This window comes from Bradyrhizobium nitroreducens (assembly GCF_002776695.1).
GTDB lineage: Bacteria > Pseudomonadota > Alphaproteobacteria > Rhizobiales > Xanthobacteraceae > Bradyrhizobium > Bradyrhizobium nitroreducens.
Genome location: NZ_LFJC01000003.1, coordinates 2,077,830 through 2,135,123, shown reverse-complemented (window position 1 = coordinate 2,135,123; position 57,294 = coordinate 2,077,830). Strand labels below are relative to the sequence as shown.

At 65.9% G+C, this 57,294-nt stretch carries 47 protein-coding genes (2 of these 47 running past the window's edge); 27 read left to right on the top strand and 20 right to left on the bottom strand.

The features are described 5' to 3' along the window. Positions 1-1,270: the 3' portion of a methyl-accepting chemotaxis protein gene (locus TSA1_RS10510; protein WP_174718851.1), read on the top strand. Its footprint begins 740 nt before the window's first position; the window shows 1,270 of its 2,010 coding nt (coding positions 741-2,010); its start codon lies off the left edge, out of view; the stop codon is at positions 1,268-1,270. 53 nt (positions 1,271-1,323) lie between these two features. Here the strand turns inward: TSA1_RS10510 and TSA1_RS10505 are convergent, their stop codons facing one another. The 3 genes from TSA1_RS10505 to TSA1_RS10495 form a co-directional block, all read right to left on the bottom strand. After that, the gene (locus tag TSA1_RS10505) at positions 1,324-2,010 is read right to left on the bottom strand and encodes a glutathione S-transferase family protein (RefSeq protein ID WP_174718850.1); all 687 of its coding nucleotides are present in this window, start codon (positions 2,008-2,010) and stop codon (positions 1,324-1,326) included. Positions 2,011-2,155: 145 nt separating this feature from the next. Next, positions 2,156-2,482: a hypothetical protein gene (locus tag TSA1_RS10500; RefSeq protein WP_100176286.1), complete on the bottom strand. Its 327-nt coding sequence runs from the start codon at positions 2,480-2,482 to the stop codon at positions 2,156-2,158. A gap of 188 nt (positions 2,483-2,670) precedes the next feature. Next, positions 2,671-3,801 (bottom strand): site-specific DNA-methyltransferase, encoded by a 1,131-nt coding sequence (locus tag TSA1_RS10495; protein WP_100176285.1) that lies wholly within the window; start codon positions 3,799-3,801, stop codon positions 2,671-2,673. A gap of 413 nt (positions 3,802-4,214) precedes the next feature. Between TSA1_RS10495 and ypfJ the strand changes: the two genes are divergently transcribed. Both ypfJ and moaB read left to right on the top strand, forming a co-directional pair. Next, positions 4,215-5,150 (top strand): KPN_02809 family neutral zinc metallopeptidase, encoded by a 936-nt coding sequence (gene ypfJ, locus TSA1_RS10490; protein WP_100176284.1) that lies wholly within the window; start codon positions 4,215-4,217, stop codon positions 5,148-5,150. Positions 5,151-5,371: 221 nt separating this feature from the next. After that, positions 5,372-5,935 carry a molybdenum cofactor biosynthesis protein B gene (moaB, locus tag TSA1_RS10485; RefSeq protein ID WP_174718848.1) on the top strand — a complete coding sequence of 188 codons (564 nt, stop codon included), beginning with the start codon at positions 5,372-5,374 and terminating at the stop codon, positions 5,933-5,935. Between the two features lie 219 nt (positions 5,936-6,154). Here moaB and TSA1_RS10480 read toward each other — a convergent pair whose 3' ends face one another. Together TSA1_RS10480 and TSA1_RS10475 are read right to left on the bottom strand one after the other, a co-directional pair. Continuing rightward, positions 6,155-7,081, bottom strand: coding sequence for a bifunctional helix-turn-helix transcriptional regulator/GNAT family N-acetyltransferase (locus TSA1_RS10480; RefSeq protein ID WP_100176282.1), 927 nt, complete (start codon positions 7,079-7,081; stop codon positions 6,155-6,157). 63 nt (positions 7,082-7,144) lie between these two features. Next, a complete protein-coding gene (locus TSA1_RS10475) occupies positions 7,145-7,720 on the bottom strand; it encodes a glycosyltransferase family protein (protein ID WP_100176281.1) in 576 nt (191 codons plus the stop codon). Between the two features lie 231 nt (positions 7,721-7,951). On the opposite strand from TSA1_RS10475, the gene TSA1_RS10470 reads away from it, so the two are divergent. Beyond that, the gene (locus TSA1_RS10470; protein ID WP_100176280.1) at positions 7,952-8,791 is read left to right on the top strand and encodes an RMD1 family protein; all 840 of its coding nucleotides are present in this window, start codon (positions 7,952-7,954) and stop codon (positions 8,789-8,791) included. Here the strand turns inward: TSA1_RS10470 and TSA1_RS10465 are convergent. The 4 genes from TSA1_RS10465 to TSA1_RS10450 form a co-directional block, all read right to left on the bottom strand. Further along, positions 8,785-10,395, bottom strand: coding sequence for a PEP/pyruvate-binding domain-containing protein (locus TSA1_RS10465; RefSeq protein ID WP_100176279.1), 1,611 nt, complete (start codon positions 10,393-10,395; stop codon positions 8,785-8,787). The genes TSA1_RS10470 and TSA1_RS10465 overlap by 7 nt on opposite strands. A gap of 10 nt (positions 10,396-10,405) precedes the next feature. Continuing rightward, positions 10,406-12,334, bottom strand: a complete 1,929-nt coding sequence (locus TSA1_RS10460) for a hypothetical protein (protein WP_100176278.1) — start codon at positions 12,332-12,334, stop codon at positions 10,406-10,408. Positions 12,335-12,416: 82 nt separating this feature from the next. Then, the gene (locus TSA1_RS10455) at positions 12,417-13,607 is read right to left on the bottom strand and encodes an acetate/propionate family kinase (protein ID WP_100176277.1); all 1,191 of its coding nucleotides are present in this window, start codon (positions 13,605-13,607) and stop codon (positions 12,417-12,419) included. Positions 13,608-13,609: 2 nt separating this feature from the next. Continuing rightward, entirely contained in the window at positions 13,610-16,021 is a 2,412-nt protein-coding gene (locus TSA1_RS10450; RefSeq protein ID WP_100176276.1) for a phosphoketolase family protein, read from the bottom strand. A gap of 220 nt (positions 16,022-16,241) precedes the next feature. Here TSA1_RS10450 and TSA1_RS10445 point away from each other — a divergent pair, with 220 nt between their 5' ends. From TSA1_RS10445 to TSA1_RS10430, 4 genes are all read left to right on the top strand, one after another. Next, positions 16,242-17,408 (top strand): PA0069 family radical SAM protein, encoded by a 1,167-nt coding sequence (locus tag TSA1_RS10445; RefSeq protein WP_100176275.1) that lies wholly within the window; start codon positions 16,242-16,244, stop codon positions 17,406-17,408. 24 nt (positions 17,409-17,432) lie between these two features. After that, complete coding sequence (locus TSA1_RS10440; RefSeq protein WP_100176274.1) at positions 17,433-17,888, top strand: VOC family protein; 456 nt, start codon at positions 17,433-17,435, stop codon at positions 17,886-17,888. Between the two features lie 76 nt (positions 17,889-17,964). Beyond that, positions 17,965-18,750, top strand: a complete 786-nt coding sequence (gene rnhB, locus TSA1_RS10435; protein ID WP_100181069.1) for a ribonuclease HII — start codon at positions 17,965-17,967, stop codon at positions 18,748-18,750. Positions 18,751-18,936: 186 nt separating this feature from the next. Next, positions 18,937-20,445 (top strand): glycosyltransferase family 39 protein, encoded by a 1,509-nt coding sequence (locus TSA1_RS10430; protein WP_100176273.1) that lies wholly within the window; start codon positions 18,937-18,939, stop codon positions 20,443-20,445. Between the two features lie 152 nt (positions 20,446-20,597). On the opposite strand, the gene TSA1_RS10425 is transcribed toward TSA1_RS10430, so the two are convergent. Beyond that, positions 20,598-21,401, bottom strand: a complete 804-nt coding sequence (locus TSA1_RS10425) for a uracil-DNA glycosylase (protein WP_100176272.1) — start codon at positions 21,399-21,401, stop codon at positions 20,598-20,600. Between the two features lie 135 nt (positions 21,402-21,536). On the opposite strand from TSA1_RS10425, the gene TSA1_RS10420 reads away from it, so the two are divergent. From TSA1_RS10420 to TSA1_RS10410, 3 genes are all read left to right on the top strand, one after another. Beyond that, positions 21,537-23,198: an electron transfer flavoprotein-ubiquinone oxidoreductase gene (locus tag TSA1_RS10420; RefSeq protein ID WP_100176271.1), complete on the top strand. Its 1,662-nt coding sequence runs from the start codon at positions 21,537-21,539 to the stop codon at positions 23,196-23,198. 309 nt (positions 23,199-23,507) lie between these two features. Beyond that, the gene (locus tag TSA1_RS10415) at positions 23,508-25,304 is read left to right on the top strand and encodes a tetratricopeptide repeat protein (RefSeq protein ID WP_100176270.1); all 1,797 of its coding nucleotides are present in this window, start codon (positions 23,508-23,510) and stop codon (positions 25,302-25,304) included. Between the two features lie 85 nt (positions 25,305-25,389). After that, positions 25,390-26,274: a 4-(cytidine 5'-diphospho)-2-C-methyl-D-erythritol kinase gene (locus TSA1_RS10410; protein WP_174718847.1), complete on the top strand. Its 885-nt coding sequence runs from the start codon at positions 25,390-25,392 to the stop codon at positions 26,272-26,274. 122 nt (positions 26,275-26,396) lie between these two features. Here TSA1_RS10410 and TSA1_RS10405 read toward each other — a convergent pair whose 3' ends face one another. The 5 genes from TSA1_RS10405 to TSA1_RS10385 all read right to left on the bottom strand — a co-directional run bounded on the left by TSA1_RS10405 (position 26,397) and on the right by TSA1_RS10385 (position 31,263). Then, positions 26,397-27,272 (bottom strand): alpha/beta fold hydrolase, encoded by an 876-nt coding sequence (locus tag TSA1_RS10405; protein WP_174718846.1) that lies wholly within the window; start codon positions 27,270-27,272, stop codon positions 26,397-26,399. 7 nt (positions 27,273-27,279) lie between these two features. Continuing rightward, positions 27,280-27,912, bottom strand: coding sequence for a LysE family translocator (locus tag TSA1_RS10400; RefSeq protein ID WP_100176268.1), 633 nt, complete (start codon positions 27,910-27,912; stop codon positions 27,280-27,282). 73 nt (positions 27,913-27,985) lie between these two features. After that, the gene (fabF, locus tag TSA1_RS10395) at positions 27,986-29,248 is read right to left on the bottom strand and encodes a beta-ketoacyl-ACP synthase II (protein WP_100176267.1); all 1,263 of its coding nucleotides are present in this window, start codon (positions 29,246-29,248) and stop codon (positions 27,986-27,988) included. Between the two features lies 1 nt (position 29,249). After that, positions 29,250-29,765, bottom strand: a complete 516-nt coding sequence (locus tag TSA1_RS10390) for a winged helix-turn-helix transcriptional regulator (RefSeq protein WP_100176266.1) — start codon at positions 29,763-29,765, stop codon at positions 29,250-29,252. 490 nt (positions 29,766-30,255) lie between these two features. Continuing rightward, positions 30,256-31,263, bottom strand: a complete 1,008-nt coding sequence (locus tag TSA1_RS10385) for a polyprenyl synthetase family protein (protein ID WP_100181067.1) — start codon at positions 31,261-31,263, stop codon at positions 30,256-30,258. 132 nt (positions 31,264-31,395) lie between these two features. Here TSA1_RS10385 and TSA1_RS10380 point away from each other — a divergent pair, with 132 nt between their 5' ends. The 6 genes from TSA1_RS10380 to glyS all read left to right on the top strand — a co-directional run bounded on the left by TSA1_RS10380 (position 31,396) and on the right by glyS (position 37,030). Next, the gene (locus TSA1_RS10380; protein WP_097659764.1) at positions 31,396-31,623 is read left to right on the top strand and encodes a putative signal transducing protein; all 228 of its coding nucleotides are present in this window, start codon (positions 31,396-31,398) and stop codon (positions 31,621-31,623) included. Beyond that, the gene (locus TSA1_RS10375) at positions 31,616-32,380 is read left to right on the top strand and encodes a tRNA1(Val) (adenine(37)-N6)-methyltransferase (protein ID WP_100176265.1); all 765 of its coding nucleotides are present in this window, start codon (positions 31,616-31,618) and stop codon (positions 32,378-32,380) included. Before TSA1_RS10380 ends, TSA1_RS10375 begins: the two co-directional genes overlap by 8 nt. Before the next feature lie 214 nt (positions 32,381-32,594). Then, a complete protein-coding gene (locus TSA1_RS10370) occupies positions 32,595-33,503 on the top strand; it encodes a S49 family peptidase (RefSeq protein WP_100176264.1) in 909 nt (302 codons plus the stop codon). Between the two features lie 104 nt (positions 33,504-33,607). Next, positions 33,608-33,799, top strand: coding sequence for a hypothetical protein (locus TSA1_RS10365; RefSeq protein WP_100176263.1), 192 nt, complete (start codon positions 33,608-33,610; stop codon positions 33,797-33,799). A gap of 193 nt (positions 33,800-33,992) precedes the next feature. Then, positions 33,993-34,931 (top strand): glycine--tRNA ligase subunit alpha, encoded by a 939-nt coding sequence (locus TSA1_RS10360; protein ID WP_100176262.1) that lies wholly within the window; start codon positions 33,993-33,995, stop codon positions 34,929-34,931. Then, positions 34,931-37,030: a glycine--tRNA ligase subunit beta gene (glyS, locus tag TSA1_RS10355; protein WP_100176261.1), complete on the top strand. Its 2,100-nt coding sequence runs from the start codon at positions 34,931-34,933 to the stop codon at positions 37,028-37,030. Before TSA1_RS10360 ends, glyS begins: the two co-directional genes overlap by 1 nt. Positions 37,031-37,301: 271 nt before the next feature. Here the strand turns inward: glyS and TSA1_RS10350 are convergent, their stop codons facing one another. Beyond that, positions 37,302-37,655 carry a DUF1236 domain-containing protein gene (locus TSA1_RS10350; RefSeq protein WP_100176260.1) on the bottom strand — a complete coding sequence of 118 codons (354 nt, stop codon included), beginning with the start codon at positions 37,653-37,655 and terminating at the stop codon, positions 37,302-37,304. Between the two features lie 245 nt (positions 37,656-37,900). Between TSA1_RS10350 and TSA1_RS10345 the strand changes: the two genes are divergently transcribed. The 3 genes from TSA1_RS10345 (at position 37,901) to TSA1_RS10335 (ending at position 43,150) form a co-directional block, all read left to right on the top strand. Further along, positions 37,901-38,056 carry a DUF3096 domain-containing protein gene (locus TSA1_RS10345; RefSeq protein WP_008562090.1) on the top strand — a complete coding sequence of 52 codons (156 nt, stop codon included), beginning with the start codon at positions 37,901-37,903 and terminating at the stop codon, positions 38,054-38,056. A 95-nt stretch (positions 38,057-38,151) separates the two neighbouring features. Further along, positions 38,152-41,079 (top strand): pyruvate, phosphate dikinase, encoded by a 2,928-nt coding sequence (gene ppdK, locus TSA1_RS10340; RefSeq protein ID WP_174718845.1) that lies wholly within the window; start codon positions 38,152-38,154, stop codon positions 41,077-41,079. A 616-nt stretch (positions 41,080-41,695) separates the two neighbouring features. Continuing rightward, on the top strand, positions 41,696-43,150 hold the full coding sequence (locus TSA1_RS10335; RefSeq protein WP_174718844.1) for a cell wall hydrolase: 1,455 nt from the start codon (positions 41,696-41,698) through the stop codon (positions 43,148-43,150). Between the two features lie 70 nt (positions 43,151-43,220). Here TSA1_RS10335 and nadC read toward each other — a convergent pair whose 3' ends face one another. From nadC to nadA, 3 genes are all read right to left on the bottom strand, one after another. After that, complete coding sequence (gene nadC / locus TSA1_RS10330; protein WP_100176257.1) at positions 43,221-44,099, bottom strand: carboxylating nicotinate-nucleotide diphosphorylase; 879 nt, start codon at positions 44,097-44,099, stop codon at positions 43,221-43,223. Positions 44,100-44,109: 10 nt separating this feature from the next. Continuing rightward, on the bottom strand, positions 44,110-45,708 hold the full coding sequence (locus tag TSA1_RS10325; protein ID WP_100176256.1) for an L-aspartate oxidase: 1,599 nt from the start codon (positions 45,706-45,708) through the stop codon (positions 44,110-44,112). A 190-nt stretch (positions 45,709-45,898) separates the two neighbouring features. Continuing rightward, a complete protein-coding gene (gene nadA, locus TSA1_RS10320) occupies positions 45,899-47,005 on the bottom strand; it encodes a quinolinate synthase NadA (protein ID WP_100176255.1) in 1,107 nt (368 codons plus the stop codon). Between the two features lie 338 nt (positions 47,006-47,343). Here nadA and TSA1_RS10315 point away from each other — a divergent pair, with 338 nt between their 5' ends. The 7 genes from TSA1_RS10315 to TSA1_RS10285 all read left to right on the top strand — a co-directional run bounded on the left by TSA1_RS10315 (position 47,344) and on the right by TSA1_RS10285 (position 56,842). Then, complete coding sequence (locus TSA1_RS10315) at positions 47,344-48,597, top strand: MFS transporter (RefSeq protein ID WP_100176254.1); 1,254 nt, start codon at positions 47,344-47,346, stop codon at positions 48,595-48,597. 41 nt (positions 48,598-48,638) lie between these two features. Next, positions 48,639-49,625, top strand: a complete 987-nt coding sequence (acuI, locus tag TSA1_RS10310) for an acrylyl-CoA reductase (NADPH) (RefSeq protein ID WP_100176253.1) — start codon at positions 48,639-48,641, stop codon at positions 49,623-49,625. A gap of 112 nt (positions 49,626-49,737) precedes the next feature. Next, positions 49,738-50,337: a hypothetical protein gene (locus TSA1_RS10305; RefSeq protein WP_100176252.1), complete on the top strand. Its 600-nt coding sequence runs from the start codon at positions 49,738-49,740 to the stop codon at positions 50,335-50,337. Between the two features lie 165 nt (positions 50,338-50,502). Further along, on the top strand, positions 50,503-50,736 hold the full coding sequence (locus TSA1_RS10300; protein ID WP_063196530.1) for a DUF6894 family protein: 234 nt from the start codon (positions 50,503-50,505) through the stop codon (positions 50,734-50,736). Positions 50,737-50,965: 229 nt separating this feature from the next. Further along, the gene (locus TSA1_RS10295; RefSeq protein WP_174718843.1) at positions 50,966-52,708 is read left to right on the top strand and encodes a methyl-accepting chemotaxis protein; all 1,743 of its coding nucleotides are present in this window, start codon (positions 50,966-50,968) and stop codon (positions 52,706-52,708) included. A 201-nt stretch (positions 52,709-52,909) separates the two neighbouring features. Continuing rightward, positions 52,910-54,880 (top strand): methyl-accepting chemotaxis protein, encoded by a 1,971-nt coding sequence (locus TSA1_RS10290; protein ID WP_100176250.1) that lies wholly within the window; start codon positions 52,910-52,912, stop codon positions 54,878-54,880. A 273-nt stretch (positions 54,881-55,153) separates the two neighbouring features. Then, a complete protein-coding gene (locus TSA1_RS10285; RefSeq protein ID WP_174718842.1) occupies positions 55,154-56,842 on the top strand; it encodes a methyl-accepting chemotaxis protein in 1,689 nt (562 codons plus the stop codon). 3 nt (positions 56,843-56,845) lie between these two features. Here the strand turns inward: TSA1_RS10285 and TSA1_RS10280 are convergent, their stop codons facing one another. After that, positions 56,846-57,294, bottom strand: partial view of a DUF2339 domain-containing protein gene (locus TSA1_RS10280; RefSeq protein WP_100176248.1) — the 3' portion only. It continues 2,272 nt past the right edge of the window; the window shows 449 of its 2,721 coding nt (coding positions 2,273-2,721); its start codon lies off the right edge, out of view — the gene reads right to left on this strand; its stop codon occupies positions 56,846-56,848.

The following is a 57,294-nucleotide window of genomic DNA, read 5'->3' as shown; positions in this document are numbered from 1 at the left end:
GATGCTTCAGGCCGACGAGATCTATCACAAGAACCTCGCGCCGCTCATCGTCGACACTATCGGCCGGCTCAAGGCCGCGGAAACGACCCTGAAGAAGGACTACCAGGACTCCCGCAGCCAGGCCGAAGCGGTGATCGCCGGCACGACGACCGTTCAGGAGATTGCAGGCGGTCTGGCCATCCTGTTCGGCGCCATCGTCGCCTTCCTGATCGCACGCAGCATCGTCGGCCCCCTGGCTTCGATGACGCGTGCGATGGGGCTGCTCGCCGGCGGCAATCTCGCGGTCGAGATTCCCGGCCGCGGCAAGACCGACGAGATCGGTGACATGGCCACGGCGATCCAGGTGTTCAAGGACAACATGATCGACACCGAGCGGATGCGCGCCGAGCAGACCGAGCTCGAAGCCCGGCAGGCCGAAAGCCGCAAGCAGGACATGGTCAGGCTGGCCGACCAGTTCGAGCAGGCGGTCGGCGAGATCGTCAACACGGTGTCGTCGGCGTCGAACGAGCTCGAAGCCTCCGCCGGCACGCTGACCACGACCGCCTCGCGGGCGCAGGATTTGTCGACGGAGGTCGCCAGCGCCTCGCAGGAGGCCTCGGCCAATGTCCAGGCGGTGGCCTCGGCGACCGAGGAGCTCTCCTCCTCGGTGTCCGAGATCGCGCGCCAGGTGCAGGAATCCGCGCGGATCGCCCGCGACGCCGTCGGTCAGGCGAGCCGGACCAACGAGCGGGTCGGCGAGCTCTCCAAGGCCGCCGCACGGATCGGCGACGTGGTCGAGCTGATCAGCACGATCGCCGGCCAGACCAACCTGTTGGCGCTGAACGCCACCATCGAGGCGGCGCGTGCCGGCGACGCCGGCCGCGGCTTTGCCGTGGTCGCCTCCGAGGTCAAGGCCCTCGCCGAGCAGACCGCGAAGGCGACCGGAGAGATCGGCCAGCAGATCTCCAACATCCAGGCCGCCACCGAGCAGTCCGTCGGCGCCATCAGGGAAATCAGCGGCACCATCGAGCGGCTGTCGGAGATTTCCTCGACGGTCGCGGCCGCGGTGGAGCAGCAGGGCGCGGCGACGCAGGAGATTTCGCGCAACGTCCAGCAGGCTGCCGATGGCACGCAGCGGGTGTCGTCCAATATCGGCGACGTGCAGCGCGGCGCTTCCGACACCGGATCGGCTTCATCGCAGGTGTTGTCTGCGGCACGCTCGCTGTCGGCCGACAGCAACCGCCTGAAGCTGGAAGTCGCCAAGTTCCTGAGCTCGGTTCACGCCGCCTGAGGCGTGAAAAGGGCCACGCGCATGCGCGTGGCCCGACAAGCGGCGTGGTGCGATCAGGCGACCTTGGTCGTCATGTGCTTGAACATGTTGGCGCGCGCCTCGTCGTCCATCTCGGCCTTGAAGGTGAACTTGTCCTTCAGCGCGATCGCCCGGGCTGCCGCGGGCCGTCCCGAGATCTCGTCCACCAGCCGCTTCACGTTGGGATAGCGCGCGAAGGCGTCGTCGCCGAGCTTGAACGGCAACATCCGCGCCCAGCCCCACAGCGCCATGTCGACGATGGAATAATCGTCGCCGACCATGGTGTCGCGGCCGTTGAGGTGAGCGTCGAGAATCCGGTAGTGGCGATCGGTCTCGTACTGATAGCGATTATGGGCGTAGTCGTGGTTCTGGTCCTTCGGCGCGAAGTGCTTGAAGTGCACGGCCTGGCCCGAATAGGGGCCGACGCCGGTCGCGATGAACATCAGCCATGACAGCGTCTCGCCGCGCACGCTGGCGGCGGGCAGGAATTTGCCGGTCTTCTCGGCGAGATAAAGCAGGATGGCGTTCGAGTCGAACACGATGGTCCCGTTGTCGTCGATCGCCGGCACCTTGCCGTTCGGATTGACCTTCAGATAGTCGGGCGTGAACTGCTCGCCCTTGCGGGTGTCGATCTTCACCGGCTCGAAGGGAAGGCCGGCCTCTTCCAGGTAAAGCGCGACCTTGGTCGGGTTTGGCGAGCCGTTGAAATAGAATTTGAGCATCACACATCTCCCCAGGGTTTCTTGCCAATATCTCGTGCCGAGAGCGAACGCAGCATCATTGCCGCGGGGCCGCCTTCTCTTGCCTGAACCTCGTCGGAGAGGGCAACCGGCGAGTTTGCCGGGCGGTATCTGCGCTGTGCGCAGATCAGGCGGCGTAACAAAGGCCGATCGCCGCCGTAAGGACCATCGCCGCGCCGACCGCCTCCAGGCGCAGACCGAGCCGCGCAGCAAGATGCATGTCGGAGGCCCGCGCAGCGCGCTCCGAGCCGCGGGCATAGCCGTGCACGATGACGTCGTGATTGAAATTGTCGTGCGCCTCGTTGCTGCTGGCGAGCCCGACGCAAATCACGAGCACGCCGAACAGCGCGAGGCCGAAGAAGCCGAGCAGGGCGATCAGGAACATCGGAAACATGCCGAGCAGGAAGATCGGCAGCAGCGGCACCAGCAGCAATGTCTCGGACTGTCGTCGCATGGGAGCAGGCCGGTCAGGACGGGGCTGATCAGGCGAATGTAGTCCTGGCTGCCGCCTCATTCAAGGCGCCGTCGCCGTTATGCCGGGGCGCGCCTCTTGGCGCGAGCCTGGAATCCATTGGGCTGCATGTGCGGTGGTTGGATGGATTCCGGGTTCTCGCTTCGCGAGCCCCGGAATGACGGCGCAGCTTACTCGGTCGCCATTCCCGCGCGGATCTCGGCGCGCAGCTCGTCGATCAGCTTGAGACCCTTCTTGGTCTCGATGTGCCAGAAGGTCCAGCCGTTGCAGGCCTGGGCGCCTTGCGCCACCGCGCCGATGCGGTGGATCGAGCCGACCTTGTCGCCGAACATGATGGCGCCGTCGGCACGGACCAGCGCGCCAAGCTTCTTCTTGGCGTCGAACAGCTTCGTGCCGGGCATGATCATGCCGCGCTCGATCAGCTCGGAGAACGCGACGCGCGGGGCTTCGCGCGCGGTCATGAACGGGGCGAGGCTCTCTTCCGGCAGCGGCTCGACCTTGGCGATGCGCGCCTCGGCGGCCTTCGCATAGGTCTTGTCGCGCTCGAAGCCGATATAGGAGCGGCCGAGGCGCTTGGCGACGGCACCGGTGGTGCCGGTGCCGTTGAAGGGATCGATCACGAGATCGCCGGGCTTCGACGACGACAGCAGCACGCGCGCCAGCAGGCCTTCCGGCTTCTGGGTCGGATGCACTTTCTTGCCGTCGGCGCCCTTCAGGCGCTCCTCGCCGGTGCAGAGCGGAATCAGCCAGTCGGACCGTGCCTGCACGTCCTCATTGGCCGCCTTCAGCGCCTCGTAGTTGAACGTGTAGCCCTTGGCCTTCTCGTCACGCGCGGCCCAGATCATGGTCTCGTGCGCGTTGGTGAAGCGGCGGCCGCGGAAGTTCGGCATCGGGTTCGACTTGCGCCAGACGATGTCGTTCAGGAGCCAGAAGCCGAGGTCCTGCATGATCGCGCCGACGCGGAAGATGTTGTGATAGGAGCCGATCACCCAGATCGTCGCCGACGGCTTCATCGCGCGGCGTGCGGCAAGCAGCCAGGCGCGGGTGAAATCGTCATAGGCGGAGAATGAATCGAACTTGTCCCAGTCGTCGTCGACGGCGTCGACGTGGGACTCGTCGGGGCGCTTGAGATCGCCCTTGAGCTGGAGATTGTAGGGCGGATCTGCGAACACCAGATCGACGCTACCTGCCTGAAGCTTCGACATCTCGGCGACGCAATCACCGAGGATGATTCGATGCGACGGAGACTCGAAATTTGTGCGGGGCGCCCTTGCAGACGCCCCGCGACGCGACTCTACCATGACTCAAGAACTCTGACTCAGGCGACGCTGTCGGCGACGCGGGACCAAACAACCGACTGACCGTTACAATGAAGCGGCAAAGTAAAAATCGACTTAACCCGCCGTTTTGTTGAGCAGACCGCGCGTCGCGTTCTGCGTGCATGTCGTCGTGCGCATTCGCTGTTTTTTACAGGGGATTTCGCGCTCGCTTGGGTTGGGGGAGCAATCGTGGCTTCAAAAAGGCTGCAAATTTCCCTCGGAAAAAATTGCTCGACCCTCGGAAAAAATTGCTGGCATCGGCATGCCGTCGCACTAGGCAATAATTGCCGAGCGGGATATTGATGAAGGCAACGGAAATTTTACGTGTGTGGCGCGTTGAGCTTTCGCGCTTCTGCGCCCAGATGATGCCAATCGAGGACTGAGGGAAACCCGCCATGCGCTACGATGATTTCCGCCGCAGCGACGACATCGAGGATCGTCGCGACGATGGTGGAGGCGGCGGTGGCGGAGGCGGGTTCGGCCTGCCCATGGGTGGCGGTGGCCTCGGCATCGGCACGATCATCGTGCTCGGCCTGGTCGGCTATGCTTTTGGCATCGACCCGCGCATCCTGATCGGCGGCGCCGAGATCCTCACCGGCGGCGGCCAGGCGCCGAGCTACCAGACCGATCGCCAGTCGTCTTCGACCGCCAAGCGCGGCGCGCCGACCGACGAGATGGGCAGCATGATCGCCGGCATTCTCGGCGAGATCGACGACCGTTGGAGCGAGATCTTCCAGGCCTCGGGCCAGTCCTACACCGGCCCGAAGGTCGTGCTGTTCCGCAACGTCACCAATGGCGGTCGCTGCGGCCGGGCAGAGTCGGCGATGGGCCCGTTCTATTGTCCGCCGGACCGCACCATCTTCCTCGACACCAGCTTCTTCCGCGAGGTCGAGACGCGCTTCCGCGGCTGCTCCGGCAAGTCGGCCTGCAATTTCACCACGGCCTATATCATCGCGCACGAAGCCGGCCATCACATCCAGAATCTGCTCGGCATCATTCCGCGCGTGACGCGGCTGCAGCAGCAGGCCGGCAGCAAGGCGGAGGCCAACGCACTCCAGGTCAAGGTCGAGTTGCAGGCCGATTGCCTGTCCGGCGTCTGGGTCAACCGCGAGGCGAAGAAACGTCCGAACTTCCTCGAGGCCGGCGACATCGACGCCGCGCTGACGACGGCGAGCGCGATTGGCGACGACACGCTGCAGCGGCAGGCCACGGGACGCGTCGTGCCCGACTCCTTCACCCACGGCTCGGCCGCGCAACGCAAGCAGTGGTTCATGACCGGCTACCAGCAGGGCACGGTCCAGGCCTGCAACACGTTCGGCGGTGGGACGTAGGAACGAAGGTTTCAGGGACGCCGCGCGAATTATGATGCGCGATTGCGCATCTTGGAATCCGGGAGTAGTGCCGTCATCCTGAGGTGCTCGCCTCTTCGGCGAGCCCTAGAGGATGGCGGAGCCCGCGGCCCATCCTTCGGGGCTCACCCTGCGGTGCGCATGCACCTCAGGGCGCGCACCGCAGGATGACGGCGGTGGGCGTTGAAAGAAGGTACAGCGCTATGGCCTCCATCGACGAAACCAAGCAGTTCATCCCGCTCAACATCGCGGTGCTCACCGTGTCGGACACGCGCGCGCTTAGCGACGACAAGTCCGGCCAGACGCTCGCTGATCGTCTCACCGCTGCCGGCCATCGTCTCGCCGCGCGCGAGATCGTCACGGACGACGTCGAGGCGATCCGTGCCGTCGTCCGCCGCTGGATCGCAGATAGCGGCGTCGACGTCGTCATCACCACCGGCGGCACCGGCTTTACGGGACGCGACGTCACGCCGGAGGCGATCGAGCCGCTGTTCGAGAAGCGCATGGACGGTTTCTCGATTGCCTTCCACATGCTGAGCCACGCCAAGATCGGGACCTCGACGATCCAGAGCCGCGCCACCGCGGGCGTTGCCGGCGCCACCTACATCTTCTGTCTGCCCGGCTCGCCCGGCGCCTGCCGCGACGGCTGGGACGGCATCCTGGCTGCCCAGCTCGACTACCGCACGCGCCCCTGCAATTTCGTCGAGATCATGCCGCGCCTGGATGAGCATCTGCGAAGACCGAAGGCGCAAGGCGCGACGGCGTGAGCGCGTTGGTGCGGATGACGACTGGCTGATCGAGGCACGGACTCTTCCTTCTCCCCTTGTGGGAGAAGGTGGCGCGAAGCGCCGGATGAGGAGTATTCATCCGCACGGAATGCTGGGTGAGATACCCCTCACCAAGCGAGCTTGTGTCTGCCAGTTGACATGCCCTCTCCCACAAGGGGCGAGGGCGCATTTATGCGCATCTTGCTTGAGGCGAGGGCGTTACAGATCCCGCTCCCAGGTCTCGCCGACGAGATCGACACCGAAGCTGTGATGCTTCTCCTCCTTCACGAGCTTGAAGCCGGCGCTCTTGTAGATTCCGCGTGCGGCGACCAGGATGCTCTGCGTCCACAGCGTCATCCTCTTGTAGCCCCTCTCGCGCGCGCCCTGGAGGCATTGCTCCACCAGCGCACGGCCGACGCCGAGCCCCCGCGCTTTCGTCTCCACCTGCAGCAGGCGCAGCTTGGCGATCTCGTCCGTGGCCTTGACCAGGAAGATCGAGCCGACCGGCTCGCCTCCTGATTCCGCGATCCAGCAGTGCTCGCGCGCGGGGTCGTAGTTCTTGATGAACTGCGCGCAGATCTCCGCGACCAGCGCCTCGTAGCTGATATCCCAGCCGTAGTCGGCGGCGTAGGCGGCGGCCTGTCGGGAAATGACCCAGCCCATGTCACCGACGCGATGGCTGCGCAGCACGAAAGCCGCAGGCTGGCTGCGACGTTGCTCCAGCACGGCCTCGATGGTCGCCATGGCCTGCGTGAGGCGCGTTGCGTCGCTGGCCGACAGCTGAGCCAGCATTGCGGCGACTTCGTTTTGCGAGCTGAGGTTCAGCTTGGCGAAGGTCTGGCGCCCCTTGGCGGTCAGGCTGAGCTGGTATTGCCTGCGATCTGCGGGCAGTGGCTTTCGCGTGATCAGGCCCTTTTCGTCGAAGCTCTGGATGATGCGGCTGAGATAGCCGGGGTCGAGACCAAGCTCGATCCCGATCTCTTTTGCCGCCAGGTCGTCGCGGTGAGCGAGTTCATAGAGCACCCGGGCTTCGCTGAGCGAAAAAGGGCTCTTTCCAAGGTGCTGGTCGAGCACCCCGAGCTTGCGGGTATAGAAGCGGTTGAAGGCGCGGACCGCGGTGATCGGGTCGGTAGCTTCGAATGACATGGGGGCACCTCGATATTTGCCATTGTCAATTAATTGTTTGACTTTGGCAAGTATCTGGCGGCCTCAGGCGACCATGACGATCCGGCTGCGCAGCATGGTCCGGGACGAACGGCCGAGCCGCCGGAGCAGCCGTGTTTCGGAATGGCGGGCCTGCGGCGGGTAGCCGCCGATCCGGTCGTAATGATCACGCGCGATCAAAAGTCCCTGGTCGCCGAGCGGGCCGACAAGCTTGCGCGCCATGGCGCGGAGGATATCCCGCAAGCCGGTATCGGCGTAAGGTGAGCGCGCATAACGGAAGACGGCAGCCCGATCCCGGCCGCTGGTCGCGACGGCCTGGATGAACTGGGTGGTTTCCTCGATCCAGCCGGTTTCCAGCACCGCGCCCGCGGGCAGGAACATCAGCCAAGGCGAGCGGGCCTGGAGTGCGCCGGCCGCGAGCGCGGCGCCTTGCGAGGATCCCTCGAAGCCGACGAAACGGCAGCCTGCGACGTCGGCAACGCGCTCGATGACGCCGTTGCGGGTGCCGTCGACCAGGAGCACTTCCCGGATGATCCCGGCGGCGGCGCCGGGAACCAGCGCGGCCAGCGTGGCGACCGCCGTCTGCTCGACGCCTTCGGTCGGAATGATGACGCTCAACATGATCGAGGCTTCAATGTCTGCACTTCGGAAAGAAGCGGAGCTCGTTATGATGTTGTCATAAACACGCGGCGTTGCCGAGTGCAACTTTCCGGCCGCGCTTCGGCATGCGATGGTAAACCGCCTCCCGTCATCGCAGCCGAATGTGTCACGGGCGGGCCCGCAATATTGCCGAATGTTTCGGCACGATCCCGATTGCGTTAACCCGTGGCTGCGCCGCGACGGAGGCCTTGCATGAACGCCGATCAACTCGCCGTTGGTATGGCGCCAACACCGCCGAAGCAGGGGACTGCGCCGACGCTGCGGATCCGGGCGCTGATGCTGGGAGACCGCATCAATGCCTCCGGCCTGGAGATCGGGACGCTGGTCTCGTCCACTCCGGCCGCCTTCCGCGTCCACGCCGGCCTTGTCGTGATCTTCCGTTACGGCGTCGTGGTGCTGATCGGCCTGCTGCCTTCGGAGGAGAAAGTCCTCATCGACAATTTGAAGTCTCGCGTGACCGGCGAGCTCAGCCCGTACGAGGAGGAGATCGCGCAGGCGCAGCTCTGCAACGACGAGGCCGCCGAGGCGATCCAGCCGGGGGGGCCGATCTGCCTCGCCAAATTCTCCGACGACCGGCTGCTGCTGGTTGCGGATGCTCTCGCCAAGAGCACGTCGCTGGCGCGCGACGAGCGGCGCGTCGCTGCGGTCTTCGACGTGATCGAGCCGTTTGCACGGGAGCTCGCCGAACACGGCCGCACGCCACGCCGGCGAAAGGGCATCCTGCAATTGATCGGCAGTGCTCTGCTGGTGCAGCAGCGCGTCGCCGGCCGCGTCGCGATCGCCGAGAAGCCCGACGTGCTCTGGGAGAAGCCCGAGCTTGACCGGCTCTATTCCCGCCTCGAGGACGAGTACGAGCTGAAGGAACGCCTCGACACGCTCGAGCGCAAGCTCACCGCGGTGTCGGAGACCGCCAACGCACTGACCGACATCATCGACACCCAGCGCTCGCTCCGGCTGGAGATCGCGGTCGTGGTGCTGATCGTGATCGAGGTCGCGATCGGGTGTTTTCAGATTTTTACCGGCATTCACTGAGCCGCTGCGGCGAGCCTGCCGGGTCGGCCGGATTGCGCCTTCCACGCGGCGATCTCGGCAAGCTCGGCTTCGGGCTGTGTCCGCATCGTCTCGCAGCGCCCGAGATAGAGCTCCCCGGCGTCGCCTTCGATCGTAATCCATTCGCCTTCGGCGAGAACGGCATTTCCGAGCTGGGCACGCCTCGCGACAAGGTCGATCTTCAACTCACGGCAGCCGACCAAGCAGGGCTTGCCCATTTGCCGGGCCACCAAGGCTGCATGCGAGGTGCGCGCGCCGACCGCCGTTACGATGCCGGCGGCCAGAGCGAAGCCCGCGACATCGGCCGTGCTGGTATCGGGACGCAGCAGGATGACCGGCTCGCCCGCGGCCGACAGGCGCTGAGCGCTTTCGGACGAAAACGCCGCTCGTCCGATCCCGATGCCGCCACTTGCGCCGATGCCGGTCGTCGCGGGTTTGCCCGAGGCAACCAATCGGGTTTCGGTGAGCGAAGCAAGGTCGATCTCCGCGATCCGTCCCAAGGCCTCGTCCTCGGAGATCAGTCCTTCATGCACGAAGTCGATCGCGATCCTGGCGGCGGCCCGCGGCGTGCGCTTGGCCGCCCGGGTCTGGAGGATCCAGAGCTTGCCGTTCTCGACCGTGAACTCGACGTCCTGGACGTCGGCGAACGTGCGCTCGAGTTGCCTCAGGATATCGCCAAGTTCCGATTCGAGCTTCGGTAATTCACGGGCGATCGCCTCGGCCGTATCGGGTGCGCGCCTCCCGGAAACGACGTCTTCCCCCTGCGCATCGAGCACGAGGTCGATCATCGGGCGCCGCGCGCCCGTCGACGGATCGCGCGAGAATGCAACGCCCGCGCCGGAGGCAATACCGCCATTGCCGAAGACCATCGCCTGCACGGTCACGGCGGTGCCCTCGAGCGTCTCGAGGTGCTGGAGGCGTCGATAAGTCTGCGCGCGCTCGCTCATCCAGGAGCGATAAACCGCTTGGGCTGCTGCCTCCAACTGCGCGAAGGCATCCTCCAACGAGCCATCGGCGCGATCCTCGATCAGAGCCTGCTCGCGGCTGGCGAGCCGCTCAAGCGCTTCGCTGTCGAGTTCACGGTCGCTGCCGGCAGATTCGGCGGCGACGAGTTCGCAGATGTGCGCGGCAAATTCGGTCTGGTCGATATTGAGCACCGTCTCGCCAAAGCTCTCCAGGAAACGGCGCCGGCAGTCCCAGGCGAGCCGCGGCCGGCCGGTCGCACGGATCAGGCCGTGCACGGCATCGGACGTGCAGCCGACATTGAGAACGGTGTCGAGCATGCCTGGCATCGATCGCGCCGCGCCCGAGCGCACCGACACCAGGAGCGGCTGCCGGCGATCGCCAAAGCGCTTTCCGGTCGCGCTCTCCAGGAACGAAATTCCCTCCTCCAGGCCATCGCGCAGGTGTCGCGCGGCGTGCGCATGGCCGGCAATGATGTCGGCGCAGAGCTTGACCGGGAGCACGAAGGCAGGCGGCACCGGCAGACCCAGTGCCGCCATGCGGGCGAGGCTGGCGGCCTTGGCGCCGATCTCTTCGGCGGGCCGCAATTCGGAGGTTTCAGCGCCGATACGCACGATATGCATGGTGGCTTCCTCAGGCTGCAAGATCGATCATGATGTGACGGCGGAGCAGGTGCCCGAACGAGGCGAAGCGGTCGGTGGCGCGCTCGACGGCACGGGCGAGCTCGATCACCGACAGCGAGGTCGCGACGTCGAAGCCGCCGCAGAAGACCAGCGCGGTCGTCGCGCGTTCGCGGCTGTCGGCGGCGTGTTCGGCATCGATCAGGCGGGTCACGGCGGAGAGCGCGTCCTCGGAATCGGCGTGCCGTCCCTCCGGCACGTCGATCGCCGCGGCAACGCCGCTCGCGGCGACTTCAGTCGCGGTCGCCGCCACGGCGCAAAGCTCGGCCAGCGCTGCCAGCAGGGATGGATCGGTCCTTCCCGGCATCAGCGAGGCGATGAATGCAGCCTGCTCCAGCTCGTCGACGGCTTCCTCGGCGCGATCGATCAATTGCCCGATCAGCGGACGCGCATTGAGGCGGTCCACCTCGTTGCGGCCCTCGAAGGCGATTCGATCGGCCTTCTGCTCGATCATGCCGCAGTGCTGCGTCAGCAAGGCGGCGTCGGCGGGCTGGCCGGCGCGCAAGGCGGCGATATGGCGTGAGATCGCTGCGACGAGATCGTGGGCGAGGCCGATTTGGCGCAGCACGGCTGCGAGCAACGCTCCGTCGACGCGATCCAAATGCCGCATCAGGTCGGCTTCGATCTGGTCGCGCACAGTCCTGACCGAACGGCCCGCGAGCAATGCCTCGGTGGACGCGCGTAGTGACGCTTTGAGAAAATCGATGGCAGGGCTGCGGCCGAGCGCCTGGTCGAGCCGCTCGCCGAAGCCGATCCGCGCGGGAGCGGCGTTCCGCACCGCAGAGCCCAGCAGATCGTTGCCGCCGAGCTCGAGGAAACCGCGATGGCCGATCCGCTGCCGGGCCGCCCATTCCAGGATGTGGACCGCGTCCTCCTTGGCGACCCAGCTCCTCAGCAGCTTGCGCGCCTTGTTCCAGTCGATCAGAAACACCAGCGCGGCACCGACCGCCGCGAGGAATTCGTTGCGATCGGCAGCGTGTCCGGTCTGATACTGGCCGGTGACGAGATAGAAGGAATTGTCCTCGCCGAGCCCTGTGGCGGTGTGACGATCGAGCCCGCTCCAGCTCGCCTCGAACTTGTCGAACAGCGAAATGAAGAATTTCGCGCGGGCGAGGTGCACGTCGGTGTAGGTGACGGTGACCGCGTTCTTCTTCACCGCGATCACGACGACATGGGCGTCCGTGGTGCCGATGTCGTTCTGGATCAGCAGCCGGCCCTCGGTTCGCGTGGCCATGGTGTCGAGGCCCGGATGATTGAACTTGAGGCCGCGCGTCGCGTTCAGGCCCTTCATGAAAGCGGCGACCGCCGTCCGGTCCTCGCTGTGCAGACCGAAGACATGGGCGCCGTCGAGCGTTTCTTCCGCGCAAGCCGTTGCCAGCCTGTTGAGCTGCTTGTGCAGATCCATGACGAGGCGATGCAGGCTGTCGCCGCCCGCGTCCGCGACACCGGTCAGGCGCGCGATATGGGACATTGCGATCTCGCCGGTGGACTCGAGCAGGCCGGCCGCGCGGATTGCCTCGAGGCGCGCCTGCGCTCTCTCGCCTTCGCTCGCGGCGCCGGCGCCGACGGCGCGGATCATGGTCGCTGCGTCGTCCGCGATCTCCTGCATCAGCTTTGCGAGTTCGGGCGCCGCGAGCCGGCCGTGTCCGACCAGATGCGCGCCACCGATCAGCGTCGCGATGGCGGCGGGGGCGATGCCCGCCGTCTGGCTTTCGATGCCAAGGTCACTCGCGGGTCGGCCCGGCTCCTGCGCATGCTGGGCCGCTGCCTGTAGCGCGCTCATGCGCACCTTGATGCGATCATTGGCGGCAAGCCCTTCCGCGACCAGCGCGGGCAACAGGATGCCGCCTTGTCCGAGCTCTTCGATGATGTGGGTCTTCATGATCCGTCCGCTCGATGATTGATGCGGACTCTATGCCACGCGACTTTGACGGCGTCGTTGCGGCAGATCATTCATAAAAATGTCACGTGACGTCGCGTCCGCGGATCAGAGCTGCGCAATGCCGCGCGATCGTCAGCTCTTCATTGGTCGGGATGACGAGCACGTCGACAGCGCTATCGTCGCGGCTGATCCGCTCGCGCGTCTCTTCGTTCGCCGCCGCATCGATCCGCACGCCGAGCCAGCCGAGCCGTTCGCCGATCGCGCTGCGGATCTCCTCGGCATGCTCGCCGATGCCGCCGGTGAAGACCAGGCAATCGAGCCCGCCGAGCGTGGTCGCCATCATCACGATCGCTTGCGCCGCCCGGAACGTGAAGAGGTCGACCGCCTCCCGCGCCGCTTCTGTGCTGCTCGCCAGCAGCGTGCGCATGTCGGCGGAAAGACCGGAGACGCCGAAGAGGCCGGACTCGTGATAGAGCAGGTGCTGGACGTCTTCGAGCGACATCTTCTCGTGCTGTTGCAGATAGAGCAGCACGCCGGGGTCGATCGTGCCGCAGCGCGTGCCCATCACGAGGCCGTCGAGCGGCGTCAGTCCCATCGTGGTGTCGATGCTGCGGCCGTCGCGTAGCGCGCACAGGCTGGCGCCGTTGCCGAGATGGGCGATGACGCTACGCTTTGCGATGAGCTCGGGTGCAATCTGGGCGAGGCGCCCCGCGACATATTCGAACGACAGGCCGTGAAAACCGTAGCGTCGGATGCCACGCTCCTCGAAGCGCCTGGGAATGGCGAAGCGGCTCGCCGGCGGCGCGATGGCGTGGTGGAAGGCGGTGTCGAAACAGGCGATCTGCGTCAGCGCCGGCCGGATCGCGGCGAGCGTGCGGACCGGCGCGAGGCAGCGCGGCTGGTGCAGCGGCGCCAGCGGCGTCAATGCTTCGAGCTTCGCCGTGACCGCGTCCGACAACACGACCGGGCCTGAATAGTCCCGCCCGCCGTGAACGACGCGATGGCCGACGGCGCGCAGGCTGCGTTCGCCGAACCGGTCCTCGATGAAGGCGAGCACGTCGGCGAACAGATGGCCGCCGTCGGCATCCGCCGCTTCTCGTCGTGTCTCGAACAGGTCTTCGCCGGCGGGGCTCCTCACCACCAGGCGGGGTCTGGCCTCGTGCTCGTCGAGCAGGCCCTTGCACACCAGGCCGGGCTCGGTCGCCGAGATATCGAACAGGCCGAACTTGATGCTCGACGATCCCGAGTTGAGGACGAGGACCGTGTCCGACATGGCTAGCCGGCTCCAGCCGGGCTGCTGCCGCCGGAGCTGTTGGGCCAGACCCAGCCCTGGATCTCCGGCATGTCCTCGCCGTGCTCCCGCACATAGCGCGAATGCAGGATCAGCTTGTCGCGGAATTGCTGCTTGGCCGGCGCGGCCTTGGCCGCGAGCCCGGGCACGCGCTCGATCGCCTCGATCGCGAGGTGGTAGCGGTCGAGCTCGTTGAGCACGACCATGTCGAACGGCGTCGTCGTGGTGCCTTCCTCGGCAAAGCCGCGCACATGCATGCCGGCATGGTTGGTGCGGTTATAGGTCAGGCGATGGATCAGGTAGGGATAGCCGTGATAGGCGAAGATCACGGGCTTGTCCGTCGTGAACAGGCTGTCGAAGTCGCGATCCGAAAGCCCGTGGGGATGCTGCTCCTTCGGCTGCAGCGTCATGAGATCGACGACGTTGACGACGCGGATCTTCAGGTCCGGCAGCGCCTTGCGCAACAGGTCGACGGCAGCGAGCGTCTCCAGCGTCGGTACGTCGCCAGCGCAGGCCATCACCACGTCGGGCTCCTCGCCCGCATCTTCCGTCCCCGCCCAGCTCCAGATGCCGATGCCGGCATCGCAATGCGTGGCTGCGTCCTGCATCGACAGCCATTGCGGCGCCGGCTGCTTGCCGGCGACGATGACGTTGATGCGGTCATAGGTGCGCAGGCAGTGGTCGGCGATCCACAAGAGCGTGTTGGCATCGGGCGGGAAGTAGATGCGGACGATGTCGGCCTTCTTGTTGGCGACGAGATCGACGAAGCCGGGGTCCTGATGGCTGAAGCCGTTATGGTCCTGCCGCCAGACGTGCGAGGTCAGCAGATAGTTGAGCGAGGCAATCGGCCGCCGCCACGGCAGATGCCGTGTCACCTTCAGCCATTTGGCGTGCTGGTTGAACATGGAATCCACGATGTGGATGAAGGCTTCGTAGCAGGAGAAGAAGCCGTGCCGTCCCGTGAGCAGATAGCCTTCGAGCCAGCCCTGGCAGAGATGCTCGCTCAAGACTTCCATGACGCGGCCGTCCTGCGCCAGATGGACGTCGTAAGGCTCGATCGGCTCCATCCAGACCCGCTCGGTCTCCTCGAACACCGCGTCGAGACGGTTTGACGCGGTCTCGTCCGGACCCATGATGCGGAAGTTGCGCTCGGTCGCGTTGAGGCGGATGACGTCGCGCAGGAATTTGCCGAGCTCGCGGGTCGCTTCGCCAGTGACGGCGCCGGGCTGCGGCACGTCCACCGCAAAGCTGCGGAAGTCCGGCAGCTTGAGTTCCTTCTTGAGCAGCCCGCCATTCGCATGCGGATTGGCGCCCATGCGGCGGGTGCCTTCCGGGGCCAGTGCCTGCAACTCGGGAACGAGCGCGCCCTTCGCATCGAACAGCTTTTCAGGTTCGTAGCTGCGCATCCAGTCTTCGAGAATTTTCAGATGCGCCGGATTCTCGCGGCAACCTGCAACCGGCACCTGATGCGCCCGCCAAAAACCCTCGACCTTCTTGCCGTCGACCTCCTTCGGGCCGGTCCAGCCTTTCGGGCTGCGCAGCACGATCATCGGCCAGCGCGGCCTTTCGACGCTGTCGCGTCCATCGCGGGCATGCTGCTGGATCGAGCGGATGCTGGCAAGCGCGACGTCGAGCGCATCCGCCATGGCCTGGTGCATCAGTTTGGGGTCATCGCCCTCGACGAACAGCGGCTCGTGGCCGAATCCGCGGAAGAGATCTCGGATCTCGCTGTCGGGCATTCGGCCAAGCACGGTCGGATTGGCGATCTTGTAGCCGTTGAGATGCAGGATCGGCAGCACCGCGCCGTCATGGGCGGGGTTCAGGAACTTGTTGGAGTGCCAGGATGCAGCGAGCGGGCCGGTCTCGGCTTCGCCGTCGCCGACGACGCACGCGACGATCAGGTCGGGATTGTCCAGCGCGGCGCCATAGGCGTGCACCAGCGCGTAGCCGAGCTCACCGCCCTCGTGGATCGAGCCCGGCGTTTCCGGCGCCGCATGGCTCGGAATGCCGCCAGGGAAGGAGAACTGCCGGAACAGCTTGCGCATGCCGTCCGCATCGCGCGCGATATCAGGGTAGATCTCGCTGTAGCTGCCTTCGAGATAGGTGTTGGCGACCATGCCCGGTCCGCCATGGCCGGGGCCGCAGACATAGATCACGCTGACGTCCAGTGCGCGGATGACGCGATTGAGGTGGGCGTAGATGAAGTTCAGGCCCGGCGTCGTGCCCCAATGGCCGAGCAATCGCGGCTTGATGTGCTCGGCGCGCAAGGGCTCGCGCAGCAGCGGATTGTCGAGCAGGTAGATTTGCCCGACGGAAAGGTAGTTTGCGGCGCGCCAGTAGCGATCAAGGAGATCAAGGTCATTGGTCGCTGAGGCCGATTGTTGTTGATTTGTCATGTTCTTGCCGATTGTTGCCGAGCTACGCCCGCGATCGTCACCAACATTGTTCCGGCGCGATCGATCCCTGACCGGCATCAAACGGAATCGTTGCGACAGGCATGTTGCGTGAGGTCAAAGGACCGCGCCCGAAATTTGGGCGGGCTACTGTGCATGGGGTTGTTTTTCCATTTTTGGTTTGTGTTCTTGATTTGTTCCTTTGGCGTGCTATCTTGGCTTCATGAGTCCAGCAGCATCCTCACATGCTCTCAAGCACCCGCCGGTCAAGGCGCCCTCCGAGCCGGCGGGTGTGGACTCTGATTTTCCTGAGCTTGGCGTTGCCATCGACCGCGCACGCCGGCGAGGGCGGGGGGCACAGTCCAACGCCAGCGGCCGGTATGAGGCCGAGGCGCGGGTCGCGTTCGACGACGGCTGGCAGAGCCTGGAAGAGCTGCCGCCGTTCAAGACCACGGTCGCGGTCGACACCTCGCGCAAGGTGATCACCCGCAACGAGTCTCCCGATATCGGCTTCGACCGCTCGATCAATCCCTATCGTGGCTGCGAGCATGGCTGCGTCTACTGCTTTGCGCGGCCGACCCATGCCTATCTCGGCCTGTCGCCGGGGCTCGACTTCGAGTCGAAACTGTTCGTGAAGCCGGAGGCGCCGTCGCTGCTGGAGAAGGAGCTGGCCGCGCCCGGCTACGAGCCGCGGATGATCGCGATCGGCACCAACACCGATCCCTACCAGCCGATCGAGCGCGAGCGCAAAATCATGCGCGGCATTCTCGAGGTGCTGGAGCGTGCCGGCCATCCCGTCGGCATCGTCACCAAATCGGCGCTGGTGGTCCGCGACATCGACATTCTCGCGCGGATGGCCAAGCGCAACCTCGCCAAGGTCGCGATCTCCGTGACCTCGCTCGATCCAAAACTGGCGCGCACCATGGAGCCGCGGGCCTCGACGCCGCCGAAGCGGCTGGAGGCGCTGAAGCAGCTCTCGGATGCCGGCATTCCCACCACCGTGATGGTCGCACCCGTGATCCCCGCGCTGAACGATTCCGAGATCGAGCGCATCCTCGATGCCGCCGCCCATGCCGGCGTCAAGGAGGCCTCCTATGTGTTGCTGCGGCTGCCGCTGGAGGTGCGCGATCTCTTCCGCGAATGGCTGATGGCGAACTATCCGGACCGCTATCGCCACGTCTTCACGCTGATCCGAGACATGCGCGGCGGCCGCGACTACGACGCGAAATGGGGCGAGCGGATGAAGGGGACGGGACCGATGGCCTGGACCATCGGCCGCCGCTTCGAGATCGCCTGCGAGCGGCTCGGGCTCAACAAGCGGCGCTCCAAGCTGACCGCGGATCACTTTGCGCGGCCGAATCGGAACGGCGATCAGCTCAGCCTGTTCTGAGCGAGCAAGTGAAAGAGGCGTCGCATGGGTAAGGAAGTTTCGGCTCCGGTGCCGCGGCTCACCGTCATCACGCTCGGCGTCAGCAATATCCGCGCCAGCATTGCCTTTTACGACGCGCTCGGTTTCTCGCGCCGGCTGAAGGCGACCGGCGAGGCGGTGGCGTTCTACGATACCGGTGGTCCGGTGCTCGCGCTGTATCCTTGGGATCAGCTCGCGGCCGACGCCAAGCTGCCTGACAATCCCAGGTCATCGACCTTCCGCGGCATGACGCTCGCCTGGAACTGTGCCACGCGTGAGGAAGTGGATGCGGTGCTGGCCTTCGCCCTCGGCAAGGGCGCGAGGCTGCTGAAGGCCGCGCACGAGACCGATTACGGCGGCTATTCCGGTTATTTCGCCGATCCGGACGGCCATCCCTGGGAGGTCGTGGTCGCGCCCGGCATCGAGCTCGGCGATGACCGGCGGGTGCATCTGGCAGAGTAGGGCGCCAACCTGAATAACGGGAATTGCGCGGGGTTCCCGGTTGCGCCGGCCGGGGCGCTTGCGCACCATCCCGGCCATGATTCGGGACAAGTCCACCAAGAAGCCGGCCAAAGACGCGCCCAAGCAGGTCGACGCGAAGAAGATCGCGCCTGCCAAGGCCAGCTTTCGCCGCGAGCGCGCGCTGATCAAGCGCGGCATCTGGCCGGTTGCCGGCTGCGACGAGGCCGGCCGTGGCCCGCTCGCAGGTCCCGTGGTGGCCGCCGCGGTGATTCTCGATCCCGACCGCATCCCGCGCGGCATCGACGATTCCAAGCGCCTGACGGCCGAGGCGCGCGAAAAGCTGTTCGACAGGATCTGTGCGACCGCGCAGGTCTCCGTCGCCGTCGCCTCACCGTCGCGAATCGATCGCGACAACATCTTGCGCGCCTCGCTGTGGGCGCTGAAGCGTGCCGTGGTGGCGCTGCCGGAGGCGCCCCGTCACGTCTTCGTCGACGGCCGCGACCGACTCGACACGTCCTGCGATTGCGAGGCCGTGATCGGCGGCGACGGTATCGTGCTGTCGATCGCCGCGGCTTCCATCGTCGCCAAGGTGACGCGCGACCGCCTGATGTGCGCGCTGGCGCAGGATTGTCCCGGCTACGGTTTTGAGCAGCACAAGGGCTACGGCGTCCCCGAGCACCTCGATGCGCTGAATCGCCTCGGCCCCACCGTCCACCACCGCAGCTTCTTCGCCCCCGTCGCCGCCGCCCGCGCCAAGCATATGCCGTGGACGGTCGAGCCGGTGCAGGACCTGTTCTCGGTCACCGAGCTCGAAGTGCAGGCGGAAGCCAGCGTCGAGATCGAGGCGTCGGCGAATCTCTAGGGCTGGCCCCACAGCTTCATGGCCGGGCCTGACCCGGCCATCCACGTCTTTCCTGCGGTACGAGAACGTGGAAGCCCGGGCATGACGAGCAAACCGCCGTTGCCACGACGCATGACGCCCTTTATCAAAACAGATGTGAGCGAATAGGGCCGGCTGGACGGGTTGGCTGCATCTTTCGGGCGTTGCATGCGGTTTACCTCCCTGGTCATCGAGCTCATTCGCGCCCGGCCGCGGCTGATCGTGTGGATCGCCGTGCTGCTTCAGGCCGCGATGTGGCTCTTTGTGGCGCTGGTGTTCTACCGCAGCCCGCCCGGCACGCTCGCAACGCTCCTTGCCTTCGGACGCGAATACCAGGTCGGCACCGATCTCGGTCCGCCCTTGCCGGTCTGGCTCGCCGACATCGCCTATCGCGCTGCAGGCGGCCACATGTTCGGCGTCTATGTTCTCGCCGAGCTCTGCGAGATCGCGACGTTCATCGCGCTCTACCATCTGTCCCGTGCCGTGGTCGGGTCGCAGCAGGCGGTGCTCGCCGTGCTCCTGACCATGACGGTGCTCGCGTTCTCCTCGTCGGCGCTCGACTTCGGTCCCCTCGTCCTGGCCCGCCCGCTCTGGGCGTTGCTGCTGCTGCACTCCTGGCAGATCATCGGCCAGCGCCGCGGCAATGCCTGGTTCGCCTGGTCGATCGAGGCCGGCCTGCTGCTGCTGACAACGCCCGCCGCGATCTTCCTGCTGCTCCTGTTCGTCGTCTTCGCGCTCTCGACCGCCGGCGGCCGCCGCACGCTGCGCGCGCTCGATCCGCTGTTCGCATTGATCGTCGTGGCCGTGCTGGCGCTGCCCTATGCGGTCTGGCTGATGCGGGCGCAGACGCTGGTTCTGCCCACCTTGCCTGAGGTCGCCGAGCTGAACGCCCGCGCGCTCCACGCGGCGTGGCTGCTCGGCGGTCTCGTGCTCGGGAGCGCCGCGATTCCGGCACTGACCTTCCTCAACACCGGCCTGTTCGTCGCCAAGGGCGAGGAGGCGCCGATCATCTATCGTCCGCCGGTCGAGCCGCTCGCCCGCAACTTCGTCTTCTTCTTCGCGCTGGCTCCGGCGCTCGGTGCCGTGCTGATCTCGGGCCTGCTGGGTCTCGATTCCGTGGTGGGCGGAGCCGGTGTCGTGCTGGTCCTGTCCGGGCTTGCCGTGGTCGTCGCGGCCGGCGACCTCATCGCGATGCGCCGCGCGCGCATGCTGCGCATGGTGTGGGCTGCCGCCGTCGTCGCGCCGGCCGCCGGCGTGGTGCTCGCCGTGCTGTTCCTGCCCTGGACCGGGGCCAACGAGATCGCGACCTCGATGCCCGCGCGCGCGATCTCGGATTTCTTCGACGAGAGCTTCGCCCGCCGCACCAACCACCGCCTGCGCGCGGTTGCCGGCGAGACCCAGCTGGCGAGCCTGATCACGCTGCATTCGGGGCGACCGCACCTTTTCATCGACGCGAACCCTGCGCGGACGCCATGGATGGATCAGACCAAGTTCAGCGAGACCGGCGGTGTCGTGGTCTGGCGCGCCTCCGATACCGCCGGCACCCCGCCGCCGGACATCCTCAAACGCTTTCCCGGCATCGTGCCGGAAGTGCCGCGCGCCTTCGAATGGCTGGTGACCGGGCGCCAGCAATTGCTGCGCGTCGGCTGGGCCATCGTGCGGCCGAAGGGGACGTAGGCAGGTGTCGTGCCCCGGACGCTGCGCAACGCCTTTTCGGCGGTGCGCTGCAGAGCCGGGGCCCATCTCTCCGCATCGTACCTTGTTGCTTTCTGGGTCCCGGCTCTGCGGAGTGTCACTGCGTGTCGCACCGCGTCCGGGACACGAGAGCGCTATCCCGCCAGCACCTTCGCGATCGCGCGCAGATCCTGCCAGGCCAGCCGCTTGTAGGACGGCGAGCGGAGCAGATAGGCCGGATGAAACGTCGGCAGCGCGCGGATGGTGCGCGCACCCGTCTCGTAGTCGAACCAGCGGCCGCGCGTGCGCATGATGCCTTCGCGCGTTCCGAGCAGGGTCTGGGTCGAGGGATTGCCGAGCGTGACCAGCACGTCGGGATTCACCAGCTCGATCTGGCGCTGGATGAAGGGCAGGCACACCTGCGTTTCCTGCGGCGTCGGCGTACGGTTGCCGGGCGGCCGCCAGGGTATCACGTTGGCGATGTAGGCGGTGCCGCGGTTGAGGCCGATCGCGCCGATCATGAGGTCGAGCAGCTTGCCGCTGCGTCCGACGAAGGGTAGCCCTTCGATGTCCTCGTCGCGGCCCGGCGCCTCGCCGACGAACATGATGCGTGCCTGCGGATTGCCGTCGGCGAACACCAGCCGCGTCGCGGTGTGCTTCAGCGCGCAGCCCTCGAAGTTCTGCATCAGCTCGCGCAGCGCCTCCAGCGTCGGCGCGGTGCGCGCCGCCTCGCGCGCCGAAGCAATGGCGATGTCGGGCGCGGGTGCGGCCTCGCCACGCATCACCGCGGGCGCTGCCACCGGCCGAGGCGCCTCGGCTGGCGCTACGCGCGGGGCCGGCGGCGGCGCATCGATTTCCGCCAGGCGGTCTATCGGTTCCTCTGCGAGCGCACAGTCGACTCCCGCCTCCAGATAGAAGGCAAGCAGCTCACGGACGGTGGGGGCGGGTTCGGGGATCATGGAAAGTCAGACTTTTATATCATTTTGGGGCGCCTTGCATCCCAGCGAAACGCATTTCCGCTGTTGTCCTGCCCGGAAAAATCGGAAACAAGGGGGCCGCAAACGACCGAGGACCGTCTCAAGGGCTGAGATCAGATGAGCACCGAAGAACTTCCCCCGCGCGAATCCATGGAATTCGACGTCGTCATCGTCGGCGCCGGCCCCTCGGGCCTGTCGGCCGCGATCCGGCTGAAGCAGCTCAATGCCGATCTCAACGTCGTCGTGGTCGAGAAGGGCTCCGAGGTCGGCGCACATATCCTTTCCGGCGCGGTGATCGATCCCGCAGGTCTCGACAAGCTGGTCCCGGACTGGCGCGACGATCCCGATTGCTCGCTCAAGACCCAGGTGAAGGACGATCGCTTCTTCTGGTTCACCGAGACCGGCGCGATCAAGCTGCCCAACTTCATCATGCCGCCGCTGATGAACAATCATCATTGCTACATCGGCTCGCTCGGCAATGTCTGTCGCTGGCTGGCGCGCAAGGCCGAGGCGCTCGGCGTCGAGATCTATCCGGGCTTTGCCGCCGCCGAGGTGCTCTATGACGAGGCGGGCAACGTCAGGGGTATCGCCACCGGCGACATGGGTATCGGCCGTGACGGAAAGCCGAAGGACTCCTTCACGCGCGGCATGGAGTTGCTCGGCAAGTACACGCTGTTCGCGGAAGGCGCGCGCGGCAGCCTGACCAAGCAGCTCATCGCGAAATACGCGCTCGATGCCAAGAGCGAGCCGCCGAAATTCGGCATCGGCCTCAAGGAAGTCTGGCAGATTGATCCCGCCAAGCACCAGAAGGGCCTGGTCCAGCATGCGGTCGGCTGGCCGCTGAAGAACGATACGGGCGGTGGCCTGTTCTTCTATCATTACGACGAGAACCTGGTGTCGATCGGCTTCGTCGTCCATCTCAACTACAACGATCCCTATCTGTCGCCGTTCGACGAGTTCCAGCGCGTCAAGAACCATCCGGCAGTGCGCTCGACGCTCGAAGGCGGCAAGCGGCTGGCCTATGGCGCCCGCGCCATCACCGAAGGCGGCTACCAGTCGGTGCCGCGGCTGAGTTTCCCCGGTGGCGCGCTGATCGGCTGCGCTGCCGGCTTCGTCAACGTGCCGCGCATCAAGGGCGTGCACAATGCGATGGGCACCGGAATGCTCGCCGCCGAGCATGTGAGCGCCGCACTGGCTGCAGGCCGCGCCAATGACGAGCTCGCCGAATACGAGAACGCCTGGCGCGACTCCGTCGTCGGCAAGGACCTCTATCCCGTCCGCAACGCCAAGCCGCTGCTGTCGAAGTTCGGCACCTTCATCGGCGCGGGCCTCGGCATCTTCGACATGTGGTGCAACACGCTGTTCGGCGCCTCGCTGTTCGGCACCCAGTCTCATGCCAAGCCGGACCGCGCCACGCTCGACGCGGCGAAGAGCCACGCTCCGAAGAACTACCCGAAGCCGGACGGCAAGATCTCCTTCGACAAGCTGTCCTCGGTGTTCCTGTCCAACACCAACCACGAGGAGGACCAGCCGGTCCATCTCAAGGTCGCGGACATGAACCTGCAAAAGACCTCCGAGCACGACGTCTTCGCCGGTCCTTCGAATCGCTATTGCCCCGCCGGCGTCTACGAGTGGGTCGAGGAAGGATCGAGCCTGCGTTTCCAGATCAACGCCCAGAACTGCGTCCACTGCAAAACCTGCGATGTGAAGGACCCTAACGGTAACATCACCTGGGTTCCGCCAGAGGGCGGCGGCGGCCCGAACTACGAGGCGATGTAAGCGCGGACCGGACAGGCGGACCTGATCACACGAAGGCGGTCCGGTGCACGTTCGCGTGAGGAGTGGGCCGCGGCCACCGGTCGCGGCCACGATAAGGCCATAGTGGCGGCGTCTTGGGGCTGCTCTTGACCTGTTACGGGCCGATTTGGGGCGTGCGGAGGGGGACCCTCGGTCCGAATCCTTGCGGCGAAGCGCCAAAAGCGGCATTGTCAGACTGACGGTTCCGGGTCCGGATGCCTCCGGCCGCGTTCGCATGCGATACGGCCCTCTGCTGCAAACCCAGGCACTACCAACTCAAGGCGAGCCCTGATGCTTTCAAATCGTTTCAACCGCTGGACTGTTGCCGCCATCGCCCTCATGGGCACAGCGATGGCAACCGTCCCCGGCAGGGTCCTGGCGCAGACGCCGGATCATCCCTCCGATACGGCGGCGCAGTTTCCGACCCGGAACGATCTGAAGTCGCTCACCACCGCCGGCAGCTATCTTGCCGCCCGCCATGCCAGCGTCGAGCGCGACGCCGCTTCCGCCGCCGCGTTCTATCGCTCGGCGCTGCGCACTGATCCCAAGAACAACGAACTGCTCGACCGCGCCTTCATCTCCTCCGTCGCCGACGGCGACATCGAGGAAGCGGTCAAGCTCGCCGAGCGCATCCTCACCATCGACAAGACCAACCGCGTCGCGCGTCTCGTCGTCGGTGTGCATGATCTCAAGGTGAAGAAATACGCAGCCGCGCAGACCAACATCAACCAGTCGATCCGCGGCCCGATCACCGATCTCGTCGCCACGCTGCTGTCGGGGTGGGCTGCCTACGGCGCGGGCGATGCCAAGGGCGGCGTCGCCACCATCGACAAGCTGGCAGGTCCGGAATGGTATCCGCTTTTCAAGGATCTTCATGCTGGCATGATCCTCGAGCTCGCGGGCAAGGAGAAGGACGCCGGCGCCCGTTTCGAGCGCGCCTACAAGCTCGACGATTCCATGCTGCGCGTGACCGAGGCCTATGCGCGCTGGCTGTCGCGCAACAAGGATTCCGCCGCCGCGACCACGGTCTATCAGGCCTTCGACAAGAAGCTCGCGCGCCATCCGCTGATCCAGGAGGGCCTGCGTGAGACCAAGGCCGGCAAGAAGATGCCGCCGCTGGTCGATTCGGCGCAGGCCGGCGCTGCCGAGGCGCTCTACGGTATCGGCGCGACGCTGACTCGCCGCGGCGGCGAGGATCTGGCCCTGGTCTATCTCCAGCTCTCGCTCTATCTGCAGCCGACGCATCCGCTGGCGCTGCTCTCGCTCGCCGATCTCTACGAATCGGTGAAGCGGCCGCAGATGGCGATCAAGGTCTATGAGCGCGTGCCCGCGACATCGCCGCTGAAGCGTAACGCGCAGATTCAGCTCGCCATTGACCTCGATTCCGCCGACCGCACCGACGAGGCGATCAAGATCCTCAAGGGCGTCACCGCGGAGGACCCTAAGGATCTCGAAGCCATCATGGCGCTCGGCAATATCGAGCGCGGCCGCAAGAAGTTCGGCGATTGCGGCGCGACCTACTCGCGCGGGGTCGACGTGCTGCCGGCCGGCAACGACAAGGCCAACAGCGTCTGGTACTATTATCGCGGCATCTGCGAGGAGCGCTCCAAGGAGTGGGCCAAGGCCGAGGCCGACATGAAGAAGGCGCTCGAGCTGCAGCCAGACCAGCCGCATGTGCTCAACTATCTCGGCTATTCCTGGATCGACCAGGGCGTGAATCTCGACGAAGGCATGAAGATGATCAAGCGCGCCGTCGAGCAGCGTCCCGACGACGGCTATATCGTCGACTCCCTCGGCTGGGCCTATTACCGCATCGGCAATTACGAAGAGGCGGTGAAGAACCTCGAGCGCGCGATCGACCTCAAGCCGGAAGATCCGACCATCAACGATCACCTTGGCGATGCCTATTGGCGCGTCGGCCGCACGCTGGAAGCCAAATTCCAGTGGGCGCATGCCCGCGATCTCAAGCCCGAGCCGGAGGAGCTTCCGAAGATCGAGGCGAAGATCGCCAACGGCCTCAGCGAGGACAACGCGAACTCTTCGGCCGCGCAGGCGGACAAGAAGAAGGACGACGGCAAGGGCGGCTAGTCTTGCGCATGATCCGGAAAAGTGTGTAGCGGTTTTCCGACAAGATCATGCGCGACAAGGAACTGAAGTTGGGGGCGTGTCGCCGATGCCGGCGTTGATTGAAGAAGGACGGGCGAAGGTCAATTTGAGCCTTCGCGTCGTCGGACGTCGTGCCGACGGCTATCATGATCTCGAAAGCGTGGTCGCGTTTGCCGACTGCGCCGACCGGCTGACGCTGGAGCCGGCTGGCGAGCTGAAGCTCACCACCACCGGGCCGCTGGCCGCGGCCTGCGGCGATACCTCCGACAATCTCGTGTTCAAGGCCGCCAAGCTGCTGGCCGAGGCGGTGCCGAACCTGAAGCTCGGCGCGTTCGCGCTCGACAAGGTGCTTCCCGTGGCAGCCGGCATCGGCGGTGGCTCGGCCGACGCCGCGGCGGCGCTGCGGCTCCTGGCGCGTCTCAACGATCTGTCGCTCGATGATCCCCGCCTGCAGAAGGTCGCGCTCGCGACCGGCGCCGACGTGCCGGTGTGCCTGTTCTCGCGCGCCTGCGACATGACCGGCGTGGGCGAGCAGCTGCTGCCGCTCGAGCTGCCCAGCATGCCCTGCGTGATGGTCAATCCCCGCGTGCCTGTCGCCACCAAGGATGTTTTCAAGGAGCTCGGCCTGCGCAACGGCGAGCTCCTGGTCGGCGCCACCTCGGTTCTGGGAGCTCCGGCCTGGCCGGAGGAGGGCGGGTCGATCGCCGATTGGGTCGAGGTTCTCGAAAGCGTTCCCAACGATCTCGAAGCGCCTGCGTTGCGGATCGAGCCCGTGATCGGCGAAGTGCTGCAGGCGCTGCGTGACTCCGCCGGCGTCAAGCTGGCCCGTATGTCGGGCTCCGGCGCAACGTGCTTTGCGATCTATGGGTCGCCCGCCGATGCGCATGCTGCGGCCGAAAGGATCCGGCGCGACCATCCCGGCTGGTGGGTGCATGCGGGGACATTGAGCTAGGTGCGTCTCCAAAGGCTACGCCGTAGGATGGGCAAAGGCGCGCTTGCGCCGTGCCCACGACATTTCTGATACGGTGACACAGCGTGGGCACGCTTCGCTTTGCCCACTCTACGGCAGCAGAGCTAGTTGCTGCCGTCTTCGGCCAATCCCAAAAACCGCCGGATCTCGCCCAGCACCTCGTCCGGCTTGTCGTGCTGCAGCCAGTGTCCCGCCCCGGCGATGGTCTCGATGCGCGCGTTCTGGAAATAGCGCTCCAGGCCCGCCGCTCTGGCACCGGCCAAGAAGCTCTCGCCGGCATTGAGCAGCAGCGTCGGGCAGGCGATGCGGGACCACAGCGCGACGTGATCGTCCGGCCAGAGCCGGTGCGGCGCCGAGGCGCGCTGATAGGGATCGAACTTCCAGCTATAGGTGCCGTCCTCGTTCTGCCGCGCGCCGTGCGTTGCAAGATGCAGCGCGAGGTCGCGGGCGAGGCGCTTGTTGTGAAGCACCATCTGCGCCGCTGCGTCCTCCAGGGTCGCATAGCGACGCGGCGTGCGGTCGTGAAGCTTGTCGAGCTGGGCGACCCATTTGCCGATGCGCTCGTGCACCGGCGGTTTCGGCGTGTCCGGCAGCATCGTCACGCCGTCGAGCACGACCAGCTTCTTGACGTGCTCCGGAAACGCCCCCGAGAAGATCAGGCTCACCATGCCGCCCATCGAGTGGCCGATCAGCGTGACCTCGGTTGCAGCGATGACGCGGAGGAGCTGGGTGAGATCGTAGACATATTCGGTCAGGGCGTAGCTGCCGCCGCGGGTCCAGTCGGAATCGCCGTGGCCGCGCAGGTCGGGTGCGACCACGTGAAAATGCGGCTGCAGCGACCGGGCGATGCCGTCCCAGCTTCGGCAATGATCGCGGCCGCCATGGACCAGGATGAGAGGCGGCGCGCTCTCGTTGCCCCAATCGGCGTAATGTAGCCGCAGACCGTGGGACTCGTAGAAGCAGCTTTTCGGAGCGGGCATCACGGCGCTATCCATTCGCCGGCCGCCGAGCCAGTGCGAGCGACAGGCCGAGGCCCGCGATGAAGACGCCGGAGCCCTGGGTGAGATGGCGCATCAGATGCGGCCGTCCGACCAGCTGCGTGCGGGTTGCGGAGGCCATCAGCACCACGATGATATCGGCGAGCGTGTTCAACGCGACCGAGATTGCGCCGAGCATGATGAACTGCAGTGTGGGGCTCGATCCCGCGGGATCGAGGAACTGCGGGATGAAGGCAAGGAAGAACGCGGCGGTCTTCGGGTTCAGCGCCTCGACCAGCACGCCGTCGCGGAACGCGCGCTTGTCGCCGGTGCTTTCGCTCTCCAGCGGCAGCGCGCGGCCGGCGCTGCGAAAGGTCTTGATGCCGAGCCAAACCAGATAGAGCGCGCCGACGAACTTCACGGCGGCAAACAGCTCGGCGCTCGCAAGGATGATGGCGGAGATGCCGAGGCTGCCGGCGACCACGTGAACCAGCCCACCCAGTGCCGTGCCCGCAGTCGATGCAAAGCCGTTGGCCCGTCCTTCCGACAAGGTTCGTGCGGCGACGTAGAAGATGCCGGGGCCGGGGACCGCGGCGATGAGACAGGCCGCGGCGAGGAACAGCCAGAAATTGGTTTCGATCATCCCGTTTTCGTAACGGAGCGGGCCGCGATTGCAAGGCCTGTTGTTCAAAGTCCTCTCGCTCAAAGCCTCTCGTTCAGCCCGTGCGGCGGAAGATCACGCTGGCATTCACCCCGCCGAAGCCGAAGCCGTTGGAGATGGCGTGCTGCATCGCCATTGGCCGCGCGCTGCCCGAGACGATGTCGATGCCGTCGGCGCCCGCGTCGGGGTCTTCCAGATTGAGGGTCGGCGGCGCGATCTGGTCGCGCAAGGCGAGCACCGTGAAGATCGCCTCAAGGCCGCCGGCGGCGCCGAGCAGATGACCGGTGGCGGATTTGGTCGCGCTCACCGCGATGCCGCGGTTGCGGCCGAACAGCGCGGCGATGGCGCCGAGCTCGCTCTCGTCGCCAGCCGGCGTCGAGGTCGCATGTGCGTTCAGATGCTGCAGATCAACGGGTGCAAGCTTGGCCTGCCGGAGCGCGATCTCCATGGCGCGGCGGGCGCCCTCGCCATCGGGCGGGCCCGACGTCATGTGATAGGCATCCGCGGTGGTGCCGTAGCCGACGATCTCCGCAAGCGGCGTGGCGCCGCGCGCCAGCGCGTGCTCGAGCTCTTCGACCACCAGGATTCCGGCACCTTCGCCCATGACAAAACCGTCGCGCTTCCGATCGAATGGGCGCGAGGCGCGCGCGGGCTCGTCGTTGAATCCGCTCGACAGCGCCCGCGCCGCGGCAAAGCCGCCGAGGCTGACGATATCGATGCAGGCCTCCGCGCCGCCGCAGATCGCGACATCGGCTTCGCCCGCACGGATCATGCGCGCGGCATCGCCGATCGCCTGCACGCCGGCGGCGCAGGCGGTGACCGGCGTGCCCAGCGCACCCTTGTAGCCGTATTTGATCGAGACGTGGCCGGCGGCGAGATTGGCCAGGAACGAGGGGATCGTGAACGGCGAGAGCCGGCGCGCGCCGCGCTGCTCGGTGATGCGCACCGCCTCCGCCATCGCCGGGAAGCCGCCGACACCGGATGCGATGATCGTCGCGGTGCGTTCCAGCGCGCTCGCGTCCTGCGGCGTCCATCCGGCCTGTGCGACCGCTTCGGCCGTGGCGAGCAGGGCGAACAGGATGAAGCGGTCCATCTTGCGCTGGTCTTTTGGCGCGGCAGCATTGGATGGATCGAATCCACCCTCGGCGTCATCGGCCTTGTCGGGCACGAGGCCGGCAATGCGCGCAGGCAGCGCCTGCGACCATTCGGGCAGCGGGCGCAGCCCGCTCTGGCCGGCGAGCAGCCGGCGCCACGACAATTCGACACCGCAGCCGAGCGGCGACACCGCGCCCATTCCTGTCACGACGATACGACGCATGTCAGTCTCCGGCCGGCGCGACCGCCGGGTTCATGGCCTTGAGCGAAGCGAGCCGCGCACGCATCCCGCGGCTGGCACGCGGACCTGCGACAACGACCGCGTTGGCGAGCGTGATCGGCTGCATGTCGCTGGCGTCCACCACCACCGGATCGAACGGGCGACGATCGTCGCGGTTCGCCAGCACGATGGATTCGCCCTTTGGCGCCAGATGCCTGTTGCCCCAGGCCAGCAGCGCCACGACCACGGGAAAGAAATCCCGCGCCTTGTCCGTCAGCACATATTCGTAACGCGGCGGGCGTTCGTTGTAGCGGCGACGCACGAACATGCCGCTCGCGGTGAGATGCGCGAGCCGCCGCGACAGGATGTTCGGCGCGATTCCGAGGCTCTGCGAGAACTCGTCAAACCGCGTCGCACCCTGGAACGCGTCCCGCAGGATCAGAATGCTCCACCACTCGCCGACGGTCTCGACCGCGCGGCCGACAGGGCATTCCAGGATGGAGGGGGATTTGGGCTGCATGGCAGCAAGTTAGGTTAGTAACTTGCAAAAAGCAAGTAACTGGTTCCGCAGATGCGGACCGCGAGAATGCGGCGGCTATGGTGATGAGCGGTGGCTGTCGAACAAACAACTCTCGTGCCCCGGACGCAGCGCAGCGCCTCCTGGCGATGCGCTGCAGAGCCGGGGTCCATGTTGACGAGAGCCGTGCATGTCGCGTGGGTCCCGGCTCTGCGCAGCAGCGTTTCACGCTGCAGCGCGTCCGGGACATGAGAAGCAGCGGTGTCGCCTCACAACGACGATGTTGGTGTAGCGGGCGTTTATCTAGGACCGTCACCCTGAGGCGCTCGCCCGGCGACGCGACAGCGTCGCCGGGCGAGCCTCGAAGGGCGACGCCCGGCTGCATCTCGGCCGTGCATCCTTCGAGGCTCCTGGCGCGATGCTTCGCATCGTGCCATTCGCGCCTCAGGATGACGGGGTTGGCAGAACTGGAATGGTTGCTGGGCAGCAGCGCCTAATGCGAGCGTGCCAGGCAGAACGCCACGACCTGCTCCAGCGCGCTCTTCATCGGCGAGGCCGGGAACAGCGCCAGCGCGTCCACCGCCATGGCGCCGTAATGCTGGGCGCGGCTGATTGTGTCCTCCAGCGCGCGGTGCTTGTTCATCAGGCCGATGGCGTGATCGAGGTCGCTGTCGCCGATCTCGCCGCGCTCCAGCGCCCGGATCCAGAACGCGCGCTCGGTGTCGTTGCCGCGGCGGAAGGCGAGCACGACGGGCAGCGTGATCTTGCCCTCGCGGAAATCGTCGCCGGTGTTCTTGCCGAGCTTGGCGCTCTTGCCGCCGTAATCGAGCACGTCGTCGACGAGCTGGAAGGCGATGCCGAGATTCATGCCGACCGAGCGGCAGGCGGTCTGCTCGGCCTTCGGGCGGTTGGCGATGACGGGGCCGACCTCGCAAGCCGCGGCGAACAGCTCGGCGGTCTTGCCGCGGATCACGGCGAGATATTCGTCCTCGGTGGTGGCGGTGTTCTTGGCGGCGGCGAGCTGCATCACCTCGCCCTCGGCGATGGTGGCGGCGGCCGCGGAGAGGATGTCGAGGGCGCGGAGCGAGCCGACCTCGACCATCATGCGGAAGGCCTGGCCGAGCAGGAAGTCGCCGACCAGGACGCTCGCCTCGTTGCCCCAGAGCATGCGCGCCGACAGCTTGCCACGCCGCATCTCGCTTTCGTCCACGACGTCGTCATGGAGCAGCGTGGCGGTATGCATGAACTCGACGGAGGCGGCGAGCTTGATGTGGCCGTCGCCGGTGTAGCCGGCGAGGTTGGCCATGGCGAGCGTCAGCATCGGCCGCAGCCGCTTGCCGCCGGAGGAGATCAGATGGTTGGCCACTTCCGGGATCATGGTCACGTCCGAACCGGTCCGAGACAGGATCGTGGCGTTGACGCGCTCCATGTCAGGGGCGACAAGGGCCACCAGCTCTTCGATCGACGCGCCGGGAGTTTCGAAAGGTACGATGACGGCCACGCCGGTCTCCAATATTTGCCCCGGAAGGGCTATTCTGACGGAAAGACAATAGAAACTGCAGGCGGATGCGGCAAGTGCTGCGGAACCATTGACATTTGCCGCTTGACCCCCCTCAGGCAGGAGACCCTTGATTTGCGCGAACTGGTTCGGACCAACGATATCGTGCTGGTATCGGCGATCGGCGCGCTGCTCGACGGCGCCAACATCCATCATCTGGTACTGGACCAGAACATGAGCATCATCGAGGGCTCGCTCGGCATTTTGCCGCGGCGGATCCTGGTTCACGAGGACGACGCCCAGGAGGCGCGGGCGCTCCTCACCGAGGCCGGCCTCAGCCACGAACTGCGCGGCGATGAGTGAGGCCGCAGATATGACCGAGGACGCCTTTCTCGGCGGCCAGTTGCGCCTGAGGCAGAAGCGGAGCGGCCATCGCGCCGGGCATGATGCCATCCTGCTTGCGGCCGCGACGGAGGCCCGGGCAGGGGACCGTGTGGTCGATTTCGGCGCAGGTATCGGCACGGCCGGGCTGGCGCTGGCCTGCCGCATTCCCGGTATCAGGCTCGGCCTGGTCGAGTTCGATCCGGAGCTGGCCGCGCTCGCGCGCGACAACGCGGCGGCGAACGCGATTGCCGCCGAGACCATCGTGCTCGACGTCACGGCCGACGCAGAGACCTTTGCGTCAAACGGGCTGCCGCCCGACAGCGTCGACGTGGTGCTGATGAATCCACCCTTCAACGATCCGGCCCGGCATCGCGGCTCGCCGGATCAGCTGCGTCACAGCGCGCATGTGGCAACGGAGCAGACGCTGCATGCGTGGGTGCATGCAGCGCGGCGTGTCCTCCGATCGAACGGCGCGCTGACATTGATCTGGCGTGCTGATGGAATCGCCGATGTTCTGGCGGCACTGTCGCGTGGCTTCGGCAGCCTCGCGATCCTGCCGGTTCACGGAGAGACGGGGCGGCCCGCGATCCGCGTGCTGGTACGTGCGGTCAAAGGCGGCCGGGCCCCGACACGATTGCTGCCGGGCCTCATGCTCAACGACGAGTCAGGCGTGTCAAAAAACGAATTGACGAAGATTATGGAGGGGAGAGCGGCCTTGCCGCTGGTGGAACCGTGACGGCCTACTGGGGAAGCGATTCCGACTGTTGCTCTTGCGGAGTGGTCAGGCGGATCGCCATGAACAATGCACCGATCAGCAGCATCAGCAGGTAGATTTTCATGGTGTTCTCCGCTGCCTCATTGCAGCCTCCCAACGGAAATTCTGCAAAACACGTTCCAGGCACTTCCAATGACAGTCGCGTGATAAGAAATGGTTAATCAGAGGTAACGGCATGGCCGAACAGTTGAACGATCGTGAGAGTTCCGGCCTGGCCGACAAGCTCATGCAATATCTGCCGGCGCGCTTCCGCCCCGGTACGGCGGTCGTGCCGGTGGTGCGGCTGTCGGGTGTGATCGGCGCGGTGACGCCGCTGCGCCCGGGCCTGACGCTCGCCGGCGTCGCCAGGGTGCTGGAGCGCGCGTTTTCGTATCGACACGCCAAGGCGGTGGCGCTGGTGATCAATTCGCCCGGTGGCTCGCCGGTGCAGTCGCGCCAGATCTACCTGCGCATCAAGCAGCTCGCGGCGGAGAAGAAGCTGCCGGTGCTCGTATTCGTCGAGGACGTTGCGGCCTCCGGCGGCTACATGATCGCCTGCGCCGGCGACGAGATCATCTGCGATCCCTCCTCGATCCTCGGCTCGATCGGCGTGGTCGGCGGCAGCTTCGGTTTCCAGGAGGCGATCAAGCGGCTCGGCATCGAGCGGCGCCTCTACACCGCCGGCGCGCACAAGGCGATGCTCGATCCGTTCCTGCCCGAGAACCCCGACGACGTCGCCAAGCTGAAGGCGCTTCAGCGCGAGATCCATCAGATCTTCATTTCGCTGGTGAAGGACAGTCGCGGCGCGCGCCTCAAGGGCTCCGACGACACCCTGTTCACGGGAGAATACTGGGCCGGCGAGAGTTCGGTCGCGCTCGGGCTCGCCGACAGCATCGGCGATCTCCGCTCAACTCTTCGTGCCCGCTATGGCGAGAAGGTTCTCACCCCCGTGATTGCGCAGCCGACCGGCTTGCTGTCCGGCCTTCTGGGGCGGAAATCGCCCGGCGCGGGGCAACTTTCGGCCATGGAATCAATGGCCGGGCTGCCGGATGAGCTGATCTCGGCGGTCGAGACGCGGGCGATTTGGGCGAAATTCGGGTTCTAGGCTGGGCCCTCCCGCGCCATTTGGTCCGAGGGCGCCCAATTGCGGCGCGGCCCCGACTGCGCGAGAATGCACGTGGGGGCTGAGCACTAGACAAGGATCGACCGATGCCGCCGTTCGTTGCATTTGCGGGCGTCCTGGGCGGGCTTGCCGTGGTCCGCTGGGCCTACAAGACCGCTGTCAGGATCAACCTGGAGCTGGAGGAGATGCGCCTGTCGCGCGTCGCTGAAGCCGCCCACATGGGGAACATCCAGACGCTGAAGCGTGATCCCGCGACCGGGGCTTATAGGCCGGGTTAGCTAGCGCCTTTCCATTTGCACCGTCATTCCGGGGCGGTCCAAAGGACCGGACCCGGAATCTCGAAATTCCGGGTTCGATGCTGCGCATCGCCCCGGAATGACAGCCATTTCCGCCCCCTTTGCCTTGATTCCCACCCCCGCCGTCGATACGGTCCCGCGCGATTCAAAACCCCCGCGAGAGCCTGATCTGACGATGGACGCCTCATTGCCCGCCCATATGCGCCCGGAACGCTCGTTCCAGGGCTTTATCCTCGCGCTCCAGCGGTTCTGGGCCGAGCAGGGCTGCGTGATCCTGCAGCCCTACGACATGGAAATGGGCGCAGGCACCTTCCATCCGGCGACAACGCTGCGTGCGCTCGGGCCAAAACCCTGGAACGCCGCCTATGTGCAGCCCTCGCGCCGGCCCAAGGACGGCCGCTACGGCGAGAATCCGAACCGGATGCAGCACTACTACCAGTTCCAGGTGATCATGAAGCCGTCGCCGCCGAACCTGCAGGAGCTGTACCTGAAGTCGCTCGCGGCGATCGGCATCGATTCCGCCGTGCACGACATCCGCTTCGTCGAAGACGATTGGGAGAGCCCGACGCTGGGCGCCTGGGGTCTCGGCTGGGAGTGCTGGTGCGACGGCATGGAAGTCAGCCAGTTCACTTACTTCCAGCAGGTCGCCGGCTTCGAATGTTCGCCGGTTGCGGGCGAGCTCACCTACGGGCTCGAGCGCCTCGCGATGTATGTGCAGGGCGTCGACCGCGTCTACGACCTCAACTTCAACGGCCGCGACGGCGATGCCAAGGTCACCTATGGCGACGTCTTCCTGCAGGCCGAGCAGGAATATTCGCGGCACAATTTCGAATATGCCGACACCGCGATGCTGTTCGAGCAGTTCAGGATGGCGGAAGGCGCCTGCAGGAAATATCTCGACGCCGGCTGGCGCGACGGCGGCAACAAGAAGCAGCACCTGATGGCGCTGCCCGCCTATGACCAGTGCATCAAGGCGAGCCATGTCTTCAACCTGCTCGACGCGCGCGGCGTGATCTCCGTGACCGAGCGGCAGAGCTACATTTTGCGCGTTCGCGAATTGGCAAAAGCCTGCGGCGAGGCCTGGATCCACACTGAAGCGGGCGGAGCGGCCTGATGCCCGATCTTTTGCTTGAACTGTTCTCCGAAGAAATTCCCGCGCGCATGCAGGCGAAGGCGGCCGACGATCTGCGCCGCCTCGTCACCGACAAGCTCGTCGCCGAAGGCCTGGTCTACGAGGGCGCGAAGGCCTTCGCGACGCCGCGCCGTCTTGCGCTCACCGTGCACGGTATCCCAGCGCGCCAGCCTGATCTCAAGACCGAGCGCCGCGGACCGAAGGTCGGCGCGCCCGATGCGGCCGTGCAGGGCTTCCTGAAGGCGACGGGTTTGAAGTCGCTGGACGAAGCCAAGATCCAGCGCGACCCCAAGGGCGATTTCTACATCGGCCTGATCGAGAAGCCCGGACGCGACGCGATCGACGTGCTCGCCGAGATTCTGCCCGTCATCATTCGCACCTTCCCCTGGCCGAAATCGATGCGCTGGGGCGCGGGTTCGGGCAAGCCGGGCTCGCTGAACTGGGTGCGCCCGCTGCACGCGATCACCGCGACCTTCGGGCTCGAGACCGAAGAGCCCGATGTCGTGAAGTTCGAGGTGGACGGCATCGAAGCCGGCCAGACTACCTATGGCCATCGCTTCCTCGCGCCAGGTGCCATTCAAGTGCGCCGCTTCGAGGACTATGAGGCGAAGCTGCTCGACGCGAAAGTCGTGCTCGACCCGGAGCGCCGCAAGGACGCGATCCTCACCGACGCCAGGCAGCTTGCGTTCGCGCAAGGCTTCGAGCTGGTCGAGGACCAGAACCTGCTCGACGAAGTCGCCGGCCTCGTCGAATGGCCGGTCGTGCTGATGGGCTCGTTCGAGCCGGAATTCCTGGCGACGCCGGCAGAGGTGATCCGCGCCACCATCCGCAACAATCAGAAGTGCTTCGTGGTGCGCGACCCCAAGACGGGCAAGCTCGCCAACAAGTTCATTCTCGTCGCCAACATCGAGGCGACCGATGGCGGTGCAACTATCATTGCCGGCAACGAGCGCGTGATCCGCGCCCGGCTGTCGGATGCGAAGTTCTTCTACGAGACCGACCTCAAGACCAAGCTCGAGGAGCGGCTGCCGAAGTTCGAGCAGATCGTGTTCCACGAGAAGCTCGGCACGCAGGCCGCGCGCATCAAGCGCATCGAGCGTCTTGCAGCCGAGATCGCGCCGCTGGTCGGCGCCGACGTCGCCAAGGCCACGCGCGCTGCGCATCTGGCGAAAGCGGATTTGCTGACGGAGGTCGTCGGCGAATTCCCGGAAGTGCAGGGCCTGATGGGCAAGTACTACGCGCTGGCTCAGGGCGAGGACGCCTCCGTCGCCGCCGCTTGCGAGGAGCATTACAAGCCGCAAGGGCCGACGGACCGCGTGCCGACCGATCCGGTCAGCGTTGCGGTCGCGCTTGCGGACAAGATCGATACCTTGGTTGGGTTCTGGGCCATCGACGAGAAGCCGACAGGCAGCAAGGATCCCTATGCGCTGCGTCGTGCGGCGCTGGGCGTGATCAGGTTGATCGCCGAGAACGCACTGCGTCTGTCGCTGATGAAGGTGGCGGCGTCCGCGCTCGCCGGCTTGTCGGTGAAGCCGGCCGATGCGCAGAAGCTTCCGAGCGATCTGCTCGCCTTCTTCGCCGACCGCCTCAAGGTCCAGCTCCGCGAGCAGGGCGCGCGGCACGATCTCGTCGACGCCGTGTTCGCGCTCGGCGGCCAGGACGACCTCCTGATGATCGTTCGCCGCGTCGAGGCGCTCGGCAAATTCCTCGAGACCGACGACGGCAAGAACCTGCTTGCCGGCATCAAGCGCGCCAGCAATATCCTCGGCATCGAGGAGAAGAAGGACAAGCGCACGTTCGATGGTGCGCCCGATGCTGCGCTCTACGGCCTCGATGAGGAGAAGGCGCTGGCGAAGGCGATCGGCGAGGTGAAGGCGGAGGCAAGTGCCGCCGTCGCCAAGGAGGATTTTGCCGCCGCGATGAGCGCGATGGCAAAGCTGCGTCCGCCGGTCGATGCGTTCTTCGACAAGGTTCGCGTCAACGACGACGATGCGAAGGTGCGCGAGAACCGCCTGAAGCTCCTGAACGAGATCCGCAGCGCCACACGCGCGGTGGCGGATTTCTCGAAGATCCAGGATTGAGGCCGCGGCCGCGCGGCTCTCGTGCCCCGGATGCAGCGCAGCGCTTCTGAGCGGTGCGCTGCAGAGCCGGGGCCCACGCTGGCCACGTGCTCGGGACCCCTGGGTCCCGGGTCGCGCTTCGCTTGCCCGGGACACGATACCCAAAAAAAGCGCCCCACCCGGCGGGGGGAAGACCGGGCGGGGCCTGATGTCCGATTTACACTGCTCGCGCCAGCCTGATTGAAGTGACGCGCCGGACATCTAGTCGATCAATGCCAATCGCCGATCAGTGCTAGTCCAGCACCTCGACGATGCGGCGCGAGCGCGGCTCGACCAGCACGGTCTCGCCGTTCACGACGGTGTAGCGGTAAGTGGTGGCGCCGAAGCGTTGCGGCACGTCATAATAAGTGACGCCGCTTTCGGGTAAGGTGGCACCGACCACGATGCGATCCGGAATCCGGAAGGGCGGCACACGCTGTTCGACGACATATTCGCGGAAGGCCGGCCGCTGGTCGGCCGCAATGGTCGGGGCGCTGTCGACCACGGCGGGCGCGCGTCCGACGGTGACACCGCTTTGCGCCTGCGCCGCAAGGGACGAGCCGATCGCGGCCGCGAGTGCTGCAAGAGCAAGAATCCTGTTCCGCATGGGCAACTCCTTCGACGTGATTCCTTCGACGTGATTTCATTTTCGGACGCGTCGATGACGCGACCGGTTGGCCAATGCACGCCCCCTTCGCAATGTTCCGGGAAAAGGCCCGCCGTATCAGCGGCAATTTCAGGCAGATTTCGTGGGCGCCGGAACTCGCAGCGCCCTTCGAGCGTCTCTACTCGCGGAACCGGGACCGGTATGATCCGCCCGCGATTCGCCCCACCTCCACAGAAAGATAGTTCATGCACATCACCGTCGCCCACATTTCGCCGATCCTGTCGTTGATTGCGGGCGTGCTCATCCTGATCATGCCGCGGCTTCTCAACCTGATTGTCGCGATCTTCCTCATCGTGAATGGCGCGATCGGGCTCGGGCTCCTGAAGTGGCTCCGCTTCTAGGCGTCACTTTTCGGAACTGTCCGTCTTGCGCGGGCCCGCCCAAAATGGTGTAAGGCCCGCGAATTCCCATTCCTCTCGCAGGTTGTGTGCAAGCTATGGCCAAAGCCGCCTCGAAGCCCAATAAAACTGCAGTGAAATCAAAGCCTTCTGCCAAGGCGAAAGCCGCGCCGGCGGCCCGCAAGGCGCTCGCCAAGAGCGCGCCCAAGCCGGTCGCCAAAGCTGCCGCGAAGGCTGCGCCCAAGCCCGCTGTGAAGGCTGTGACCAAGGCGGCTCTGCCGAAGGTCGCGGCCAAGCCTGCGCCGAAGAAGGCTGCACCAGTCAAGGCGGCGCCGGCTGCCGGCAAGGCCGGCAAATGGGTCTACACGTTCGGTGACGGCAAGGCCGAGGGCCGCACGGAGATGCGCGACCTGCTCGGCGGCAAGGGCGCGAACCTGGCCGAGATGGCCAATCTGGGCCTGCCGGTGCCTCCCGGCTTCACCATCCCGACCTCGGTCTGCACCTATTTCTACGCGCACGACAAATCCTATCCGAAGGAATTGCAGTCGCAGGTCGAGAAGGCGCTCGACCATGTCGGCAAGCTGACCGGCAAGGTGTTCGGCGACACCAAGAATCCGCTGCTTGTCTCCGTGCGCTCCGGCGCCCGCGCCTCGATGCCGGGCATGATGGACACGGTGCTCAACCTCGGCCTCAACGACCGGACCGTGGAAGCGCTGTCGGAATTGTCGGGCGACCGCCGCTTCGCCTATGACAGCTATCGCCGCTTCATCACCATGTATTCGGACGTGGTGCTCGGCTTCGAGCATCATCACTTCGAGGAAATCCTCGACACCTTCAAGGACAGCCAGGGCTACACGCTCGATACCGACCTGTCCGCGGACGACTGGGTCGATCTGGTCGGCAAGTACAAGGACGCCGTTGCGCGCGAGACGGGCAAGGATTTCCCGCAGGATCCGCACGACCAGCTCTGGGGCGCGATCGGTGCCGTGTTCTCATCCTGGATGAACGCGCGCGCGGTGACTTACCGCAAGCTGCACGACATTCCCGAATCCTGGGGCACCGCGGTCAACGTGCAGGCCATGGTGTTCGGCAACATGGGCGAGACCTCGGCGACCGGCGTTGCCTTCACCCGCAACCCCTCGACCGGCGAAAGCAAGCTCTACGGTGAGTTCCTGATCAACGCGCAAGGCGAGGACGTGGTGGCGGGCATCCGCACGCCGCAGGACATCACCGAAGAGGCGCGCAAGGAATCCGGCTCAGACAAGGCGTCGATGGAAGCGGCGATGCCGGAGGCCTTCAAGGAGCTGACGCGGATCTACACGCAGCTCGAGAAGCACTACCGCGACATGCAGGACATGGAGTTCACGGTCGAGCAGGGCAAGCTCTGGATGCTCCAGACCCGCGGCGGCAAGCGCACCGCGAAGGCGGCGCTGCGCATCGCGGTCGAGCTCGCCAACGAAGGCCTGATCACCAAGAAGGAAGCGGTGATGCGGATCGATCCCGCTTCGCTCGACCAGCTGCTGCATCCGGCCATCGATCCCGGCGCCAAGCGCGACGTCATCGCGACCGGCCTGCCGGCTTCGCCAGGCGCTGCCTCCGGCGAGATCGTGTTCTCCTCGGATGAAGCGGCCAAGCTTCAGGCCGACGGGCGCAAGGTGATCCTGGTCCGCATCGAGACCAGCCCCGAAGACATCCACGGCATGCACGCCGCCGAAGGCATCCTGACCACGCGCGGCGGCATGACCTCGCACGCGGCGGTCGTCGCGCGCGGCATGGGCAAGCCCTGCGTCTCCGGCTGCGGCACCATCCGCGTCGATTACGGCCGCGGCACCATGAGCATCGGCTCGCGCAGCTTCAAGACCGGCGACGTCATCACCATCGACGGTTCGCTCGGTCAGGTGCTCGCCGGCCGCATGCCGATGATCGAGCCGGAGCTGTCCGGCGAGTTCGGCACGCTGATGAAGTGGGCCGACCAGGTCCGCAAGATCGGAGTCCGCGTCAATGGCGATACGCCGGAAGACGCCCGCACCGCGATCAAGTTCGGTGCGGAAGGCATCGGCCTCTGCCGCACCGAGCACATGTTCTTCGAAGAGACCCGCATCCGCACCGTGCGCGAGATGATCCTCTCCGAGGACGAGCAGTCACGCCGTGCCGCGCTCGCAAAGCTGCTGCCGATGCAGCGCGCCGATTTCGTCGAGCTGTTCGAGATCATGAAGGGCCTGCCCGTCACGATCCGTCTGCTTGATCCGCCGCTGCACGAGTTCCTGCCGCACACCCATGCCGAGGTCGAGGAAGTGGCGCGCGCCATGAACACCGACCCGCGGCGCCTCGCCGACCGCGCCCGCGAGCTCTCGGAGTTCAATCCGATGCTCGGCTTCCGCGGCTGCCGTATCGCGATCGCGTACCCCGAGATCGCCGAGATGCAGGCCCGCGCGATCTTCGAGGCAGCGGTCGAGGCCGAGAAGCGCACCGGCAAGGCCGTCGGCCTCGAGGTTATGGTGCCGCTGATCGCCACCAAGATGGAGCTCGACCTCGTCAAGGCGCGGATCGATGCCACCGCGCAGGCGGTGATGCGCGACACCGGCACCAAGCTCGCCTATCAGGTCGGCACCATGATCGAGCTGCCGCGCGCCTGTTTGCTCGCGGCCGAGATCGCGCAGTCGGCCGAGTTCTTCTCGTTCGGCACCAACGACCTGACGCAGACCACCTATGGGATCAGCCGCGACGATGCCGCGAGCTTCCTCGGCACCTATGTGTCCAAGGGCATCCTCCCGATCGATCCCTTCGTCGCGCTCGACCAGGAAGGCGTCGGTGAGCTCGTCAAGATCGGCGTCGCGCGCGGCCGCAAGACGCGGCCGAAGCTCAAGGTCGGCATCTGCGGCGAGCACGGCGGCGATCCCGCTTCCGTCGCCTTCTGCCACAATATCGGCCTCGACTACGTCTCCTGCTCACCCTACCGCGTGCCGATCGCCCGCCTCGCCGCGGCGCAAGCCGCGCTCGGCAAGGCGGTTGCGAGCCAGGCGTAAGTCAAAGCGCAAGATTGAGTTGAGAGAGGCGGGGCGCTGGCTCCGCCTCTTTTCATTTGAGATTACACTCTCGCCTATCAAGTCGGAGAAGCCGTTGGTGCCGTCATCCTGAGGTGCGAGCGGCGCGGTGCGCAGCGCCGCGCCGGGAGCCTCGAAGGATGAACGGCCGAGATGCAGCCGGGCCGTCGCCCTTCGAGGGCCGCTGAAGAAGCGGCCACCTCAGGGTGACGGGGAAGCGATGCGTTCGTCACTCTCGGCAGTGATTGAGCCGAGAAGCCACAGCGTACTGAACGCCCCACCTTCACGGAGCATGACAGCCGTGGTGTGGAAGCACTTTGCGCAACACCGGGAACTCATCGCGCGTCCCGTAATGATACGTGCGCGCAAGAGTTCCTTCACCATTCGCGTTGACCAGATGTTTACCGCTTCAGATGAGGCGCTATTTACCAACGCGCATCATCGCCCCGTGGAAACACCTGCAATCGCTTGAGTGTGCTGCACGCGCAACGCCGATTAACGCCCCGGCAACCTAAATTGGATACTTACGAGAAAGGTCGAATTGCACGGATGTACTGCGTTTCGATTTTTCTGGCGTAAGCGTAGCGTGAGCGTGTTGATGTCAGTGTTGCGTAACCATCCGAAGGGCGCGCGGTTCGCGTCCTTCGGCATCGGTCTCTGCATCTTCGCATTGATGCCGAGAGAGACCGGCTATCAGGACATTGCCTCCTTGCTGGCGCGCCAACCCGGCGTCGCCGAGCGTTGGCAGAAGCAGGTGTTCTCGGCGGCGTCCTCCATTCAGCTTGCCACCTACAGTTTTTCCCGCCCCATCGGCACCTCGGTTCCGCAGAGCGCGATGGTTCGCCTGGCGAGCCTCGACGGCCGCGACGTCACCGGTGCGATCAGCCGCAATCCGGCGCTGCAGGCTGCGCCGCGCTACCAGGCTTCAGACTTTCCCAAGGTCGATCGCTCCATGAAGGGTGATCGCCTCGCAACCGTGACGCCGACCGAGGCTCCCGAGGCGGCCGCGCCAGCCGCGGCGCCGACGCAGGAAGATCCCGCGACGTCGAACAGCTCGGTGTTCGGCGCCAAGACGGCCGCATTGCCGCAGGCGATGTCGCCGGAGTCCGCAGCCGCCCTCGATCCCGAGCTGCAGGAAGCGCTACGCGCGCCACCGCTGCCGCAATACACCAATGCCCCGCGCGCCAGCGACGCTGCGCGCGCGCTCGCGACCGCGCCGCTCGAGGCGCTCAAGCGGACCACTGCGCCGACGACGCCGGTGCGTGATCCCTTCAGCGTCAAGACATCCAATCTCTTCTTCGGAAGCTCCTCGCTCGGCGGCAATCTCGAGAGCATCGAGAGCTGGCAACCCGGCGCCGAGCCGCTGATCGTGATGCCCGATCCCGATATGAAGGTGACGGCCTCGCTGACGCCGCCCACGGCGGAGATCGCCAGGGACGTCGAGAGCGGCGAGAGCGTCGCGCCGAAGGGCGAGGTCAACGCCGACAACCAGCGTACGAGGTCTCCGGCGGAGCGGCTCGCGCTCGACGACAAGTCGCGCGCCAAGTCCGAGAAGTGCCTTGCCGAAGCCGTCTATTTCGAATCGCGCGGCGAGGCCGTGCGCGGCCAGATCGCCGTGGCGCAGGTGGTGATGAACCGCGTGTTCTCCGGCAAATATCCGGACACCGTGTGCGGGGCGGTCTATCAGAACAAGCACCGCCATCTCGCCTGCCAGTTCACCTTCGCCTGCGACAACAATGCCGACGTGATCCGCGAGCCCGAGATGTGGGAGCGCGCCAAGAAGATCGCCAAGGCCATGCTCGACGGCCAGATCTGGCTGCCCGAAGTCGGCAAGTCCACGCACTACCACGCCTATTGGGTGCGCCCGTCCTGGGTCGCCGAGATGAAGAAGATGTACAAGACCGGCGTGCACACCTTCTACCGGCCGCGCAATTGGGGCGACGGCAGCGAGGAACCAAGCTGGGGCACGCCGGCCCAGACCGCCGCGCTCTCGGCCGAGCTCGCACAGGAAGCCAAGAGCTCCGCCGAGATGGGTGTGAGCGAGCGAAGGTAGTCGTTCAAAAGAGGCCGTCATGCCCGGGACAAGCCCGGCCATGACGTTGTCGAGACGTCTGGCGCGCCGATCACATCTCGATATCCAGCGCGCAGTCGAAATTCGGCGCCGAATGCGTCAGCGCGCCGGCCGAGGCGTAGTCGACGCCGGTCGCCGCGATGGCGGGGATCGAGTCCAGCGTGACGCCGCCGGATGCCTCCAGCTCGAGGCGGCCCTCGTTGATCCTGACGGCTTCGCGCAGCGTCGCGACATCCATGTTGTCGAGCAGCACCGCGTCAGCCGTTCCAGCGTCCAGCACCTCGCGGAGCTGGATCAGCGTATCCACCTCGATCTCGATCTTGACGAGATGGCCGGCGTGGCTGCGGGCACGCTCCAGCACCGGGCGAATGCCGCCGGCGACCGCGATGTGGTTGTCCTTGATCAGGATCGCATCGTCGAGGCCGAAGCGGTGGTTGAAGCCGCCGCCGCAGCGCACGGCGTATTTCTCCAGTGCGCGCAACCCCGGCGTGGTCTTGCGCGTGCAGCAGATGCGCATCCTGGTGCCCTCGGTGCGCGCGACATAATCCGCCGTAAGCGTCGCAACGCCCGACAGACGGCCGACGAAGTTCAGCGCGGTTCGCTCGGCGGTGAGAATGGCGCGTGCGGGACCCGAGATCGTCAGCAGCTGCTGTCCGCCGGCCACGCGTGCGGCGTCACGGACATGGGCGCGCACCTCGATATCGGCTGAGAGCCGTTGCAATGTCGCCAACGCGAGCGGCAGGCCTGCGATGACGCCGGACTGGCGCGCGACCAGGACGGCCTGCGCCCTGGTCGCTTCCGGAATCGTCGCCAGCGAAGTGATGTCGCCGGCGCGGCCGAGATCCTCGTCGAGCGCGCGCTGCACGGCCTCGTCGATCGCCAGCGGCGAGAGGAAGGCGTCGGGATTGAGCAATGAGGTCGGATTGATCATGGGAACTCCATCAGGCGATCATGGGTTGCTTCATGCGTGACGGGGAGCCCAGGCTCTCCGCAATCTCGCGCGCTGCGGCGAGCGTCGTCATCGTTCTCTGCGCCAGTGCGGGCATTTCGGCGGGATGATCGGGACGGAAATGCGCGCCGCGGCTTTCGCGCCGGCTCCAGGCCGAAGCTGCAACGAGCAAGGCCGATGTCGCCATGTTGCGGAGCGCGATGCTCGTGGCCTCGCGTTCGAGTGCGGCGAAGTGGTGTACGGCTTCACGGAGGCCGTCGCCCTCGCGGACGACGCCGACATGCGCACTCATTATCGCCCGCAGCCGCTTCACGGCCGGAGCATCCGGCGTGCCGCCGCGCGCCGCGACCGGTGTGTCGGGAAGGCGGGCCGGCGAGGGGAACGCACGGCCGGCGATGTCCTCGGCGATGCGGGCGGCGTAGACCACGGCCTCGAGCAGCGAATTCGAGGCGAGCCGGTTGGCGCCATGCGCGCCGGTCGACGACACTTCGCCGCCAGCCCAGAGCCCGTCGATCGAGCTGCGGCCGCGCGCATCCACCGCGACGCCGCCCATGTGATAGTGTGCGGCGGGTGCAATCGGGATGGCTTGCGTCGCGGGGTCGATGCCGGCGGCGACGCAGCTCGCATGCACCGTCGGAAATCTGTCGGCGAAGCGTGCACCCAGCGCTTGGCGCGCGTCGAGGAAGGCGCCGCGTCCCGCCACGATCTCGGCGAACACGCCGCGGGCCACGATGTCGCGCGGCGCGAGCTCGGCGAGCGGGTGGCGCGCCGCCATGAAGCGTTCGCCATTGCTGTTGATCAGTGTCGCACCTTCGCCGCGCAGCGCTTCGGTCGCGAGCGGCGCCGGATCGCGCCCGACCATGATGGCGGTCGGGTGGAACTGGACGAATTCGGGGTCGGCAATCACGGCACCGGCACGCGCCGCGATCGCAAGGCCCGAGCCGCTGGCCTCGACCGGATTGGTCGTGACGGCATAGAGATGACCGACGCCTCCAGTGGCCAGTACCACCGTGCGTGCGGCGAGCAGGATGGGCTGGGCGGAGGGATTGCCGGCTTCGCGCAACTGAAGCCCGGTGACGACGCCATCATCCGTCATTAGCGCCTCGGCGACGAAACCCTCAACCAGGCGGATCGACGGCGTGCGGCGCACGGCCTCGCTCAAGGCCGCGATGATCGCGGCGCCGGCCCCATCGCCGCGCACATGCACGATGCGTCGCGCCGAATGCGCGGCCTCGCGCCCGACGGCGAGCCTGCCTTCGAGGTCGCGATCGAACGGGACGCCATAAGCGAGAAGGTCGTGGATGCGTGGTCCTGCTTCGCGTGCGATGCCGAGCGCGACCGATTCGTCGACGAGGCCGCCGCCGACCGCGATCGTGTCGGCGGCGTGCGCTTCCGGCGAGTCGCCCTCGGCCACGGCCGCCGCGATGCCGCCTTGCGCCCAGGCGGATGATGCGCCCTGTCCGAGCGGCGCCGCCGAGATCAGCGTCACCGGCCGCGGCGCAAGCTTCAGCGCGCAGAACAATCCGGCGAGGCCGCCGCCGACGATGACGACGTCGTCGGTGCGGGTGAGGTTCTGGATGTTGCTTGTCATGGTATTTCCTCTTGTTCCGTCGTCGTCCCAGCGAAAGCAGAGACCCATACGCCGCAGCAGAAGTTGTTGTGCGAAGCTGAGTATTGCCTTCCTTCGCAACCACATTTCCCTGTGGTTATGGGTCCCGGATCTGCGCTCCGCTTCGCTGCGCTTGTCCGGGACGACAGCTGTGTGTGTTGCTGCTTTGATTTCAGTTCTTCAGATTGATCATCCGCTCGACCGAGCGCCTTGCGCGATCCGCCAGCGCGGGATCGATCGTGACCTCCTCGCGCAGCGTCAGCAGGCTCTCCAAGATGTTTGCGAGCGTGATGCGCTTCATGTGCGGGCAGAGATTGCAGGGGCGCAGCATCTCTACGTCAGGCAGCTCGGCGCGGACATTGTCGGCCATCGAGCACTCCGTGATCATCACCAGCCGCCGCGGCCGCTTGTCGCGCACCCAGTTGATCATGTGCGCGGTCGAGCCGGTGAAGTCGGCTTCCGCCAGCACGTCCGGCGGACATTCGGGATGCGCGATGATCTGCACGGAGGGATCGGCCTCGCGAAATTCGCGCAGCTCCGCGCCGGTGAAACGCTCGTGTACCTCACAGGCGCCCTTCCAGGCGATGATCTTCACGTCGGTCTTCGAAGCGACGTAAGTGGCGAGATAGCGATCCGGCAGGAAGATCACGCTTGGAGCGCCCAGGCTCTCGACCACCTGCACCGCGTTCGAGGAGGTGCAGCAGATGTCGACCTCGGCCTTCACCTCCGCGGAGGTGTTGACGTAGGCGACCACGGGCACGCCCGGAAACTTTTCGCGCAGCAGGCGGACGTCGGCGCCGGTGATGCTGGCGGCGAGCGAACAGCCCGCGCGCGAATCCGGGATCAGCACCGTCTTGTCCGGATTGAGCAGCTTCGAGGTCTCGGCCATGAAGTGCACGCCGCATTGCACGATGATGCCTGATTTCACCTTGGTGGCTTCGACGGCGAGCTGAAGCGAATCGCCGCCGATATCGGCGACGCAGTGGAAGATCTCCGGCGCCTGATAGTTGTGCGCGAGGATCACCGCGCCGCGCGTGCGCTTCAGCTCGTTGATCGCCTGGATCGTCGGCGCCATCAGCGGCCACTCGATCGGCGGGATCACATGCTTCACGCGCTCATAGAGCGGTGCGGTGGCCTGTTCGACCTCCGGCGTCCACGCCAGCGAGGGCATCGGCAGCGCCGGCTCGGTGCGCGCCGGCGCAGCTCGGGGGGAGGCGGTGGCGTGGCCCTGCGGCCGGTTGGCGAGATCGTCGGGGCCGTAAATTCCAGCAATCGGCATTGAAGCCTCCCTTTCGATAATTGTGCTCAGTTTGAGTATATCAGGGGTCTGAATCGTCCGGCCAAGATGGCCGGCGCGGATTTCATTGATGTCCTAATATACTCAAATTGAGCAAATCAGACATAGCACGCTCGGCTTGGGACCGCCAGATCCGGCCGCACACTTTTCCGTCAACTCCGGCTTGGCGTGCCGGGCGAGGCCAGACCGGAATGCAATGCTCCCGCGAAAGCTCCCCGTGGAATGCAATCGCTTTTGGCTTGGGGTTTTCATGCAAGTGCATTAAATGGCACCTTCGTGCCGCCGCTTGGCGAATCCGCCAATGACAGACGAGGAACACCATGTCGACATCAGTGGGCGAACTTGCTCCGGCCTCGCGTTCCTCGAACTGGCGCACGCCGGCCGTCATCATCCTCTGCGGTTGCGCGATCGGCATGCTGGGTTTCGGTCCGCGTTCGGCGCTCGGCTTCTTCGTCCAGCCGATGAGCCACGAATTCTCCTGGGGCCGCGACGTGTTTGGCCTCGCGATTGCCGTGCAGAATCTGTTGTGGGGCCTGGGCCAGCCGTTCGCCGGCGCAGTCGCCGATCGCTTCGGCCTGTTTCGGGTGATGTGCGTCGGCGCGCTGCTCTATGCCGGCGGCCTGCTGCTGATGCGCTACTCCACGACGCCGCTGTCGCTCGACATCGGCGCGGGCGTCATGGTCGGCTTCGGTCTTGCCGGCTGCTCCTTCAATCTGGTGCTGTCGGCGTTCACCAAGCTCCTGCCGGCGGAGAAGCGCGGCCTCGCGCTCGGTGCCGGCACCGCGGCGGGCTCGTTCGGTCAGTTCCTGTTCGCGCCGATCGGCGTCGCGCTGATCGACAATTTCGGCTGGCAGCAGGCGCTCTCCGTGTTCGGATTCCTGATGCTGCTGATCATCCCGCTGTCGCTGGCGCTCTCGACGCCGCCGGTCGCACACGCGGCAAACGCTGCGCCGGCGGACGAGCAGACCTTCACCAGGGCGTTGGCCGAAGCCTTCGGCCACCGCTCCTACGTGCTGCTGGTGCTCGGCTTCTTCACCTGCGGCTTCCAGCTCGCCTTCATCACCGTGCATCTGCCGGCCTTCCTGGTCGATCGCGGCATCACCGCGCAAACCGGCGGCTGGGTGATCGCGGCGATCGGCCTGTTCAACATCATCGGGTCGCTCAGCGTCGGCTATCTCCAGAACAGCTTGCCGAAGCGCTATATCCTCTCGACCATCTACTTCACGCGCGCGCTTGCGACGCTCGCCTTCATCTCGTTCCCGATCACGCCGTTCTCGGCGATCGCGTTCGGCGCGGTCTCCGGCCTGACCTGGCTGTCCACGGTGCCGCCGACCTCGGCGCTGGTGGCGCTGATGTTCGGCACGCGTTGGCTTGCGACGCTCTACGGCTTCGCCTTCGTCAGCCATCAGGTCGGCGGCTTCCTCGGCGTCTGGCTCGGCGGCATCGTGTTCGAGAAGTTCGGTTCCTACACGCCGATCTGGTGGCTCTCGATCCTGTTCGGCGTGCTGTCTGCGCTGATCAATCTCCCAATCGTGGAGAAACCCGTCGAGCGGGCGGTTGCGCAGCCTGCCTGATCGGCTAAACAATCCCGACAAACAAGTCAGGGAGTTCAGTCGTGGCCACATTCAAGGCTGTCAGGATCGACAAGGCGGACAAGGGCACCACCGCCACGCTGACGCAGTTCGATGAAGCCGAGCTGATGGATGGCGACGTCACCGTTCGCGTGGAATGGTCGACGCTGAACTACAAGGACGGCCTTGCGCTCACCGGCAAGGCTCCGGTGGTGCGCCGCTTCCCGATGATCGCGGGCATCGATTTCGCCGGCACGGTCGAAGCCTCCTCCCATCCGCAGTGGAAGGCCGGCGACCAGGTCGTCTGCACCGGCTGGGGCATGGGCGAGACCCATCTCGGCGCCTATGCCGAGAAGGCGCGGGTGAAGGGGGACTGGTTGGTCGCCCTGCCGCAGGGCCTGTCGGCGCGCGATGCCATGGCGATCGGCACCGCCGGCTTCACTGCCATGCTCTCGGTGCTGGCGCTGGAGAAGCACGGCCTGTCGCCGAAGAGCGGCCCGGTGGTGGTGACGGGTGCCGCCGGCGGCGTCGGCTCGGTCGCGACCGCCGTCCTCTCAAAGCTCGGCTACCACGTCATCGCTTCGACCGGCCGCGCCTCGGAGGCCGACTATCTCAAACACATCGGTGCTGCCGAGGTCATCGACCGCAACGAATTGTCGGGCGCGGCCAAGCCGCTGGCCAAGGAGCGCTGGGCGGGCGGCGTGGACAGCGTCGGCTCCACGACGCTGGCGAATCTGCTGTCGATGACGAAGTACGGCGGGGCGATCGCGGCCTGCGGCCTGGCGGCCGGCATGGACCTGCCGTCTTCTGTCGCCCCCTTCATTTTGCGCGGAGTGTGCCTTCTCGGCATCGACTCCGTGATGTGTCCGATCGAGCCGCGGAAAGCTGCCTGGCAGCGTCTGGCCTCCGATCTCGATCGGACGAAACTATCTGAAATCACTCATGAAATTCCGATCGACGAAGTTCTTGAGTGGGGCGCGAAAATCCTGGCCGGCCAGGTCCGCGGTCGCATCGTGGTAAAAATTGTCTAACGGCGTTCAGACTTTACCAACCAAGCTGCTTCAATGTTGCCTTGGTTAGTATGGTAAGCAGCGGGTAAAGAGATAAGGCATCGCCCGCGCTGGGGTTGGTTCGGAGTAGAGCATGCTTGCGCGTATTGTGTTGGGGGCTGTCACGGCGGCAGCGACGTTTGCGCCGGCCATTGCCGGAAGCATGAACGCCGACGAAGCGCGCCGCTTCGTCGCCGGCAAAGTGTTTGCCTTCACCTGTTTCGACGGCACCCGCGGTGCGGGCCGCATCCTCGACGATCTGGGCGCCGCCGGTGCGGTGCAGTTCTCGGGCGCAGGCCCGGTCAAGCATCTCAGGCTCCCCGGCAACACGCTTCAGATCCGCGGCCAGAACGTCTGCGCCTCGATCAAGGGCATTCCGTTCGAGCCCTGCTTCAACCTTGAAAAGACCGACGATCGCAGCTTCCGCGGCTCGGTGTCGGGCATGGGCTTCGCCTATTGCGACTTCCACCACCAGGGCGGCAACCAGATGCTGATGGCACGCGCTGCGGCGCGGCCGCGCTCGCTGCACAGGGCGGAGCACACCGGTTCGGTCGGCTCGTCCAACACCGAAGTCGCCGCGCGCGTGGAGACGCCGCGCGTCGAGAGCAGCCGGCTGGAGCCGGTGAGGGCTGAAGCCAGGTCCGAGCCGGCCAAGAACGAGGCTCCGCTGGAGCTGCGCCGTTCGACCCAGTGAGGCGGCCCTGCGGGACAGCCCGCACCCCCCTTGTCGTTGAAGACCCTCATCGAACACGAAGCTGCCGCGCCGTAGTCATACGGACGGCGGCTTTCATGCGTTGGTAGCGGTTCGCGCTCCAGTTTGCGTACGGCCGGGGGGCGCGGCCCGATAAAGGGTTCAACGATGTCGCTGTACTTTTTCCGCATCAGCACCGGTCGCTATTCCGGCGCCGCCGACCAGCCCTACGAGTTCGAGGATCGCGCTGCCGCCTGGACCGAGATGACGGAGGTCTGCGCCAACCTGCTCGGTGGCATCGCGCGCAGCCTGAAGCCGAACGCCGAGTGGTGCATGGAGCTGCTCGACGAGAACAAGAAGCCGGTGTTTCGCATCAGCCTCCTCGGCGAGAGCGTGCGCTGACAATCGTCGACGGCGCGGGCGGCGTTAACGATGCCCATGCGTGCAAATCCGCGAAACGGATGTCATTGCACGCAAAAGCTGCGGAAATTCGGCAGATCGTACGGCCTTTCCCGTACTTCTACCTAGGCCGTCGAGGTTCTGCTTAACGTTAATGAGGAAGCTCGCTGTTAGTTTTCCCGGGTTGTGCACGCTTCGTCGCGGCAAAGGCGTACCCCCGGGGATATTCTCGATGACGTTCATTCAGAACCTACGAATTGGCACCAAGCTCGCCATTACCTCAGTGCTGACCATCGGGCTCGTCGCGCTGATGATCTTCCTGCAAATGCGCGGAGATGCCTCCGTCCAGATGCTCGGTGACGCCGCGTCGGGACAGCAGGCGATCGCGCTAAACGCCGCGGAAGCGAAGGCGTCGGTCCGCGGCATGCAGATCGGCATTCGCGATATTCTGACGTCATCCTCTCCGGTCGAGATGCAGAAGGCGGTCACCTATTTCAACGACCGGAAGACAGCGGCGCTGAAGTTCTCCGGTGAGATGGCCAAGCTGTCGCGCTCGGCTGAAAATCGCAAGCGGATCGATCGCCTGACCATGTTGATCGGCGAGTTCGGCAAGGGCCAGCAGCAGATCGAGGCCATCCGCAAGCAGGAGCTGGCGCTGGAAGGAAAGAGGGACGCCGAAACGGTTGAGCTGTTTGCCAAGCTTACGAGTGATATCGATCACATCCGCAAGGGAACGCTGGCGCCGATCAACACGGAGATTTCCGATCTCGCCAACCAGATCACCGATTTCGCCAAGCAAAGGAGCGTCGAGACGCGTGCGGAAGCGGAAGCCGAGGCGGCCTCGGTTGCCCGGACCTCGATGATCACAGGCGCGCTGGTCGCGCTCGTCCTGATCGGAACGTGCATCTTTTCCGTCTTCAGCATTGCGCGGCCCATGCGTGCGCTGACCTCTGCGATGGAGAAGCTGGCCGGCGGCGACTTCTCGGTCGTGCTCCCGGGCCTTGGCCGCAAGGACGAAGTCGGCGAGGTCGCGGGTGCTGTGGAGAAATTCAAGCTCGTGTCCGAACAAAAGGCGCGCGAGGAAGCCGAGGCCAAGACCAGGCAGGATCAGCTTGCGGCCGCGCAGCGCAAGGCCGAGATGCACAAACTGGCTGACGGCTTCGAAGCCGCGATCGGCGAAATCGTCGATACCGTGTCATCGGCTGCAACCGAACTGGAGGCCTCGGCGTCGACCCTGACATCGACTGCGGCGCGTGGACAGGAGCTCACCACCGTGGTTGCCGCCGCCTCCGAGGAGGCGTCCACCAACGTGCAGTCGGTGGCGTCGGCCACCGAGGAGCTGTCGTCATCGATCACCGAGATCAGCCGCCAGGTGCAGGAATCCGCCCGTGTCGCGGGCGAAGCGGTGAACCAGGCCCGCACCACAACCGATCGCGTCGGCGAGCTGTCCGCCGCAGCGACGCGGATCGGCGATGTCGTCGAACTGATCAACACCATCGCCGGCCAGACCAATCTGTTGGCGCTCAATGCAACCATCGAAGCTGCGCGCGCCGGCGAGGCGGGCCGCGGATTTGCCGTCGTCGCTTCCGAAGTCAAGGCGCTGGCCGAGCAGACCGCGAAGGCGACCGGCGAGATCGGCCAGCAGATCGCCAGCATCCAGACCGCGACCGAGCATTCGGTTGGCGCCATCAAGGACATCAGCCACACCATCGAGAAGCTGTCGGAGATTTCCTCAACCATCGCAGCCGCTGTGGAAGAGCAGGGCGCCGCGACGCAGGAAATTTCCCGCAACGTGCAGCAGGCGGCGGCGGGCACGCATCAGGTGTCGTCGAACATCACCGACGTGCAGCGCGGTGCGAGCGAGACCGGTTCGGCTTCCTCGCAGGTGCTGTCCGCGGCGCAGATGCTGTCGGGTGACAGCAACCGCCTCAAGCTCGAGGTCGGCAAGTTTCTCGACACAGTGCGCGCCGCCTGACGGCGCTATCTCTCGGCAGATGAGCTTGCAACCGCCGCGCGTGACTGCGCGGCGGTTGTGCGCGTGCGTTCGTATTTCGACGCCGCGAAGCCGTGCACGCACGGTTAACCTTCCGGAAAAGCGACGCAGTCATGATCACCGTGATTTCCCGGGCAATGAGTCGCCCTGCGCGTATTGCGTTTCAGTCGTTGGAGCAGTTTCATGAGTGGCATTTCCATTCGCCTGACCCACAAGGTCATGGCGATCGGGCTGTTTGGCCTCATCGGGCTCGTCGCATTCGGCTCGATCTACCAGATCGGCAGCCTCTCCCAGGACACCTCGCGCGATATCGCTGAGGAGGCGCGCAGGATGTCCGACCTGAACCAACGGGTCTCCCAGCAGATGCTCGAAGCGCGCCGGGCCGAGAAGGATTTCCAGCTCCGCCGCGATCAGGCCTACACGAAACGTCACGCCGAACTCGCGTCCGACATCGTCCGCAATCTCGATGGCCTCGGCAGCGCAACGCGTGCGGCAGCATACGCGGGAATTGGCGAGAAGGTGTCGCAGGTTCGCGCCGGGTTCGAGAGATACGCGAAGGAGTTTACAGCCGTCGAGCAGGCCGAGATCAAGCTTGGACTGAACGAAACACTGGGGCTATCGGGCTCGCTGCGCACGGCGGTCCACGACATCGAGACCAAGCTCAAGGAGATCGACGACCCCCGCCTTACCAGCGGCATGCTGACGATGCGTCGTCACGAGAAGGACTTCATGCTGCGCCGCGACCAGAAATACGTGGAGGCTCTCAGGAAGACCGCGGGCGAATTCTCCAAGCAGGTCGAAGCATCGACAATCCTCCCGGCGATCAAGGCCGATATCGGCAAGAAGCTTGCCAAGTACGAGGCTGACTTCACGGCCTGGGCAGCCGGCGCGCAGGACCTCGCCGCGCACGGCTCGGCAATGTCCAGGGAATTTCGTACCATCGAGCCGATCCTCGAGGACATCGAAAAGAACGTTACTCAGCGCCATGTCGCCGCACAGGCATCCGAGGCGTCGACGCGGGCTTCGATCAAGCTGTGGATGTGGGTCGCGCTTGGATGCTCCGTCCTGCTGGTGGGGAGCGTGTCCTACTTCATCGGCCGCTCGATCTCGTCCGCGCTGATCGCCATGGTGCGGTCGATGACGGGCCTCGCAAACGGCGATACCTCCGTCGTGATCCCCGGCCTCGGCCGCAAGGATGAGATCGGCGAGATGGCCGGCGCGGTCGCGGTATTCAAGACCAATATGGCGGAGGCTGATCGGCTGCGCACCGAGCAGGCCGAAGCGGACGCGCGCGTCCGGCAGCAGCGCAAGGCCGACATGCAGCGGCTCGCCGACCGCTTCGAAGCCGCGGTCGGCGAGATCATCGAGACCGTGTCGTCGGCGGCGACCGAGCTCGAGGCGTCTTCCAACACGCTGACGCGGGCCGCCGAGCGCGGCAACGGCCTCGCCACTGCCGTGGCGGCGGCCTCGGAGGAGGCGTCCGCCAACGTGCAATCGGTGTCGTCAGCGAGCGAGGAGTTGACCTCCTCGGTCTCCGAGATCGGCCGCCAGGTGCAGGAATCCGCGCGCGTCGCCGACGTCGCGGTCGGGCAGGCCGAGCGCACCAATGCACGCGTCGCCGAACTGACGAAGGCCGCCTCCCGCATCGGCGACGTGGTCGAGCTGATCAACACCATCGCGGCGCAAACCAACCTGCTGGCGCTCAACGCGACGATCGAGGCCGCGCGTGCGGGCGAAGCCGGCAAGGGCTTTGCCGTGGTCGCGACCGAAGTGAAGGCGCTCGCCGAGCAGACCGCGAAAGCCACCGGCGAGATCGGCCAGCACATCGGCGCGATCCAGGCCGCGACGGAGGATTCGGTCGGCGCGATCAAGGAGATCGGGGACACCATCGCGAAGATGTCGGAGATCTCCTCGACCATCGCCGCGGCGGTGGAAGAGCAGGGCGCTGCGACGCAGGAGATTTCCCGCAACATCCAGCACGCCGCGCAGGGCACCTCCGACGTCTCGGCGAATATCGGCGACGTCCAGCGTGGCGCGGGCGAGACCGGCGCCGCCTCGGCGCAGGTGCATTCGGCCGCGCAGTCGCTGTCGCAGGACAGCAACCGGCTCAAGAGCGAGGTCGCGCGGTTCCTGGAGACGGTGCGGGCGGCCTGAGCGGGCAGCCCGCCCGTTCGGAGCGGTGCGCTGGTTGTGGAGTTGCCGGATACCGGCCGTGCCGCGGCAGATGATTGCGAGGCATATAACGGCAGTGGCGCCGAATTCCGTAATTCAACGTAGCATCCTGTTAACGCCTGTTTGCAATTATGGGCGCAATCTTACGAGATAAGAACCAGCCATCATTGTTGGAATGACCTCCGCCCTGCCGTCCGTCGCGACGATTGCGGCGCAGGTGATTTGTGCGTTGTAGGTTTCACCGGGATTTGTGTGATGTCGAAGCTGTCGATCGTCTTCAAGCTGCTGACCGTGCTGTCGGTTCTCGTGCTCTCGCTCGCCGGTGTCGGCGTGATGGCGATCGGCACCATGCAGAACATCAACTCCCATACCGTCGAGATCGCCGAGAGCTGGCTGCCGAGCGTGCGGGCGCTGGGTTCCATGCGCGCCGACATCAATGAGCTGCGCGTCGCGCTTCGCCTGCACCTGATGCAGGACAGTGCCGAAGGCAAGGAAGCCGCCGAGAAGCGGCTGGCAGGCTTGCGCGACCGGATCGAGAAAACCCGCAAGGTCTACGAGCGCCTGATCACCGTACCCGAAGAGCGCTCTCTCTATGAGCAGTGGAGCAAGGCGTGGGCCGAATATCTGAACGGCGTGCAGGAGACGATGGCGCTGTCGCGCAAGAGTGTCGGCAAATTCCCGGTTGACGCCAACGAGCTGTTGCAGACCAAGGTGGCGAAGATGGCCCAGGCGGCCGATCCGCTGCTTCAGAAGGGCATCGAGCTCAACAACAGCGGCGCCGAGCTGGAGACCAAGCAGGCGGCCGACAGCTACGCGTTGATCTTCCGCGTGCTGGTCGGCATCATCGTTGCCGCCGTCGTGATCGCGATCGCCGCCGCCTATTATCTCGTGCGCGACGTCTCGCGCGGCATCGCCTCGATCATCAAGCCGATGCAGTCGCTCGGCGAAGGCGACCTCTCCGCCGAGGTGCCGCATCGCGGCGAGAAGACCGAGATCGGCTCGATGGCGGATGCGCTCCAGATCTTCAAGGAGGCGCTGATCGCCAAGAAGGCCGCCGACGAGGCGGCCGCGGCCGATGCCGAAGCCAAGATCGAACGCGGCCGCCGTGTCGATGCCATCACCCGCAAGTTCGAAGCCATGATCGGCGAAGTCGTCGGCACGGTCTCCTCGGCCTCGACCGAGCTCGAGGCGTCGGCCTCGACGCTGACCGGCACTGCGCAGCGCGGCCAGGAGCTCGCGACCGTGGTTGCCGCGGCGTCCGAGGAAGCCTCGACCAACGTCCAGGCGGTCGCCTCCGCATCGGAGGAGCTGTCGTCCTCCATCACCGAGATCAGCCGCCGCGTGCAGGATTCGGCGCGGATGGCGGCGGAAGCCGTCGAGCAGGCCGCGCGCACCAACGAGCGCGTCAACGCGCTGTCGCAGGCCGCATCCCGCATCGGCGACGTGGTCGAGCTCATCAACACCATTGCAGGCCAGACCAACCTGCTGGCGCTCAACGCCACCATCGAGGCGGCGCGTGCGGGCGAAGCCGGCCGCGGCTTCGCGGTCGTCGCCTCCGAGGTCAAGGCGCTGGCCGAGCAGACCGCGAAGGCGACCGGCGAGATCGGGGCGCAGGTGTCGGGCATCCAGGCCGCGACGCAGGAATCCGTCAGCGCCATTCAGGAGATCGGCGGCACCATCGAGCGGCTGTCCGAAGTGTCCGCGGCGATTGCCGCCGCCGTCGAGCAGCAGGGCGCCGCCACGCAGGAAATCTCGCGCAACGTGCAGCAGGCCTCGGTCGGCACGCAGGAAGTTTCGGCGAACATCACCGACGTGCAACGCGGTGCGATCGAGACCGGTGAAGCCTCGGTCGAGGTGCTGTCGGCGGCGAAATCGCTGGCGACCGACAGCACGCGTCTCAAGGTCGAGGTCGCGCAGTTCCTCGAATCCGTCCGCGCGGCCTGATCTTCAACTTCCCGATTGCGGAGCCGGCGGCGGCGCGACCTGCCGCCGGAACAGGATGCGCTGGTAGAGCCAGCCGATCGCGACCAGCACGATGCCGAGGCCCATGAACGACAGTGCCCGGTAGACGCCGGTCAGCGTCGACATGTCGATGACGAAGGCCTTGAGGATCGTCAGGGCGATGACGGCGGCCGAGGCCAGCCGCGCGCGCTCCGAGTTGACGAGAATGCCGACGCCCAGCAGTACCACGCCGAAGCCGAGCCAGCCGATCGAATAGGTGTATTGCTCGGCGCCCGTCGTCGGACCGGTCGAGAGGATCGGACCGTGATAGAAGCGGCGGATCTCCAGCGTGACATAGGCGAGCGCGAACACGAGTGCGCCGCCGGCGATGGTGTTGGCGTAGGCCTTGCCGCGCGAGCCGGCCACCGCATAGGACAATAGCAGCATCAGCACCG

Excerpts from the sequence above, each read along its gene's own strand:
- TSA1_RS10505 (WP_174718850.1), bottom strand. The coding sequence starts at position 2,010 with ATGCTCAAATTCTATTTCAACGGCTCGCCAAACCCGACCAAGGTCGCG.
- TSA1_RS10500 (WP_100176286.1), bottom strand. The coding sequence starts at position 2,482 with ATGCGACGACAGTCCGAGACATTGCTGCTGGTGCCGCTGCTGCCGATC.
- TSA1_RS10495 (WP_100176285.1), bottom strand. The coding sequence starts at position 3,801 with ATGGTAGAGTCGCGTCGCGGGGCGTCTGCAAGGGCGCCCCGCACAAAT.
- ypfJ (WP_100176284.1), top strand. The coding sequence starts at position 4,215 with ATGCGCTACGATGATTTCCGCCGCAGCGACGACATCGAGGATCGTCGC.
- moaB (WP_174718848.1), top strand. The coding sequence starts at position 5,372 with ATGGCCTCCATCGACGAAACCAAGCAGTTCATCCCGCTCAACATCGCG.
- TSA1_RS10480 (WP_100176282.1), bottom strand. The coding sequence starts at position 7,081 with ATGTCATTCGAAGCTACCGACCCGATCACCGCGGTCCGCGCCTTCAAC.
- TSA1_RS10475 (WP_100176281.1), bottom strand. The coding sequence starts at position 7,720 with ATGTTGAGCGTCATCATTCCGACCGAAGGCGTCGAGCAGACGGCGGTC.
- TSA1_RS10470 (WP_100176280.1), top strand. The coding sequence starts at position 7,952 with ATGAACGCCGATCAACTCGCCGTTGGTATGGCGCCAACACCGCCGAAG.
- TSA1_RS10465 (WP_100176279.1), bottom strand. The coding sequence starts at position 10,395 with ATGCATATCGTGCGTATCGGCGCTGAAACCTCCGAATTGCGGCCCGCC.
- TSA1_RS10460 (WP_100176278.1), bottom strand. The coding sequence starts at position 12,334 with ATGAAGACCCACATCATCGAAGAGCTCGGACAAGGCGGCATCCTGTTG.
- TSA1_RS10455 (WP_100176277.1), bottom strand. The coding sequence starts at position 13,607 with ATGTCGGACACGGTCCTCGTCCTCAACTCGGGATCGTCGAGCATCAAG.
- TSA1_RS10450 (WP_100176276.1), bottom strand. The coding sequence starts at position 16,021 with ATGACAAATCAACAACAATCGGCCTCAGCGACCAATGACCTTGATCTC.
- TSA1_RS10445 (WP_100176275.1), top strand. The coding sequence starts at position 16,242 with ATGAGTCCAGCAGCATCCTCACATGCTCTCAAGCACCCGCCGGTCAAG.
- TSA1_RS10440 (WP_100176274.1), top strand. The coding sequence starts at position 17,433 with ATGGGTAAGGAAGTTTCGGCTCCGGTGCCGCGGCTCACCGTCATCACG.
- rnhB (WP_100181069.1), top strand. The coding sequence starts at position 17,965 with ATGATTCGGGACAAGTCCACCAAGAAGCCGGCCAAAGACGCGCCCAAG.
- TSA1_RS10430 (WP_100176273.1), top strand. The coding sequence starts at position 18,937 with ATGCGGTTTACCTCCCTGGTCATCGAGCTCATTCGCGCCCGGCCGCGG.
- TSA1_RS10425 (WP_100176272.1), bottom strand. The coding sequence starts at position 21,401 with ATGATCCCCGAACCCGCCCCCACCGTCCGTGAGCTGCTTGCCTTCTAT.
- TSA1_RS10420 (WP_100176271.1), top strand. The coding sequence starts at position 21,537 with ATGAGCACCGAAGAACTTCCCCCGCGCGAATCCATGGAATTCGACGTC.
- TSA1_RS10415 (WP_100176270.1), top strand. The coding sequence starts at position 23,508 with ATGCTTTCAAATCGTTTCAACCGCTGGACTGTTGCCGCCATCGCCCTC.
- TSA1_RS10410 (WP_174718847.1), top strand. The coding sequence starts at position 25,390 with ATGCCGGCGTTGATTGAAGAAGGACGGGCGAAGGTCAATTTGAGCCTT.
- TSA1_RS10405 (WP_174718846.1), bottom strand. The coding sequence starts at position 27,272 with ATGCCCGCTCCGAAAAGCTGCTTCTACGAGTCCCACGGTCTGCGGCTA.
- TSA1_RS10400 (WP_100176268.1), bottom strand. The coding sequence starts at position 27,912 with ATGATCGAAACCAATTTCTGGCTGTTCCTCGCCGCGGCCTGTCTCATC.
- fabF (WP_100176267.1), bottom strand. The coding sequence starts at position 29,248 with ATGCGTCGTATCGTCGTGACAGGAATGGGCGCGGTGTCGCCGCTCGGC.
- TSA1_RS10390 (WP_100176266.1), bottom strand. The coding sequence starts at position 29,765 with ATGCAGCCCAAATCCCCCTCCATCCTGGAATGCCCTGTCGGCCGCGCG.
- TSA1_RS10375 (WP_100176265.1), top strand. The coding sequence starts at position 31,616 with ATGAGTGAGGCCGCAGATATGACCGAGGACGCCTTTCTCGGCGGCCAG.
- TSA1_RS10370 (WP_100176264.1), top strand. The coding sequence starts at position 32,595 with ATGGCCGAACAGTTGAACGATCGTGAGAGTTCCGGCCTGGCCGACAAG.
- TSA1_RS10365 (WP_100176263.1), top strand. The coding sequence starts at position 33,608 with ATGCCGCCGTTCGTTGCATTTGCGGGCGTCCTGGGCGGGCTTGCCGTG.
- TSA1_RS10360 (WP_100176262.1), top strand. The coding sequence starts at position 33,993 with ATGGACGCCTCATTGCCCGCCCATATGCGCCCGGAACGCTCGTTCCAG.
- glyS (WP_100176261.1), top strand. The coding sequence starts at position 34,931 with ATGCCCGATCTTTTGCTTGAACTGTTCTCCGAAGAAATTCCCGCGCGC.
- TSA1_RS10350 (WP_100176260.1), bottom strand. The coding sequence starts at position 37,655 with ATGCGGAACAGGATTCTTGCTCTTGCAGCACTCGCGGCCGCGATCGGC.
- TSA1_RS10345 (WP_008562090.1), top strand. The coding sequence starts at position 37,901 with ATGCACATCACCGTCGCCCACATTTCGCCGATCCTGTCGTTGATTGCG.
- ppdK (WP_174718845.1), top strand. The coding sequence starts at position 38,152 with ATGGCCAAAGCCGCCTCGAAGCCCAATAAAACTGCAGTGAAATCAAAG.
- TSA1_RS10335 (WP_174718844.1), top strand. The coding sequence starts at position 41,696 with ATGTCAGTGTTGCGTAACCATCCGAAGGGCGCGCGGTTCGCGTCCTTC.
- nadC (WP_100176257.1), bottom strand. The coding sequence starts at position 44,099 with ATGATCAATCCGACCTCATTGCTCAATCCCGACGCCTTCCTCTCGCCG.
- TSA1_RS10325 (WP_100176256.1), bottom strand. The coding sequence starts at position 45,708 with ATGACAAGCAACATCCAGAACCTCACCCGCACCGACGACGTCGTCATC.
- nadA (WP_100176255.1), bottom strand. The coding sequence starts at position 47,005 with ATGCCGATTGCTGGAATTTACGGCCCCGACGATCTCGCCAACCGGCCG.
- TSA1_RS10315 (WP_100176254.1), top strand. The coding sequence starts at position 47,344 with ATGTCGACATCAGTGGGCGAACTTGCTCCGGCCTCGCGTTCCTCGAAC.
- TSA1_RS10305 (WP_100176252.1), top strand. The coding sequence starts at position 49,738 with ATGCTTGCGCGTATTGTGTTGGGGGCTGTCACGGCGGCAGCGACGTTT.
- TSA1_RS10300 (WP_063196530.1), top strand. The coding sequence starts at position 50,503 with ATGTCGCTGTACTTTTTCCGCATCAGCACCGGTCGCTATTCCGGCGCC.
- TSA1_RS10295 (WP_174718843.1), top strand. The coding sequence starts at position 50,966 with ATGACGTTCATTCAGAACCTACGAATTGGCACCAAGCTCGCCATTACC.
- TSA1_RS10290 (WP_100176250.1), top strand. The coding sequence starts at position 52,910 with ATGAGTGGCATTTCCATTCGCCTGACCCACAAGGTCATGGCGATCGGG.
- TSA1_RS10285 (WP_174718842.1), top strand. The coding sequence starts at position 55,154 with ATGTCGAAGCTGTCGATCGTCTTCAAGCTGCTGACCGTGCTGTCGGTT.